This window comes from Paenibacillus sp. R-74696, from assembly GCF_055814915.1.
Window position 1 is genome coordinate 1 of the sequence record NZ_JBPULM010000031.1, and the last position, 57,671, is coordinate 57,671.

The 57,671-nt window shown below is 50.6% G+C and carries 41 protein-coding genes and 2 pseudogenes (1 of these 43 running past the window's edge); 37 read left to right on the plus strand and 6 right to left on the minus strand.

What is annotated here, in order from left to right; translation table 11 throughout:
• The 6 genes and pseudogenes from ACSR9A_RS15145 to ACSR9A_RS15170 all read left to right on the plus strand — a co-directional run.
• On the plus strand, window positions 1–2,044 hold a 2,044-nt coding region (locus ACSR9A_RS15145), incomplete at its 5' end, for an S-layer homology domain-containing protein (RefSeq protein WP_473758027.1).
• Window positions 2,045–2,400: 356 nt separating this feature from the next.
• Window positions 2,401–3,069, plus strand: a complete 669-nt coding sequence (locus tag ACSR9A_RS15150; RefSeq protein ID WP_473758029.1) for a DUF4085 family protein — start codon at window positions 2,401–2,403, stop codon at window positions 3,067–3,069.
• 42 nt (window positions 3,070–3,111) lie between these two features.
• On the plus strand, window positions 3,112–3,654 hold the full coding sequence (locus ACSR9A_RS15155) for a histidine phosphatase family protein (protein WP_473758030.1): 543 nt from the start codon (window positions 3,112–3,114) through the stop codon (window positions 3,652–3,654).
• Window positions 3,655–3,738: 84 nt separating this feature from the next.
• Complete coding sequence (locus tag ACSR9A_RS15160; RefSeq protein WP_473758032.1) at window positions 3,739–5,352, plus strand: xylulokinase; 1,614 nt, start codon at window positions 3,739–3,741, stop codon at window positions 5,350–5,352.
• Window positions 5,353–5,393: 41 nt separating this feature from the next.
• Entirely contained in the window at window positions 5,394–6,224 is an 831-nt protein-coding gene (locus tag ACSR9A_RS15165) for a helix-turn-helix transcriptional regulator (protein ID WP_473758034.1), read from the plus strand.
• A pseudogene (locus tag ACSR9A_RS15170) lies at window positions 6,184–6,492 on the plus strand (YdeI/OmpD-associated family protein); the annotation flags it as partial. The gene ACSR9A_RS15165 and the pseudogene ACSR9A_RS15170, both read left to right, overlap by 41 nt.
• Window positions 6,493–6,604: 112 nt before the next feature.
• Here ACSR9A_RS15170 and ACSR9A_RS15175 read toward each other — a convergent pair.
• Window positions 6,605–8,185, minus strand: a complete 1,581-nt coding sequence (locus ACSR9A_RS15175; RefSeq protein WP_473758035.1) for a choice-of-anchor I domain-containing protein — start codon at window positions 8,183–8,185, stop codon at window positions 6,605–6,607.
• Window positions 8,186–8,374: 189 nt separating this feature from the next.
• Here ACSR9A_RS15175 and ACSR9A_RS15180 point away from each other — a divergent pair, with 189 nt between their 5' ends.
• The 13 genes from ACSR9A_RS15180 (at window position 8,375) to thiD (ending at window position 21,640) form a co-directional block, all read left to right on the plus strand.
• Window positions 8,375–9,019, plus strand: coding sequence for a hypothetical protein (locus ACSR9A_RS15180; protein WP_473758037.1), 645 nt, complete (start codon window positions 8,375–8,377; stop codon window positions 9,017–9,019).
• A 146-nt stretch (window positions 9,020–9,165) separates the two neighbouring features.
• The gene (gene htpG / locus ACSR9A_RS15185; protein ID WP_473758038.1) at window positions 9,166–11,046 is read left to right on the plus strand and encodes a molecular chaperone HtpG; all 1,881 of its coding nucleotides are present in this window, start codon (window positions 9,166–9,168) and stop codon (window positions 11,044–11,046) included.
• Between the two features lie 350 nt (window positions 11,047–11,396).
• Window positions 11,397–12,737 (plus strand): acetylornithine deacetylase, encoded by a 1,341-nt coding sequence (locus ACSR9A_RS15190; RefSeq protein ID WP_473758039.1) that lies wholly within the window; start codon window positions 11,397–11,399, stop codon window positions 12,735–12,737.
• A 550-nt stretch (window positions 12,738–13,287) separates the two neighbouring features.
• The gene (gene tenA, locus ACSR9A_RS15195; protein ID WP_473758041.1) at window positions 13,288–13,959 is read left to right on the plus strand and encodes a thiaminase II; all 672 of its coding nucleotides are present in this window, start codon (window positions 13,288–13,290) and stop codon (window positions 13,957–13,959) included.
• On the plus strand, window positions 13,956–14,852 hold the full coding sequence (locus ACSR9A_RS15200; RefSeq protein ID WP_473758042.1) for an ABC transporter ATP-binding protein: 897 nt from the start codon (window positions 13,956–13,958) through the stop codon (window positions 14,850–14,852). The genes tenA and ACSR9A_RS15200 overlap by 4 nt, the downstream gene beginning before the upstream one ends.
• Window positions 14,849–15,616, plus strand: coding sequence for an ABC transporter permease (locus ACSR9A_RS15205; RefSeq protein ID WP_473758044.1), 768 nt, complete (start codon window positions 14,849–14,851; stop codon window positions 15,614–15,616). The genes ACSR9A_RS15200 and ACSR9A_RS15205 overlap by 4 nt, the downstream gene beginning before the upstream one ends.
• Window positions 15,617–15,696: 80 nt before the next feature.
• A complete protein-coding gene (locus tag ACSR9A_RS15210) occupies window positions 15,697–16,749 on the plus strand; it encodes an ABC transporter substrate-binding protein (protein WP_473758045.1) in 1,053 nt (350 codons plus the stop codon).
• Between the two features lie 20 nt (window positions 16,750–16,769).
• Complete coding sequence (locus ACSR9A_RS15215) at window positions 16,770–17,783, plus strand: ThiF family adenylyltransferase (RefSeq protein ID WP_473758046.1); 1,014 nt, start codon at window positions 16,770–16,772, stop codon at window positions 17,781–17,783.
• A 28-nt stretch (window positions 17,784–17,811) separates the two neighbouring features.
• Window positions 17,812–18,441, plus strand: coding sequence for a thiamine phosphate synthase (gene thiE / locus ACSR9A_RS15220; protein ID WP_341281231.1), 630 nt, complete (start codon window positions 17,812–17,814; stop codon window positions 18,439–18,441).
• Entirely contained in the window at window positions 18,441–18,638 is a 198-nt protein-coding gene (thiS, locus tag ACSR9A_RS15225) for a sulfur carrier protein ThiS (RefSeq protein WP_473758048.1), read from the plus strand. The genes thiE and thiS overlap by 1 nt, the downstream gene beginning before the upstream one ends.
• Window positions 18,639–18,643: 5 nt before the next feature.
• The gene (locus ACSR9A_RS15230) at window positions 18,644–19,423 is read left to right on the plus strand and encodes a thiazole synthase (RefSeq protein ID WP_473758049.1); all 780 of its coding nucleotides are present in this window, start codon (window positions 18,644–18,646) and stop codon (window positions 19,421–19,423) included.
• Between the two features lie 32 nt (window positions 19,424–19,455).
• Window positions 19,456–20,565, plus strand: a complete 1,110-nt coding sequence (thiO, locus tag ACSR9A_RS15235) for a glycine oxidase ThiO (protein ID WP_473758051.1) — start codon at window positions 19,456–19,458, stop codon at window positions 20,563–20,565.
• Between the two features lie 226 nt (window positions 20,566–20,791).
• Window positions 20,792–21,640, plus strand: coding sequence for a bifunctional hydroxymethylpyrimidine kinase/phosphomethylpyrimidine kinase (gene thiD / locus ACSR9A_RS15240; protein WP_473758052.1), 849 nt, complete (start codon window positions 20,792–20,794; stop codon window positions 21,638–21,640).
• A gap of 99 nt (window positions 21,641–21,739) precedes the next feature.
• Here thiD and ACSR9A_RS15245 read toward each other — a convergent pair whose 3' ends face one another.
• Together ACSR9A_RS15245 and ACSR9A_RS15250 are read right to left on the minus strand one after the other, a co-directional pair.
• Window positions 21,740–21,979 (minus strand): DUF6953 family protein, encoded by a 240-nt coding sequence (locus ACSR9A_RS15245; protein WP_445933793.1) that lies wholly within the window; start codon window positions 21,977–21,979, stop codon window positions 21,740–21,742.
• A 274-nt stretch (window positions 21,980–22,253) separates the two neighbouring features.
• Window positions 22,254–22,661: a GNAT family N-acetyltransferase gene (locus ACSR9A_RS15250; RefSeq protein WP_473758053.1), complete on the minus strand. Its 408-nt coding sequence runs from the start codon at window positions 22,659–22,661 to the stop codon at window positions 22,254–22,256.
• Between the two features lie 391 nt (window positions 22,662–23,052).
• On the opposite strand from ACSR9A_RS15250, the gene ACSR9A_RS15255 reads away from it, so the two are divergent.
• The 9 genes and pseudogenes from ACSR9A_RS15255 to ACSR9A_RS15295 all read left to right on the plus strand — a co-directional run bounded on the left by ACSR9A_RS15255 (window position 23,053) and on the right by ACSR9A_RS15295 (window position 32,979).
• Window positions 23,053–25,194 carry a methyl-accepting chemotaxis protein gene (locus ACSR9A_RS15255; RefSeq protein WP_473758055.1) on the plus strand — a complete coding sequence of 714 codons (2,142 nt, stop codon included), beginning with the start codon at window positions 23,053–23,055 and terminating at the stop codon, window positions 25,192–25,194.
• 124 nt (window positions 25,195–25,318) lie between these two features.
• On the plus strand, window positions 25,319–25,972 hold the full coding sequence (locus tag ACSR9A_RS15260; RefSeq protein ID WP_473758056.1) for a hypothetical protein: 654 nt from the start codon (window positions 25,319–25,321) through the stop codon (window positions 25,970–25,972).
• A 305-nt stretch (window positions 25,973–26,277) separates the two neighbouring features.
• Window positions 26,278–27,387, plus strand: a complete 1,110-nt coding sequence (locus ACSR9A_RS15265; protein ID WP_473758057.1) for an iron-containing alcohol dehydrogenase family protein — start codon at window positions 26,278–26,280, stop codon at window positions 27,385–27,387.
• Between the two features lie 56 nt (window positions 27,388–27,443).
• Window positions 27,444–28,505: an ABC transporter substrate-binding protein gene (locus tag ACSR9A_RS15270; protein ID WP_473758059.1), complete on the plus strand. Its 1,062-nt coding sequence runs from the start codon at window positions 27,444–27,446 to the stop codon at window positions 28,503–28,505.
• Between the two features lie 27 nt (window positions 28,506–28,532).
• Window positions 28,533–29,321 (plus strand): ABC transporter permease subunit, encoded by a 789-nt coding sequence (locus ACSR9A_RS15275; protein ID WP_056035890.1) that lies wholly within the window; start codon window positions 28,533–28,535, stop codon window positions 29,319–29,321.
• Window positions 29,322–29,332: 11 nt separating this feature from the next.
• Window positions 29,333–30,097 (plus strand): ATP-binding cassette domain-containing protein, encoded by a 765-nt coding sequence (locus tag ACSR9A_RS15280; protein ID WP_473758061.1) that lies wholly within the window; start codon window positions 29,333–29,335, stop codon window positions 30,095–30,097.
• Between the two features lie 172 nt (window positions 30,098–30,269).
• Window positions 30,270–32,372 carry a methyl-accepting chemotaxis protein gene (locus ACSR9A_RS15285; RefSeq protein WP_473758062.1) on the plus strand — a complete coding sequence of 701 codons (2,103 nt, stop codon included), beginning with the start codon at window positions 30,270–30,272 and terminating at the stop codon, window positions 32,370–32,372.
• A 193-nt stretch (window positions 32,373–32,565) separates the two neighbouring features.
• Window positions 32,566–32,703 (plus strand): annotated as a pseudogene (locus ACSR9A_RS15290) (YiaA/YiaB family inner membrane protein); the annotation flags it as partial.
• Window positions 32,704–32,787: 84 nt separating this feature from the next.
• On the plus strand, window positions 32,788–32,979 hold the full coding sequence (locus tag ACSR9A_RS15295) for a YiaA/YiaB family inner membrane protein (protein WP_052737008.1): 192 nt from the start codon (window positions 32,788–32,790) through the stop codon (window positions 32,977–32,979).
• 444 nt (window positions 32,980–33,423) lie between these two features.
• On the opposite strand, the gene ACSR9A_RS15300 is transcribed toward ACSR9A_RS15295, so the two are convergent.
• From ACSR9A_RS15300 to ACSR9A_RS15310, 3 genes are all read right to left on the minus strand, one after another.
• Window positions 33,424–34,299, minus strand: a complete 876-nt coding sequence (locus ACSR9A_RS15300; RefSeq protein WP_473758063.1) for an SDR family oxidoreductase — start codon at window positions 34,297–34,299, stop codon at window positions 33,424–33,426.
• A gap of 91 nt (window positions 34,300–34,390) precedes the next feature.
• The gene (locus tag ACSR9A_RS15305) at window positions 34,391–36,019 is read right to left on the minus strand and encodes an extracellular solute-binding protein (protein WP_473758064.1); all 1,629 of its coding nucleotides are present in this window, start codon (window positions 36,017–36,019) and stop codon (window positions 34,391–34,393) included.
• Window positions 36,020–36,462: 443 nt separating this feature from the next.
• Entirely contained in the window at window positions 36,463–38,781 is a 2,319-nt protein-coding gene (locus ACSR9A_RS15310; RefSeq protein WP_473758066.1) for a helix-turn-helix domain-containing protein, read from the minus strand.
• A gap of 297 nt (window positions 38,782–39,078) precedes the next feature.
• Between ACSR9A_RS15310 and ACSR9A_RS15315 the strand changes: the two genes are divergently transcribed.
• From ACSR9A_RS15315 to ACSR9A_RS15355, 9 genes are all read left to right on the plus strand, one after another.
• The gene (locus ACSR9A_RS15315) at window positions 39,079–42,141 is read left to right on the plus strand and encodes an S-layer homology domain-containing protein (protein WP_473758067.1); all 3,063 of its coding nucleotides are present in this window, start codon (window positions 39,079–39,081) and stop codon (window positions 42,139–42,141) included.
• 770 nt (window positions 42,142–42,911) lie between these two features.
• Entirely contained in the window at window positions 42,912–45,635 is a 2,724-nt protein-coding gene (locus tag ACSR9A_RS15320; protein WP_473758068.1) for a rhamnogalacturonan lyase family protein, read from the plus strand.
• 202 nt (window positions 45,636–45,837) lie between these two features.
• Window positions 45,838–48,924 (plus strand): ATP-binding protein, encoded by a 3,087-nt coding sequence (locus tag ACSR9A_RS15325; protein WP_473758070.1) that lies wholly within the window; start codon window positions 45,838–45,840, stop codon window positions 48,922–48,924.
• Window positions 48,917–50,035 carry a response regulator gene (locus ACSR9A_RS15330; protein ID WP_473758071.1) on the plus strand — a complete coding sequence of 373 codons (1,119 nt, stop codon included), beginning with the start codon at window positions 48,917–48,919 and terminating at the stop codon, window positions 50,033–50,035. Before ACSR9A_RS15325 ends, ACSR9A_RS15330 begins: the two co-directional genes overlap by 8 nt.
• A gap of 172 nt (window positions 50,036–50,207) precedes the next feature.
• The gene (locus ACSR9A_RS15335; RefSeq protein ID WP_473758073.1) at window positions 50,208–53,849 is read left to right on the plus strand and encodes an Ig-like domain-containing protein; all 3,642 of its coding nucleotides are present in this window, start codon (window positions 50,208–50,210) and stop codon (window positions 53,847–53,849) included.
• A 212-nt stretch (window positions 53,850–54,061) separates the two neighbouring features.
• Window positions 54,062–54,667 carry a P-loop nucleotide/nucleoside kinase family protein gene (locus tag ACSR9A_RS15340; protein WP_473758075.1) on the plus strand — a complete coding sequence of 202 codons (606 nt, stop codon included), beginning with the start codon at window positions 54,062–54,064 and terminating at the stop codon, window positions 54,665–54,667.
• Window positions 54,668–54,673: 6 nt separating this feature from the next.
• On the plus strand, window positions 54,674–55,156 hold the full coding sequence (locus ACSR9A_RS15345; protein ID WP_473758077.1) for an LURP-one-related family protein: 483 nt from the start codon (window positions 54,674–54,676) through the stop codon (window positions 55,154–55,156).
• Between the two features lie 183 nt (window positions 55,157–55,339).
• Complete coding sequence (locus ACSR9A_RS15350; protein WP_473758079.1) at window positions 55,340–56,761, plus strand: 3' terminal RNA ribose 2'-O-methyltransferase Hen1; 1,422 nt, start codon at window positions 55,340–55,342, stop codon at window positions 56,759–56,761.
• Window positions 56,758–57,671 carry the beginning of a polynucleotide kinase-phosphatase gene (locus tag ACSR9A_RS15355; RefSeq protein ID WP_473758080.1) on the plus strand. It continues 1,702 nt past the right edge of the window, so only the first 914 of its 2,616 coding nucleotides appear in the window; the start codon lies at window positions 56,758–56,760; its stop codon lies beyond the right edge, outside the window. The genes ACSR9A_RS15350 and ACSR9A_RS15355 overlap by 4 nt, the downstream gene beginning before the upstream one ends.

Here is a 57,671-nt window from a genome sequence, read left to right on the forward strand (position 1 = left end):
GTACGCAACGAGTGCCGATCAGGCCAGTAATGTAGGAAACTATGCAATTGAAGCAACACTGAATGACCCGAATAACAAGCTAGGAAATTACGAAGTAACGAAAACCGCAGGTAGTTTATCCATTACGAAAGCGTCACTTACAGTAACCGCAGACGATGCGACTCGTGAATATGGTACGAGCAATCCGGTTTTCACAGGAACGATAGTGGGCGGTTTGTCGTCAGATGGAATTACAGCTACGTACGCAACGAGTGCCGATCAGGCCAGTAATGTAGGAAACTATGCAATTGAAGCAACACTGAATGACCCGAATAACAAGCTAGGAAATTACGAAGTAACGAAAACCGCAGGTAGTCTATCCGTTACGAGAGCGCCGATTTCAGTAACGCCTCACTCCATATCACGTTGGGTAAACAATGCGAATCCCTTCCTGGACGGTATTGTAACAGGTGTGCTGAACAACGACGATATATCCGTGAAGTATGTGACGCTTGCAGAGCAAAGCAGCCCAGTTGGCAATTATACGATAGAGACTGAAATCATTGATCCTAATCAACGTTTAGGTAACTATGAAGTTACGAGCAATACTGCGAAGCTCAACGTGTATGATGTTCCGAAATTAACTTATGCTACTAACGATACCGCTTCATCAGTTATTGGACCTCTCAGTCTTCCAGCAACCGATGATGAAGGTAGAAGCATTCAATGGGTTTCCTCGAATAATCAATTTGTAGATGGTGCGACAGGTTATGTACAACGTCCGTCCTATACAGAGGGGAATAAGAGCATAACACTTAAAGCGACGATAACAGCTGATGGTGCTACTTATGAAGCCATTTATCCGCTAATCATTATTGCAAACAGTAACACTAGTTCTGGAAGTAACTCTAGTTCTGGGAGTAACACTAGTTCTGGAGTATCCAATTACATTGAGGTTATGTCAGCTAATGGAAAACAACGAGTTGAACTAAAACTTGATGATTTGAAAAAAGGATTTGTTACAATCAAATCAGATAGTGAAGTCGCAGAGTTTATGATTAGTAAAGCGACATTAACGCAGTTAATGGCCATTTCACCATCCATGAAACTGCAATTCATTACAGTAAAAGATGAAATTACCATACCCATTCAAGAGATGGCGAATGCAGGGGATAATCATGATCTAACCATTAAAATAGGCAGAGCAGATACGACAACAGAATTTGTTGAAGATAAGAAGAGTCTTGGCGAAAATGTTTGGGCAGGGCCAGTCGTGTTCAACGTTAATAGACTAGATGATCAAGGTAGAAGCTCTGAGATCTCAGCGTTCACAGCCTATGTTGAAAGAAAGATTGAGCTTAATGGCCAAGAGTCCGATTTTGCTACAGTCGTATTTTGGGATGAAGAGAAGCAAGCGTTCACCTTTGTTCCTGCACAATTCATAAATGAGAATGGTAAAGTCACAGCAATTGTGAAGAGTATGCGGAACGGCTACTTTTTCGTAATTGATCGTCGAGTTAGCTTTGTAGATTTGCAGAATCATTGGGCAAAGTCGGATATAGAGTTACTTGCAGCTAAGTTCATCGTTCAGGGGCGTAGCGAAATGAATTTTGATCCGAATGGTATGCTTACCCGAGCAGAAACGGCTGCATTACTTGTACGTGCAATAGGGATTCCGTTGAATAACACTGAATTTAGCTTTTCTGATGTGGGTGGGAAATGGTATGAAGCAGATGTTATCGCAGCTGAGCAGGTGGGAATAATCAAGGGATATAGTGACGGGACTTTCCGTCCGAACAACCATGTGACACGTGAGGAGTTGGCGGTTATGCTTACCCGAGCTATCGCTTATGCTAATCCTTCTTTGCAGACAGCTAATAGGGAGTTAGCTTTAGAAGATGTAGAATCCATTTCATCTTGGGCGGAGGATTCTATTTATCAAGCGCTTAGTTTAGGTATCATTAAAGGCGATCAGCAAGGTAATTTCAAGCCGCAAGCAGAAGCAACTCGGGCAGAAATGGTTACACTTCTCTCGCGTATGCTGAAACTATTAAATTTTATATAGGATTGGATTTTGGTTCGAACTGAATAATAGCTGTAATTTGTTCTAAAAGCCACGTTCCACCATGCGAATCCACAACCGAAATAATCTGCATCCCACTTGTTAGATGGTGTCTAGTAAAGGGAGGTGTTGTTTAAAAAAGGTTGTGGATTTTTTATTTTTTTGACTCCATCTAATGATCAACCAGACGATGTAAGGCGACCAGTTCTTCTCAAATAATGAGCTATTCCACTAGAAAGAAGGTTAGTATTTTCAAGGTGGGAAAGATAGCTGAATAACAAATCAGTTGGTCAAAGAGTAAGCGTGTGGAGTGAGCGGATCAAAATCACAACAAGCACAAGCATTCAAGGAGGAGATCCATGAAATTTTGCACAAAAGAATGGTATGAAGAAATGCAGATTGCCGGGATAATGTGCATATATGAGACAGAAGAGGAATGGGAGGAGTACCTCGCCTATTTTCGCTCAGAAGGCAAAGACCCTCTACAATCGCAGCGCGAACTGCTAGAAGAAAAGAAAAATCATCTATTAAAATACCTCCCAGAAGCCTTTCACCCCTACATACACGATGGTACGTTGAATACGATCTACCCGCCTCCTGAATTGAAGGAAATGGCGAAGCAGTGGAAGCAAGACTATGATAATCGCATGCGTAAAGTGGCCGAGACGTATAACGGCTATTATAAATCGATTCAAAACGAGCTTCCGCCCAATGCGATCAAGCTATTCGAAAATACCCTTCACGATGCCAAATTCACCTCCTATGATCGTCCTGATGAAGCAACGTTTATTCTATATTTGGACTGTCGCGGCTCTTATTCTTATTTTACGGATATTAAAATTACGTTTCACGGAGTCAAGCAGTTGGAGCTTCCGGATCTTCCTGAAAATACGTGGTGGTTGTACGATGAAATTTACACGATTGACGGTGGCTTTGAGCTCAGAGTGCTGCTGGATTCACTAGAAGCGTTCATTATTTCCGCTGTCGATGTAGAGATTGAAGTATTAGGCGAGCTGCAAAGCCAATAGCCAAGAGAGCCTATTTAATATCCCAAAAAGGATCGTGAGCGCATGAACACGATATATCTAGTCCGTCATTGCCAAGCAGAAGGCCAAGAGCCTGACGCTCCATTAACCGTAGCGGGGATAGAGCAAGCGCAGCAATTAGCTGTATTTTTGGCGAAAAAGCAGATAGAAGGAATCATTTCGAGCCCATATGAGCGGGCTTACCGCACGATTTCTCCATTAGCTGACGCCACTGGCCTGCCCATAAAGCGGGATGAGCGGTTAACCGAGCGCATTTTATCGGGTCAAAATCATCCCGACTGGCGCGAAATGCTTCGCCGAACCTATGAGGACATGGATTTATGCTACGAGGGTGGGGAATCCAGCCATACCGCTACCAGTCGGGCCGTTCAAGTCGTTAATGAGGCACTGAAAAGCGTCTGGAAAAATACCGTAATCGTCTCACATGGCAACCTCATTTCGCTGCTGCTTAAGCATCTGGATCAGGCAGTCGGATTTCATGAATGGGAAGCGCTGTCCAATCCCGACGTTTTCGAGCTATCCTTCACCGATGCGGCGTCCAGCTTCAATCGAATTTGGAGGCCATAGCAAGACAAGCTCAGGGCAGTTTCTGCTACTACCTTCCATCCTATATTCGGTTCAATTTTAAATTCAGAGAGGAGCAGCGCCATTATGGATCAAAATATGAAACAAGCGATAGTCAGGGGGGAAACCTCGCTTGGCATCGAATTTGGCTCTACACGAATCAAGGCTGTACTGGTTGATTGCCATTTTCAAACAATCGGTTCCAGCAGCTATGAGTGGGAAAATAAATTGATCGACGGTTATTGGACCTACGATCTCAATGAAATGATTAACGGGCTGCAAGAAACCTATCGCCAATTAAAGCAAGAGGTTGAGAATAATTATGGCGTAACCCTGCAAAAAATCGGATCAATCGGGTGTTCTGCCATGATGCAGGGCTATATTGCACTTGATCACGCAGGGGAGCTATTGGTTCCGTTTCGTACATGGCGCAATGCCACAACGGGTACAGCTGCATCGGAGCTAACCGAGAAATTCCAGTTTAAAATTCCACAACGCTGGAGCATCGCACATTTGTATCAAGCGATTTTGAACGAGGAAGATCATGTCACTAACCTAGCTTATATGACGACTTTGTCGGGTTACATACATTGGCTGTTGACTGGCAGCAAGGCTCTTGGTATCGGGGATGCCTCTGGTATGTTCCCAATCGATGAATCTGCAAAGCAATATAATGAAGCTATGGTGAAGCAGTTTGCCGATTTAATTGCCGATAAAGACTACCCGTGGAAGCTTAAAGATATTTTACCTAAAGTTCATACTGCAGGTGAACACGCTGGATATCTAAGTGGAGCTGGTGCAAGGCTATTAGATCCAACTGGCAGCCTGCAAGCAGGTATTCCGCTATGTCCTCCAGAAGGCGATGCCGGAACGGGAATGGTCGCTACGAATAGTGTCAAAAAGCGTACCGGCAACATTTCCGTAGGTACGTCGATTTTTGCCATGATTGTACTGGAGAAAGATTTATCCACGGTGTATCCTGAGATTGACATCGTGACTACACCTGATGGCAGTCCTGTCGGCATGGTTCTTGCCAACAACTGCTCCAGCGATATTAATGCATGGCTCGGCTTGTTCCGTGAATTTTATGAGGCAATGGGGCAGAAGCCCGATATGAACCAGTTATTCAGCGTCCTGTTGGGCAAAGCGCTGGAAGCAGACGCTGATGGCGGCGGCTTGCTGAGTTACGGCTACTATTCAGGCGAGAACATTACCGGGCTTGCAAAAGGCCGTCCACTGTTCGTTCGTTCTCCAGAAAGCCGCTTCAATCTGGCTAACTTTATGAGAGTACATCTGTTTAGCGCGTTTGCTGCCCTAAGGCTCGGGATGGATATTTTGACACAGAAGGAGCATATAGCGGTTGACCATATTTTGGCGCATGGCGGATTGTTCAAAACACCGCTAGTCGGTCAAAAGATGTGTGCCGCAGCACTAAATGTTCCTGTTTCGGTCATGTCTACGGCTGGTGAGGGCGGCGCATGGGGGATGGCCATTTTGGCATCCTATATGGTTAATAAGGAGCAGAATGAGGGCTTGGCTGATTACCTTACCACTAAAGTGTTCAAGGATGCAGAAGGACAAGAGGTTTATCCTGACAGCGCAGATGTGAATGGCTTTGCTTTGTTTATGGAGCGTTACATGGAAGGGCTGGCAATTGAGCAGGCAGCGGTAGATCATTTTGTGGAAAATGGAAAGAAATAAGAGGCGTGAAATACGAAATGGAATAACGGGCGGGGATATATATGAAATTGGAGCGTTTGATCTCTATGATCTACAAGCTGCTTAACCACGAGATTTTGTCTGCCTCCATGCTAGCTGAAGAGTTCAAAGTTTCTCAAAGAACGATTTATCGGGATATCGATGTCCTATGTGCTGCGGGCTTCCCGATCATATCGCAGCAGGGGAGTAAAGGCGGATATGGCATCATGGACGGGTACAAAATGGATAAAAGCTTGCTCCGTTCTTACGATGTCGCTTCCTTGATCACCGTGCTTAGAAGCTTCTCTACCGTGTTTAAAGATGAGCGTGTTCAGGGAACCATTGAACGGCTGCAAACGATCTCACCCGAGCATCAGACCCCGAGTCTATCCGTCGACTTTGAAACGCTCAGGATGGAGCCTGACGCCCTTCGTCATTTACGCATGGGCATTACGAAGCGAAAGATTGTCCGCTTTGATTATATCAATGTCAATAATGAACGTACGACCCGTGACATAGAACCGATGTGGCTGCATTTCAAATATAGCAATTGGTATGTGCATGGATTTTGCCGAACACGGCGGGACTATCGGGAGTTTCGACTATCGCGGATGATGAATTTGTTTTTGACACAGGAAGACTTTCAGCCGCATCACAGGGTGCCGAAAGAGGCTGCTTTCTTAGACAAGGAAGGCTCCGATCAGCTGAAGGATGTGGTGATTCGAGTAGGGCCGAAGGCTTTGGCGGAAGCGATGGATCAGTTTCACCAGGCTGATAAGCAATTTCATGACGATGGAAGCATGACGATGCGTATTCCAGTCTATAAACCATTAGAAGCATGTCCGCCGCCTCGAAAAGCTGGGGTTAATGAGTGACGAAGGAAGAAAGGTACTTCCTGCTATGGATGATGTTTCTTTTAAAATAGACAGGGTTATAGAACAAAGGCTGCAAGAGGAAAGACAGGTATATGAGAATTTTAGGGCATTTCCAGCGCTTTATAGAAGGGTTCGGATCGACACGATCCAAAGCAATAAAAATCAGCCGGAAATATTTATCAGGAGATTAAATAAATTTATAACAAATACGAAAGAAAATAAAATGTACGGCCAATGGCATGATAATGGACGCCTTCTAAATGATTAATCTCTCTTTTTTAAAAGCTAAAAATCCCCTGAGCACGCACACAGAAGCGCTCAAGGGATTTTCTCGTTTAAATCGGGCCATCCCGCTGTGCTAAGGTCAGCGGGAAGCCGCCTTATTTTTTCGCGTAAAAGCTTACGGTTCCCGTGCTCTCATCCGCGCTGACGAACAAGCTGCGTCCTTGTACGCGGTGAATGCCTTCCGGCGATTCTCCAGCTGTTGGTATCAAGCCGAGGTAGACGGGGCTGGCAGCATGAGCGACATCGAAAAATAAAATCGCATCCGAGCGTTCCGACGCTACTGCCGCAAGCGCTGTTCCGTCAACTGTTGCGACGGTCAGATTTTCCACCTCACTGCCTTTGTTCGGGCTGCGGTCATCGGGATACAAGCCGACCTTCGCTGTCGCCTCGTCAATCAGGTTCGCGCTGTCGTATACCCGCTTGCCCTCCAAATCCCATACGGCGATGTTGCGGCCACCGGCCTTCACGCCGTCTTTGAATTCATTTTTGCCCAAATCGCCTTCATTGGCGGTCAGCACATATTTGCCATCCGGCGAAAAAGCAATGCCATCCGGTTCATAACGAGCGGTCAAATCCTCCGTAAATCGCACATTCCCATCGTCCTCCAGATCGGCTTTATGCTGCGTCGTGCCGAGCGAGAAAATTTGAATGAGCTTCTTCGTCTTTAAATCGACAAGCGCGATGGCGTTGTTTTCCTGCATCGTTACGGCTGCTGTTGCGCTGTCCGGGCTGATTGCCACGTATTCTGGCTGTGGATCATGCGGATAAATGGCTCCCTCTACACCGTCCAACGGAGTAGCGATGTTCACAACCTCGCCCTTCAGCGGATCACCGCCTGCAAAAGAAACAATCATAATGCTGCCAGGACGCTTCGCGTTCGCATAATCGATTTCATCCGCGGCTTTATCCAACTCCTCATCCTCAATCGCGATCACAGCATTCAGCCCGTCTGGCGAAAGCGCGATGGAGTCGGGACCGATGCCAAGCTCATACGTTTTTACCGTTTCATAGGTAGCTAAATCGACTACGGCGAGCAGCCCTTTGCTCGCTTTGTTCACATCATCGCCCGTGCGGATGACCGCAAGCCCGTAGCGACCGTCCTTGGATACGGTGACGCTGGTCACTTCCGCCTCTGGGGAAAGGTCGTGGAAGCTGACGGTTTTCAGCACGCTGACTTTGTTGATGTCTGCGATGTCGAGCACGGAAATGCTGCCGTTGTCGGCTTCGGTAACGAGCAGGCGTTTGCCGTCTGGCGTGGAAGCGGCGATTTCGGCTTTTTCGCTTGGCATTTGGAAGGAGGCGGCAAGCTCAAAGCCGCTTTTATTTTGCTGCTGGACGAGCTGCGCTTTCAGGCTGTCCAGCGCTTTTTTGGAAACATAGGTTGTGCTTTTCGTCAAAAGGGAAGGGCTTCCAATCTCGGCTGCAGCACCGTTAATCGTAGCGGACGAAGAGCCGATCGGGAACGATGCTTTTAAACCGCTTACCGTAATTTCAGCGCTGCGGCTGGCGGCGTTCCAAGTTACTTCGCCTTGCATATTTTCGATAGCCTGGCGCAGCTTCACATAATCGCCAGCAGGCGCATCAGCAGCGAGAGCGGCAGGAGCAAAAGCGCCTGTACCGGCAGCGAGCATCGTTGCGACTGACATCATTTGAACAAGTTGCTTGACCGTTTTCATAAGCCTGCAAATCCCCTTTATCCTTTTTTAAGATCGTATGAAGAATCGTTCTAAGTATATAAATAGATTGTTAAAGGCAGATCAAGGGACAGAGCTAGTTTTGTAAAAACGACGAAAGATCAGCTTCCAAATAAGGGGAGAAACGATATAATAGAATGACTTAGAGGGCGAAGGGACGCTGGCAGCAGGATGGGAAAAGCGTTATCGAATAAGCACAAGATAAGAGGCTGGAAGCGCAGAGTCAGGCGAATAGATAAGTGGAAGCAGCGCTATATGCAGCTGGATATGGAGTATCTCTCCCATCATCAACGGGATTATGTGAAGCTTTGGATCGACCCATTCTATAGGCTCGTTCGCCGTAATCCGCCTGTCTGGTTTTCACGGCTGCTGCTGGCCGCGCTGATTGATATTTATGAAGCGTGGCATCAGCAATTGAAGCAGCGAAACGAAGCATTTTATTTGAAAATATGGCTGTTTGAGCCGGATTTCATCTCCTCGCAGGTGGTGGCGGCGATTGGCGAGCAGCTTCATTTTTATAATCATACGTTTGAGCAAAATACGATGATGCAGGCTAAAGCAGACGAGCGTCTCGCTAAGCTTCCGCTGCTGCACAAAATCAAAGGCGTAGAGCGTTTTGTCTGGCAGCTCCATATAGATGCGGAGTTTCATTATGAATCCGAGCTAGCGGATGATCTGGCATCAGGATTCCGAACAGAGCGGGAAGTTAAACGGATCAAGAGCAGAGCTAATGATGTGGAGAAGCAGCAATGGGGCGGACAAGCAGACACTGTATACAAGCTGCAAGCTGGTGACGTATGGGTGGGAGGAAAATGAACGAGGCGAATGTCAACCATAAGTTGACATTACAAATTCATATATGGTATATAAAAATTAGGATTAGCACTCAGGCGTGAAGAGTGCTAAACTAGACGTAGCCTTACGCAGCCTAATAATGATGATTATTGAAGGGAGATTTATTCGTGGCCAAGAAACAGTTTAAAGCGGAATCGAAGAGATTGCTGGAAATGATGATTAACTCCATCTATACGCAGAAGGAAATCTTTTTACGCGAGCTGATCTCCAATGCTAGTGACGCAATTGATAAAATCTACTACAAAGCATTATCCGATGATCAATTGGTATTCAATCAGGCGGATTACTATATTAAAGTAACGGCGGATCAAGAAGCGCGCACGCTGACGATTGCCGATACAGGTATCGGAATGACCAAGGAGGACCTGGAGAACAATCTCGGCATTATTGCCAAGAGCGGCTCGCTGGCCTTCAAGAACGAGAATGAAGCGAAGGACGGCCATAACATCATCGGCCAGTTCGGCGTTGGTTTTTATGCGGCGTTTATGGTGGCGGACGTTGTAACGGTAACAAGCCGTGCCCTCGGCAGCGAGGAAGCGTTCAAATGGAAATCCGAAGGCGCAGATGGCTACACGATTGTGCCGGCTACGAAGGATACTGTCGGAACCGAAATCGTGCTGAAAATCAAAGACAATGCGGAAGAAGTCAGCTACGACGAGTTTTTGGAGCAATATCGCCTGCGTGCGATCATTAAGAAATATTCCGATTTCATTCGCTACCCGATCAAGATGGATGTAGCCGGACAACGTCCGAAAGAGGACACCGAAGGCGAATTCGAAGAGTATTCCGAAGAGCAGACGATCAACAGCATGGTGCCGATCTGGCGCAAAAATAAAAACGAGTTGACGCAGGAAGACTACGACAACTTCTATATGGAGAAGCGCTATGGCTTCGACAAGCCGCTTAAGCATATCCATATCAGTGCGGATGGCGCGGTTGTGTACAACGCTATTCTGTACATTCCAGAGCATACGCCATTCGATTATTACACGAAGGAATTTGAAAAAGGCCTTGAGCTGTATTCTAATGGCGTGCTCATTATGGACAAGTGCTCCGACCTGCTGCCGGATTATTTTGGCTTCGTGAAAGGGATGGTTGATTCCGAGGATCTGTCGCTGAACATTTCCCGCGAGCTGCTCCAGCATGACCGCCAGCTGAGCCTCATTGCCAAAAACATCAAAAACAAAATTAAAAGCCAGCTGATCAGCCTGCTCAAAGACGAGCGCGACAGCTATGAGAAATTCTACAAAGCTTTCGGCAGACAGCTAAAATTTGGCGTTTACAACGATTACGGCGCAAACAAGGATACGCTGCAGGACTTGCTGCTGTTCAGCTCCTCCAAGGAGAAAACGCTCGTATCGCTCGATGAATACGTAGAGCGCATGCCGGAAGATCAGAAGTACATCTATTATGCTTCGGGCGCATCTATCGACCGCATTGAGAAGCTGCCGCAAACGGAAATGGTATTGGACAAAGGGTATGAAATCTTGTACTTCACGGACGATATCGACGAATTTGCGATTAAAGTGATTTTGAAATACAAGGATAAAGAGTTTAAATCCGTGTCCAGCGGCGATCTTGGCATTGAAGCGGACCCGAGCGAGGAGCCGACAGAGGCGGAAGCGACTGACAACAAGGAGCTGTTCGAGAAGATGCAGGGCATCCTCGCGGGCAAAGTATCCGGTGTTCGCGCCTCGAAGCGCTTGAAATCGCATCCGGTATGCTTGTCCTCCGAAGGAGAAGTGTCGATCGAGATGGAGAAAATTCTCCAAGCGATGCCGGACAGCCAAAATGTGAAAGCGGACAAGGTGCTCGAAATCAACGTCAACCACGAGATATTGCAGTCGCTTAAAACCGCATTTGCCAGCGATGAAGAGAAGCTCGGCCTGTACACGAACCTGCTGTACAACCAAGCGCTGCTCATTGAAGGTTTGCCAATTCAGGATCCGGTTGAATTTACGAACGCAATGTGCAAAATCATGGTGTAACAGCCACAAGCATGCTTAAGAGGGCTTTCCCTAGAGCAGCGTCAAGCTGCTTTAGAGAAAGCCCTCTTTTTGATAGAACCGTTGCCTAATCTCAAGTATTCCGTTATAGTTAAACTAATTTCATACGAAATGCGGGTGCTGGATAAAGTCTGGCTGAGATAGGGAACTTGTTTTCCTGACCGTTAATCTGATCCAGGTAATGCTGGCGTAGAGAACATAACGAAACCTAGCCATTCGTGTATTCTCGAATGGTTTTTTGTATTTCTCCGCTTAAAAAAGTGGTTTTGTCTAGGGCGAGATTTTGGATGAGCTGCGAGCATTGCTTTCCTTCAGGAAAGGGGAGAAAGTAAATGACAGAAGCGTGGATTGAGGCATTGCAGCAGCAGGTGGATGAGCGGCAGGATGAGCTGTTTGCGCTGCTAGCCGAGCTAGTGGCCTATCCGACCGTCAGCCCTCCAGCACGCAATACGCTGGAAGCGCAGCAGTTTTTGGAGAAGCAGCTGCAAGCGAGCGGTTTTGCAACGGAGCTGTGGGAGGTTTACCCGGGTGATCCGAACGTGACGGCGGTAAAACGGGGCACCGATAGCAAGCACTATCGCAGCCTGCTGCTCAATGGGCATATGGATGTCGCCGAGGTGGGCGACAGCGGGGGCTGGAAGCATGATCCGTTCAAGCTGGTGCTGGAGGATGGACGCGCCTATGGACGTGGAACCGCCGATATGAAAGGCGGGCTTGCGGCATTGCTTTTTGCAAACAAGCTGCTGACCGAAGCCGGTGTGGAGCTGAAAGGGGATTTGCTGTTCCAAGCCGTTATTGGCGAGGAAGCGGGCGAGGCCGGCACTCGCGCTTGTATGGAGCGCGGCTGTGAAGCGGATTTTGCCATCGTCGCTGATACGAGCGGGCTGGCGATTCAAGGACAGGGCGGGGTTATAACCGGCTGGGTCACTTTGCAAAGCCCAGAGACGTTCCATGATGGCATGCGTTCGCGCATGATTCATGCCGGGGGCGGCGTTCAAGGAGCCAGCACAATTGAAAAAATGGCCAAGCTGATCGCCGGGCTTCAAGATTTGGAGCGCCACTGGGCAGTGAGCAAATCTTATGAAGGTTTTCCTCCCGGCTCGAATACGATAAACCCTGCGGTCATTGAGGGCGGGCGTCATGCCGCTTTTATCGCAGACCGCTGCTCGCTTTGGATCACGGTTCATTTTTACCCGAATGAAGATTATGAAGCGATTGCTTTGGAGATTGAAGAGCATTTGCTTGGCGTGGCGCAGGGCGATCCTTGGATGCGCAAGCATCCGCCAACCTTCCGCTGGGGAGGGCGCTCGATGATTGAGGAGCGAGGCGAGATTTTCCCTTCGCAGGAGCTTCAGCCCGAGTGGTCGGGGCTGAAGGCGCTGGAGCAAAGCCATCAGCAAGTGCTTGGCGTGCTGCCTGCGGTTGGCATGAGCCCAAGCGTAACCGATGCGGGCTGGATCGGCAGGGAAGGCATCCCGACGGTCATTTATGGTCCAGGGCAGCTGGAGCATGCCCATGCGGTGGACGAGAGCGTCGACATCAACGAGCTGATTTATTATACAAAAGTTATACTGGGCTTCATCGCCGACTGGTGCAACCGTCCGAAAGAGGAAGCAGAGGGCGGCGAGCAGGGCTCAGGCATTAGCGATTTACGAGTAACGAGTAGTGAATAGTGAGTAGTGAGTAGTGAGTAACGAGTAGCGAGTGGTTGTCGAGCGGACAGAGAAGCCGTTAATTTGCGAAAATCAACGATTTTGCCTTGTTCGCGGACTCAGATGCAGTTATTGGCAGCAAAAAGCCTATAAAGTCCCCATTAATCACGGAATAGCGGATTTCCTGTCCGCGAACACGATTAAAGTGGCCAAATCGCTGAAATAGCGGCTCTCCTGTCCGCTGGCACGACTAAATCGTCGATCAAATCGACTAAATCGTCGACTAAATCGTCGGCCAAATCGACCAAATCATCCAAATCAACCAATCGCGGATATAGAGGAACGTCAATCCTCGAACATAAGTCGGATTAATGAGAGTAATGTTAAAGTAGCGTTAAAGCAGCAGCTTTTATTAAACATAGAAGTATTTGAATAAACGAGCTGAGCATATAAGAGAGAGCGAATCACTCTCTGTTAAATAAAAAGCCAGATGAAAAAGGGCTTCGCTGCGTGAAAGGTTTGAGCTGGAGAGGCGCAGCAGCCCTTTTCCATCCGGCGCCAGGAGGATACGATGAGCAAATTTAGCGATAGATTATATCAAGCAAGCCGCGAAGTATGGCAGAAAAGCCATGAGCATCCTTTTCTCGTGGAAATGCGCGAAGGAACGCTGGATCCGCAGCGCTTCATCTATTATCTCAAGCAGGACTACGTCTATTTAATCGACTATGCGAAGCTGTTCGCCTACGGCAGTATAAAAGCTGGCGATATGGCAACAATGGTCAAATTCGCCGGGCTGTATCATTCCACGCTGCATGTGGAAATGGAGCTGCACCGCCAGTATGCCGACCGTTTTGGCGTTACGCGCGAGCAGCTTGAAGGCATGCAGCCGGCGCCAAGCAATATCGCCTATACAAAATATATGCTCGACGTCGCGGCGAATGGCTCGCTCGCAGAGGTTGTAGCAGCGCTGCTGCCGTGCATGTGGAGCTATCGCGAAATCGGCGTAACTTTCGCCGAATATCCGGGTGCGCTGGATCATCCGCTGTATAAGGAATGGATTCTTATGTACAGCTCGGAGGAGTTCGGCGAGCTGACCAACTGGTGCATTGGCCTGATGGACCAACTAGCAGAAGGGCTTCCGGAGCGGGAGCTTGCGAAGCTGGAGGAGCATTTTGTCATAACATCGAAGATGGAATATTTATTTTGGGATATGGCATATCGCATGGAGGAGTGGCCAGTGTGAGCATAAATAAAGGTCTGCCGGGAGAGCAGGGGCTTGAACGGGCGGCGGGGGCAAGCAAGTCAGCAGCAGAAGCAGCGGCAACGACCACTTCTGCACATAGCGAAAACAACGAGCCAGCAGGCCTTAGCGTCAGCGGACTGACGTATGCTTTTCCCGGCGGGCCGCCGCTGATTGAAGGGCTTGACCTGCATATTAGGCAGGGTGAGTTCGTCAGCGTGCTTGCGGCGAGCGGCATGGGTAAGACGACGCTGTTTCGGCTGCTGGCCGGACTGCTGGAGCCGCAAGCCGGCACAATTACGATCGGCGGCGTAAATCGCCAGCAGCAGGCGGCGAAGCTTGGCTATATGCCGCAGAAGGATTGCCTGATGCCGTGGCGGACGGTGCTGGATAATGCCGCGCTCGGTATGGAGCTAGCAGGAACGCCGAAGAAGGAAGCGCGCCAGCGGGTGCGGGAGCTGCTGCCGGATTTCGGCCTCGCCGGAACCGAGGCGAAGTACCCGCATGAGCTGTCGGGCGGCATGCGCCAGCGGGTATCGTTTCTTCGTTCGCTGCTGGGTGGCGGCGAGCTCTTTTTGCTCGATGAGCCGTTTAGCGCCCTTGATGCAATGACGAGGGTCAGCATGCAGGAGTGGCTGCTGGAAATATGGGAGCAGCATCGCAAAACGATTGTTTTTATTACCCATGACATAGATGAAGCGCTGCTTCTATCGGACCGGGTGCTGGTTGCTGCAAAGGCGCCGGTTGCCGAATTGGTGGAATATCCGGTGGGACTTGCGCGTCCGCGCACCTACGAGACGATGCTGAGCGAGCCTTTTGTGGCGTTAAAACGCCAGCTGCTGGGGCATTTCGGGCATGCGCATACAGCGGCCAGCCTAGAAGGGGGAAGCCGATGAAGCGTTTTTTCAATAAGCATATGCCTGTCGTGCTGTTCATCCTTCTGCTCGCTGTATTGTGGGAAGTGGGAACGCGAATATTCCAAATTCCCCATTATATTATCCCTAGGCTGTCTGATGTGCTCGTCTCCATGGCGGAGAACAGCGGGCTGCTGGCGCGGCATTTCGTCATCACGTTAGGCGAGGCGCTGCTTGGGCTGGCGATTTCAATCGTGCTTGGCACGTTGTCGGCGATCTGGATCGACAGCTCATCGCTGGCGCGCAAGACGCTGTACCCGCTCGTTGTCGCCTCGCAGACGATTCCGATTATTGCGCTGTCGCCGATTATGGTCATGTGGTTTGGCTATGAAATCGGCAGCAAAATCGCCGTTGTCATGCTGTTCACCTTTTTCCCCATTGCGATGAATACGGCGGACGGCTTCCGCTCGGCGGACCCGGATATCGGGGAGCTGCTGCGGACGATGGGAGCAAGCAAGCGCGAGCTGTTCCTCAAGTGGAAAATCCCTTCGGCGCTGCCGGAGTTTTTCACGGGGCTGAAAATGGCAGCGGCGATCAGCGTCGGCGGCGCTACGCTTGGCGAATGGCTGGGCGGCGAAGCGGGCCTGGGCATGTACACAAAGCGGGCGGCGAATATGCTGCGCGGCGAAAGTGTTTTTTCCGGGGTGCTGCTGCTGTCAGCGATGGGCATTATGTTATTTTTAGCCGTATTGGCAATTGAGCGAATCTGCTTATCCTATCGGAGAGAATCGAAGGTAGGCCAGTAAGGGGGCACCAAGGCGGAGTGCCGCTCAAGCTTTATCGCATTTTATATACTATAATAGAACAAGAAAGAGGTAAGTTGTCTATGCGTAAGGTGAATGAAGGAAATCATCATTATACGAAAAATAAAGCTTCCAAATGGAAACGCAGCTCATGGATCGCAGCATGTCTGGCTTTGACGCTAGTCATTATGGCGGGCTGCTCCTCGGATAACAAAAACACAGCAAATGGCACCGAAGGCGCGCAGGAACTGACGGTGCTGCTCGACTGGTATCCGAATGCGGTACATACTTTCTTGTATGCAGCGGAGGAGCAGGGCTACTTCAAGGAAGCAGGCCTCAATGTAAAGCTGCAGGTGCCGGCGGATACGAATGATGCGCTCAAGCTGGTTGCAACCGGCAAAGCGGATCTGGCGATCAGCTATCAAATGCAGGTAGCCGTTGCCCGCGCAGAGGAAATTCCGATTGTATCGGTTGCTTCGCTTGTGCGCCACCCGTTGAATCAGCTGTTCGTGCTGGAATCGTCGGGCGTGAAGACGCCAAAGGATTTGGTCGGCAAAAAAATCGGCTATCCGTCGATTCCGCTGGATGAAGCGTACGTGAACACAATGGTGAAAACCGATGGCGGCGATCCATCAGGGCTGAACTACGTCGATGTGGGCTGGGACCTGATTCCGGCCATGACAACGAAGAAGGTCGATGCCATTATCGGAGGTTATGTGAACCACGAGAAGCTGCTGCTGGAGAAGGAAGGCGAGAAGCTGATTGCGCTTAACCCTGCCGACTATGGCGTACCGGATTATTACGAGCTTGTGATGACAGCAAGCGAGGATGGCGTTGCCAGCAAAAGCGAAGTATTCAAGAAGTTTATCGATGCGGCGGCCAAAGGTCAGGAATATACGGCGAGCCATCCGGATGAGGCTTTGCAGGTGCTGCTCGACAAGCAAAATGCAGATTACCCGCTTGATGCCGAGATCGAGAAGCAAAGCTTGCAGGTACTGCTGCCGCTCATGGATGCCGGCTCCGAAGCTTTCGGAAGCCAATCGGTGGAGTCGTGGAGCAATGTCATTTCATGGTTGCAGGAGCATGGCCAGCTCACGAAAGAAATCAAGGCTGAGGATGCATTCCGCAACCTATAATAGTGGAGGGAATACGGCGTATGGACGAACGCTATTCAAGACAGATGTTGTTTACGCCAATTGGTGAAACAGGGCAGCGCAAGCTAAGCGAGAGCGCAGTGCTTATTATAGGAATGGGAGCGCTCGGCACCGTTCTGGCCAATCATATGGTCAGAGCGGGGGTCGGGCTCGTCCGTTTCGTTGATCGTGATTATGTGGAGCGAAGCAATCTCCAGCGGCAGATGCTTTACGACGAAGAGGATGTCGAGCATGGCTATCCGAAGGCAGTCGCCGCCGAGAGGAAGCTGCGCAAAATCAATTCCGATATCAAGATCGAAGCGATCGTTGCTGACGTCACCGTTCAAAATATCGACGCGCTGCTGATGGATATCGACCTCGTGCTCGATGGGACGGATAATTTTCAGACGCGTTTTCTGCTTAATGATGCTTGCTTCCGCAGCGGTATTCCGTTTACCTATGGTGGGGCGGTCAGCTCGCGGGGCATGAGCGCTATTCTTGTGCCGGGCGCTACGCCGTGTCTGCGCTGCTTTATTCAATCAGCCGATGCGGGCGGACAGACCTGTGATATGATCGGCGTTATTTCGCCAGTCGTGGATATTGTCGCTTCCTACCAAGCGGTAGAGGCGCTTAAATATTTGGTTGGAGCTGCGGATAAAAGAAGAAACAGCCTGATGACCTTTGACTTATGGCAAAATCATTCGTTCGAGATGAAGCTGGGCGAGCCTGCGAAGCAATGCCCTTGCTGCCAGCTGAAGCAGTATCCGGCTTTGCAGGTGGCAGAGCAGGACGCGGCAGTCTCGCTATGCGGACGCAGCACCGTGCAAATCTCTGGCGGCGCTCCGCTTAATCTGGAGCAGTGGCGTCAAAGGCTAGAACCGATTGCTGTGGAGCTTACGCATAACGCTTATTTGCTGAAAGCCGAGCTGCCGGAAGGTGAGCGGCTCGTGCTGTTCCCCGATGGGCGTGTGCTTGTGCAGGGGACGGAAGATATGGTCCGTGCCAAAACCTTATATGCCCGTTATATCGGAAACTAACAGCCAACAGCGAAGGGATTGTGTGAATATGAAGGATTTTCGTTTATATGCGATTACAGGCGAGGAATTTCATCCGGGCCGCGATTTGATCGAGGTGATGGAGGAAGCGATTTACGGCGGCGTTGATATTATTCAGCTGCGCGACAAGTCGGGCGACAAGCCAGCCATTTTGGAAAAAGCACGGGCGCTCCGCGAGCTGACCCGGAAGCATGGCGTAACCTTTATCGTCAATGACTACATTGATATTGCGCTGGAAGTGGATGCGGACGGCATTCATTTGGGCCAGGGCGATGTGCCGCTCGTGGAAGCACGCAAGCTTGTGGGCGATAAAATCATCGGCATTTCCACGCACGCCATTGAAGAGGCGCTGCTTGCCGAGGAGCAAGGTGCCGACTACATCGGCGTCGGTCCAGTATTTCCAACCAAGACGAAGGTCGACGTTGTTGATCCGGTAACGGTTGAATACGTGCGCGAGGTAGCGGATAAGGTGAAAATTCCATTTGTCGCAATCGGCGGCATTAAGCTGCGCAATGTGGATGAAGTGATTGCAGCTGGCGCGACGCGCATTTGTGCGGTTAGCGAAATTGTTGGCAGCAGCGATATTTCCGGCACCTGCCGCTCTTTTCTAGACAAGCTCGATAAATGGGGAGAGTCGTAATGGAACTAGTCATTAACGGTGTGAAGCAGGAGCTGGCAGCGAAGACGATTGAAGAGGTCATTGCCCATTTTGGCCTCGCGGGCAAGCCGGTTGTCGTTGAAGCTGACGGAGCAGTGCTGACCCAGGAGCAATGGGGAGCAACCGAGGTTCGCGAAGGCATGAAAATCGAGCTTGTACATTTTGTAGGAGGAGGCTAAAGCGAATGAAACCGGATGTATGGCATATTGGCAACCATGAACTAACGTCCCGATTTTTTATCGGCACCGGGCTTTTCCCAAGCCCTTATGTACAGAGGGAGGCGATTGAGGCGTCAGGCGCCGAGGTGCTGACGTTCGCTATTCGCCGCATTAACTTGGAGGCGACCGAGGACGATTCGATTCTTCAGCATTTGCAAGGAAAGTCGTATCAATATTTGCCGAATACTTCAGGGGCAAGCACGGCGGAGGAAGCGGTGCGGATCGCGCGTCTTGCACGCGCTTCGGGACTCAGCGACTGGATCAAGGTCGAGATTAGCGCCAATGAGCGCACGCTGCTGCCTGATCCGATTGAAACGCTGAAGGCGACGGAAATTCTCGTAAAAGAGGGCTTTATCGTCCTTCCGTACACGTCGGATGATCCGGTTATTTGCAAGCGGCTGGAGGAAGCGGGCGCTGCGGCTGTAATGCCGGGAGCGGCTCCAATTGGCACGGGCCTTGGCATTTTGAACCCTTATAATTTGGGCCTTATTGTAGAGGAAGCGAAGGTTCCAATTATTGTCGATGCGGGGCTTGGCTCAGTCAGCGATGTGACCCAGGCGATGGAGCTTGGCGTGGCGGGCGTGCTGATGAATACACCAGTTGCGAAGGCGAAAGATCCGGCAGGCATGGCGCGGGCGATGAGGCTCGGCATCGAAGCTGGCCGTCTGGCTTATTTGTCCGGCCGTATTTCGAAGAAGCGTTATGCTTCGGCAAGCAGCGGTTACGAGGAGTTTAAGCTGAAATAACAGCATCATTCAACAGGAAAGCTGGTTAGGACATGGGAGAACGAATTGTAATCATGGGCGGCGGCATTATTGGCTTATCCTGTGCGTTCGAGCTGCGCAGCCGCGGCCACCAGGTGATGGTGCTGGAAATTGGCAGCTGCGGGGGACAAGCTTCCGGAGCGGCTGCGGGGATGCTGGCTCCTTTTTCGGAAAATGTAGAGGGACCGGATGATTTTTTTCGCTTATGTGCGCAGAGCTTGCGGCTTTATCCTTCGTTTACAGATCGCGTGAAGCAGGTTTCCGACCTGCCTTTCGAATATACCGAATCTGGAAGCATGTATATCGCTTACCATGATGCGGATATTTTGGCGCTTGAAGGCAGGCTGCGCTGGCAGCGGGAGTATGGTTCATCGGGCAGCCTGCTTGATGGGGGCGACGTGTTTCGGATGGAGCCGAAGCTGTCAGGCAAGGTGCGGGCAGCGCTGTATACGCCGGAGGAAAGCCATCTGTATGCGCCGCATTATGTTAAAGCGCTGGAGGATGCCTGCCGCTTGATGGATGTTCACATTCATGAGCATTTGGAGCAGGTTGCGATTAAGGACTGGCAGAGCTCGGTCATGCTGGAATCGGCAGACGGGCGTGTTTTTGAAGGGGACCGGCTCGTTGTATGCTCGGGAGCTTGGGCGCAGCAGCTGGAAGCTGCATTTGGCCTTCGCATTCCGGTCTATCCGATTCGCGGACAAATTTGCGCCTATATGGCGGAGGAAAAGCCCGTTCATCATATGGTGTTTTGCAATCAAGGCTATCTCGTAGCGAAGGAAAATAATACGCTCGTATGCGGCGCTTCTGAGGATGTAGCTGGATTCGAGACGACCGTTACGGAGAAGGGCATTGAACGTCTGCGAAAATGGAACAAGCAAGCTTTCCCGTTTCTCGAAACGTGGACGCCGTTCCACACCTGGGCGGGCCTTCGCCCATCCACGCAGGATGGTTTTCCGCTGCTTGGTGCGCTCGCACAATCGGGCCGCGTCGTGATGGCGGTAGGGCATTACCGCAATGGGATTTTGCTCAGTCCGGTTACAGCACAGCTCGTGGCTGATAGCGTAGAAGGCAAGAAGCTGCCTGACTTCATGCGGGCATTCGCTCCTGAGCGTTTCAGCTAGGCAGAGATAAGCAGAGATAGGTACAGCGAGCTGGAGCTGGAAGTGGAAATCTGCGAAACCGAGAATCGGTGGACAAGCGTTTGATCTAAAATATAAGGATTTATAAGTTTCCTACTTATCATTAGGCTTATATTTCTCGGAGTGAAACGCGCCGCGCCGCTGAAGGGCGGTGACAGCCGTTTCACCTTGGTTCTGTATTTGATGAAGAGAGGGACGTGAGCAAAACATGAGCGTACATGAGAATGGGCAGGCACCACGCAGCGTCCCGACTGCTTTGACGATTGCGGGCTCGGACAGCGGCGGCGGGGCGGGCATTCAAGCGGATCTGAAAACCTTTCAGGAGCTTGGCGTATTCGGCATGTCCGCGGTGACCGCGATTACTGCGCAAAATACGCTCGGTGTGCAGGGCGTATTTCCGCTCAGCGTGGAAGCCGTTGTGCAGCAAATGCATTCGGTCGGCTCGGATATTGGCGTCGATGCGCTGAAGACGGGCATGCTGTTCAATAGCGAGATCATTACGGCTGTTGCCGCAACGATTGCCGAGCTTGGCTGGAAAAATGTTGTCGTAGACCCGGTTATGATCGCCAAAGGCGGAGCCTCGCTGCTGCAAGAGGAAGCTATCCGGGCGATGACGGACAAGCTGCTGCCTGTAACGACGGTAATTACGCCGAACATACCGGAAGCGGAGAAGCTGACGGGCATTGCAATTGTCACGGCGGAAGATAAGCGGGAAGCGGCGAAACGGCTCGCTGGATATGGAGCGGGCTACGTTATTATTAAGGGCGGCCACGATACGGGCGAGGAAGCTATCGATCTGCTGTATGACGGCAGCGGCTTTACCGAGCTCGCAGGCAAACGCGTTGCAACGGCCCGCACGCATGGCACGGGCTGTACCTTTTCGGCGGCGCTTGCGGCAGGACTTGCCGAAGGAGCGGATATGGAAGCGGCGATGCGCCAAGCGAAAGCGTTTATTCAAGCGGCCATCGAGGACGGCATTCAAATTGGCGGCGGGCATGGACCGACGAACCACTGGGCGTACCAGCGCAGCAAGCGGGCAATGAAAGCTCCCCTATAGTAGAAAAAGCTATGCGGCTTCCGGTTATGTTCAAACCGAAGGTTGCATAGCTTTTTTTACGTACTTGCTGCATATCTGTTGTCTAGCTGCGTCTACCGGCTAAGTCCAGCCCCAGAAAAAACCTTCACGGTCCCAGGCTGCCTTGCCGCCATGGCCTTTTTTGAACGCTTTTTTTACTTCCTTGTCGATCGACGTATTCCCTTGCTCATTCACGTATATGAACTGCTCTCCAAAATGCTCTGTAATATGGGCAACGGCCTTCTCCTGATGAAGAATGCCGGCAAACTTCAGCTCTCCGAGCATCCAATCGGCTACATCCTGTGCGGTATGGCTCAACATATCTCTTCCTCTCTATTTCACAGCTCTCGCCCACTATTATAATCAACGGCAGCGCATATGCCAAATTTACAGCAGGCTTACTTCAAAAGCATCCACATAAACGGCGGTGCCGGTCACTTCGATGAGCCGTTCATCCAGCTTCTGTTAGCATCATGTCAGAAGCTAAGTTATAAAACAATTAATTCTTTCTGTCATCATAAAGACTGCCGACAGTTGCCGACAGTCCATGCAAATGGTTAAACCGTTTGAAGCAGACGTATTATTTCACCATCTATTACTTCTTCACTAACTTTTTAAACCCTAAAGATTCATATAACTTTCCCGCAATTTGATTATCTGGTCGATGTCCAATCATTATTCTTATACCATGCGAAATACGCATAAATTGAATCAAAGCTTCCATTGCTGCCTTGCCATAACCTTTGCCTTGATGCGTTTCGTCAATCATTATGGCAGGAATCCAATAGTTATCATCCTTATTTGGTTTCGTACAAAATACGAGAAATCCGACTAAGACTTCTTCTGAGTAAATAGCACGCAATTCAAAATCATAAACATATTTTGATTCTGCAATCCAATAAACCACAGGTGCAGGAAAGACATTAAGCTGCTCTGGCTTAACTTTAAGCTGGGTACATTCATACCAATTCTCAATAGACACTGGCTTTAATACAACTGCCATACGAAATTCCTCCCAAATTTTACTCCGCAGAGGAATTCCACCTCTACGATTATTTCGTAACCTTCCTTAAAAAAATGGCAACATGGCTATGGTTCATACCACATCACTCCTCTCAAAATTAAAAACTCTAACGTAGACTATTCGTTTCTTATTTAATATATCCTTTTTTTATTAAGGAAGTTAAAGCTAGGCATGACAATCGGATGTCACAGGTTAACACTTTATCCCATTGATTCCTTGTCTGATGTAAGCCTTGCATCAACATTTGTCGAAATGAGGGAGGAATCTCCACCCACTGCGACTTTTCCTTAAGTTTTACTAAACATTTGACCGTCTATAACCGATATTTCTATTCATGAATAGTAATTAAATAAATAGGCGGGTGGGTCTCATGTTTTTTAAATTATTAAGTCCTTTCACAGCTCTTATGTCCAAGTTGAAGTATGCACAGAAGTTCATGGTCGTTAGTGCTCTGTTTATGATCCCGCTGGTCATGCTGCTTGTTCTATGGGTTAGCGAGCAGCAAGGAAACATTGAGTATATTCAAAAAGAACATGACGGCGTGGCTTATATTAAAGATATAATGCCGCTTATGCTCCAAGTGCAGCAGCACCGTGGGCTATCATCCGGCTTGTTGAATGGAAATCCTGATGCCAAGGCAGATGTAGATGCCAAATCACAGGAAATAGCTGGCTTGATTCAAACGATAGACCCAGGTATGAAAGCGTCAAACATGGCGGGGGTGCAGGAGCTGTGGGAGACCTGGAAGCAGCAGTGGACACAATTGGATTCGAGCAACGCTACGATGAAGGCTGATGACAGTTTTGACAACCATTCCACGCTTGTATTAGATTTAACCAATATTATGATCAAGCTCGCGGATGAATCTGGCCTGTCTCTTGATACGCAGATGGATTCTTATTATTTGGGTTCTATGTTTGTGCAGCAAATTCCTGCGCTCATGGAGCATGCGGCTATTATTCGCGGCAAAGGAAATGGTGTGCTTACCAGCAAAGCAATGGGGGATGACGAAGAAATCAAGCTTCGTTTGGAAGCGGAAATGATCAATTATTCCCTGACGAATATGAATAAGTCGCTGAGCAGCGCTTTAGGCTGGAACGAGGCACTGATACCGTCATTGGAGAAAAGTGGCGCGATGACGGCGACATCGCTCAAAAGCTTTGTGGCACTGCTTAAAACAGGTGTCCTTAACGGCTCTAACTTGACCATGGATGGGGCGGAGTTTTTCAAGTCGGGAACGGCGTCGATTGGTGTGTTAAACGACTTTTATGTTCAGGTGAATACAGAGCTTGAGCAGGTGCTCCAGCAGCGTATCAATGAGCTGACGGCGACTCGAAATATGCTGCTTGGCTTGACGGCTCTGTCCCTACTGCTCGTGGCTATGTTCTACATGGCTTTCTACCGTAATGTGATGGTAACGGTGGCCGCACTCCGTAATCGTGCGGATGCGATGGCGAAAGGCGACTTTTCCAAAGAACTCAATTTGGAAACACGGGATGAGCTGCGTCAGGTCGGCCTGTCATTTAATGAAATGATTCGCTCCTTGAATGGGCTGCTGCGGAGAAACCAGATCGTATCTGAGCAGGCAGCGGCTTCGTCGGAGGAGCTCACAGCCATTTCACATGAATCGACGCAGGCGATGAAGCAAATTGCCGAGTCGATTCAAGGGGTGTCCGAAGGAACGGACGTACAGCGCGTATCGGCGGATGAAACGTCGAAAGCGATGAATGAAATGGCGGTTGGCATTACTCGCATCGCCGAAGCAGCTTCAGAAGTGGCGGACGCTGCGGTCAAGGTGACGGGCAACGCTCAAGTAGGCGAAGAGCAGCTTGGACAGACGGTACGCCAAATGAACAGTATTCAAGCATCGGCTGTTCGTTCGGGAGAGGTCGTCTCCAAGCTGGATGAGCATTCGGCGCAAATTGGCCAAATCGTGCAAGCGGTAATGGCAATAGCCAAGCAGACGCAGCTTTTGTCGCTGAATGCGAATATTGAAGCAGCGAGAGCTGGCGAGCATGGCCGGGGCTTTAGCGTCGTAGCCTCCGAAGTGGGCAAGCTGGCCGAGCAGACGAGCGAGTCGGTGCAGACGATATCTGAGCTGGTCAGAGATATTCGGACGCTGGTGAGCGAGAATGTGAAGGCGATGAGCGACATGAAATCGGAGACGGCTTCTGGTCTTGCCTCTATTGAGCAGGCAAATACGACGATTGGCGATATTTTGCATGAGGTTCGCTCGATGAGCGATCAAATTCAGGAAGTGTCGGCAGCCGCCGAGGAAATTTCCGCAGGCATGGAAGAGGTCACGGCATCGGTTGGCGAAGTAGCGAACATCTCGAATAAAACGTCGGATGAGGCGGAAACGATGGCCGCAGCTACGGAGGAGCAGCTTGCGTCGATGGAGGAAATTCAAGCATCGGCGGAAGCGCTGCGCGATATGGCCCAGCAGCTGCAGGATGATCTCAGTCATTTTGTGCTGAGCAGCGAGGACACACAGCAAACGAAGGCTGGATAGCGCGGAATCATGGATAATGCTCGGGCTGTGCAGACAGTATGAGCATTATCCTTTTTTTGTATTTTGCTAGAGTGGGATGGTAGAATTGGAGCAGCATTGAAAAGGATGTAAAGGAGGGCAAGTAATGAGATTTGTGAAAAGAACATTGATTTATATATTGGTCGCGATTCCGCTCATATTTCTATTGAATTATTTAAAGGTTGAAGGGCCGGCAGCGATTGTCATTATATTTTTAACGTTTTTGGCTGTGACACTGGGCCCGTTATTTTATACGATTTTAGGGACGAGAAACTTGGTGAAAATCGAGAGGTTTCTGCTCGCGAACCGCAGCATACCCAGTTATTATATCAACTACACGGTAGCCAATCGTTTGGATGACGAGTTTGATGCGACGATGGCGAAGCTGCTCAAGCAGTACAAGCAAAAGAATAAACAGGCGCTGTTCAAGACGCTCCAAGCTCACTATAACAAGGATATTCAAAATGTTTTACACGAAATTGAGCTGATTCAGCCGGTGGAATATAGGCATTATTATCAAGCTTATTATGACATCGAGAGAAGAGAGTTCGCTGAGGCTCACGATCATATAAACCGAATCTCTAAGGCATGGATGAAGCAGTCGCTGCTATCTTACATGGAGTATAAACAGGGCAATCGGCCAAGGGCAATTGAGCTGGCGGAGGAAGCGATGCGGGCAGCAAGGGGGCTCCAGCTGTATGTAATGGTGAAGACATTCGAACGGGAGTATCCCGAGTTAAGGCAGCAGATGGAGAAGTGACGCTCGTTATGGTCGCGGGGCATTCTAGACAGATCGTATAGAAACGAATGAGCCGTAAAGGGGAAAAGATGCAGAACAGGCCGTTGCTAAAGCAGCAACGATGTCCGTTCTGCATTTTTTTTCGCTGGCAAAAGCGTTCGCGCGATTATAGATTTTTATAATCGACTAATAGATTATTTCTGGGCTGATGCCGATTGACGATTGGCTAGGGGTAACCTATACTTGCCTAAATACAAGTAAACAACTATGAATAATGAGTATAAAGTGCTATGCAGCTGATTACAAACAAGGGGGCCCGCAAACAAATGGTACAAGTAAAAGCACCAAATCAATATGTAAACGAGCCGAATGCATGGGCAGAAGGTGGAGCGAAAATTGCAGAAATCGGCAGCAAGCTCTTTATAATCGGCGGGGAAAAAGCGCTTGAAGCAGCGGCTCCGCTGCTTGCCAGTCTAAATGCGGTCGATGTCACTTATCAGGTGCATCGCTTTTCCGGGCAGGTAACGACGGAGCAGATCGCAGCCTACTCGGAGCTGGCAGCGAGCCAGGATATCAACGTGCTGGTTGGAATTGGCGGCGGTCGGGTGCTGGATTTGACGAAGGCGGTTGCGCAGCGGATAAATGTGCCGAGCGTGACGGTGCCGACGATTGCGGCAACCTGCGCGGCATGGTCAGCGCTCACCGTATTGTACGACGAGGAGGGGCGCTCGGCAGGCTACTTGCCGCTGAAGCAATCCCCGCAGCTGGTGCTTGCGGATACGGCGGCGCTTGCTGCTGCACCTAAGCGCTACCTTGCTTCGGGCATAGGCGATACGTATGTGAAATGGAACGAGACGGTCGTCAATGTGAAAAAGGTTCCGGCCGACCTTGATGTACGGCTTGGCGTCAAAACGTCAGAGCTGGCGGTCGAGGTGCTGGACCACTATGCGCAGCAGGCGTATGCGAACGCGGGCGACGGCATCGTGACACCCGCATTCCATGAGGTGAGTCACGCGATTGTCTGGCTGGCCGGACAAGTGAACACCGTATCGGCAGGAGGCGCACGCGGCGCTTTGGCCCATGCCATCCACGACAGCCTGACGCAGTTTGCGCAAACGCATGGCTCGCTGCATGGCGAGAAGGTCGCGTTTGGGCTCGTTGCCCACACGCTGCTGCAAGGGCAAACGCCCGCGGAGACGGAGCGGCTTGCTGCGAAGCTGGATGCGCTTGGCCTGCCGGTTACGCTGGCGCAGCTCGGATTTGAAGAAAACGCGGATAAAATCGCTTATGACATTGCAGGTAAAGTGCCGCTTGCTGGAGCGAAAGCTGCCGAGCTGCCATTCGCCGTTCATCCGGCGGCAATCGCTGAGGCGATTATTGCAGCGGACCAGCTGGGGAAGCGCATTAGAAGCAAGGCAGCTGCTGCTTCGCAATAAAAGGCACACAATAAGGGGAAACCTTACACACGAGATCTAGAGAGGCGGAAACAACCGTGAAGAACAGAAAGAGACAGTGGCTAGGCTTAAGCATAGCAATCATCTTAGCGAGCCTGCTCGCAGCATGCGGCAATACAGGGGGGACGACGAACACAGGAGCAGCATCGGCGAGCCCAGCTGCAGCTTCTGAAAGCAGCAGCCCGGCAGCGGAAGGCGGGCCGGATTTGAGCAAAGTCACGCTGAACATCGGTCAGACGGGCTGGGAAAATCTAAAGATTGGCTTCAAGGAAGCTGGACTCGATGCTACGCCTTACAAAATCGAATTCAGCGTCTTCCAAGGCGGCAATTTGCAGCTGGAGGCCATGGCAGGCGGACATTTGGATGTCGCCTTGACGAGCGAAATCCCGCCCTTGTTTGCAGCACAGGCCGCAAACGGCGGCAATTTTAAAATTATTGCCATTCAAAAATCCAGCACGCTCCAGCAGGAGCTGCTTATTCCAAAAGGCTCGACGGTGAAATCCGTAGCCGATTTGAAGGGCAAAAAGGTAGCTTACGTCAGCAGCACAACCGCGCATTATTTTCTGCTTAAAATGCTTGAAGAAGCAGGGCTTAGCTGGACGGACATTGAGCCTGTAGCGCTGTCGACCTCCGATGGCCTCAGCGCATTGATCGGCGGCAGCGTGGATGCATTGGCTAGCTACGGCAACGCGGTCATATCGGCACGCCAAAATGGCGCAACGACGCTGGCGTCTGCCCAGAATATTTTATCCGGCAACTTCCCGATTGAAGCGAATCCGGCAGCGATTGAAGATCCGGGCAAGCATGCAGCGATTGCGGATTTCCTGAACCGTCTCAATCAGTACAATGAATGGATTCGTGCGAATCAGGAGAAATGGGCAGGCATTGTAGCTGAAAATACGAAGCAGCCTGTGGAGCAGGCGCTCCAAACGCTGAAGGACGGCGAAGCGCAGCAGCCGACTACGATTTTGCCGCCATCGGATGCAGCGATTGCTTCCCAGCAGGACATTGCCGATACGCTGCAAAAGGTCGATTTGCTTAAAAATCCGGTTGATGTGAAGACGATCTGGAGCGACGCTTTTGCGGACGCACTGAAATAATTCGGGGCCTGAAAGGAGAGCTATATTTTGCGAAAACCATCCTACAGCTTCTGGACATCCTCCTTCACGCCATGGCTGCTTCCGATTCTGCTGCTAATCGCCTGGCATGTGCTGACGGTTACGGGCATTATCGCCGCTAACGTTTTGCCGCAGCCGCTGCAGGTCATTGAGGAGCTGATCACTTCCATTAAGAGCGGCCAGCTGGCTGAAAATATTGCAATCAGCGCCCGCCGAGCCATACTGGGCTTTCTCATTGGCGGCGGAATCGGCTTCCTGCTGGGCCTTATTAACGGTTTTTCCTCAAGAGCGGAAATCGTGATGGATTCGTCGATTCAAATGCTGCGTAATGTGCCGCATTTGGCACTCATTCCGCTCGTTATTATTTGGTTCGGCATTGGCGAAGAGGTGAAGCTGCTGCTGGTCGCGCTGGGCGTCTTTTTCCCCATCTACCTCAACACCTTTCATGGCATTCGCTCGATTGACCGCGGACTTATTGAAATGGCGAAGGTGTATGGGCTGCGGGGCTTCGACTTGTATAAAGAAGTGATTTTGCCGGGAGCTCTGCCTTCGGTGCTGGTCGGCGTCCGTTATTCGCTCGGCATTATGTGGCTGACGCTCATCGTGGCGGAGACGGTAGCGGCCAATTCGGGCATCGGCTACATGGCGATGAATGCCCGGGAATTTATGCAGCTGGATGTGACGGTGCTGAGCATCATCATTTATGCGCTGCTTGGCAAGCTGTCCGACAGCATTGCGAAAATACTCGAGAGGCGGCTGCTCCAGTGGAATCCGAATTACAGCCGTGCGAAAGCATAGGAGGGGATGACATGACCGATAGCCGCAAAGGGGCACAGCTCCAGTTAAGCCGGGTACGCAAAGAGTTTGCAGGCAAGGAAGTACTCAAGGGCGTTGATCTGAAAATAGACCGTGGCGAATTTGTCGCCATCGTCGGCCGCAGCGGCTGTGGCAAAAGTACGCTGCTGCGGCTGATCGCCGGGCTGGATTTGCCGACGGAGGGCACGCTGCTGCTGGGCAGCGGCGAACAGCAAAGCGTAGGGACAGATATTCGCGTACTGTTTCAGGAGGCGCGCTTGCTGCCTTGGAAGAGTGTGCTGGACAATGTACGGATCGGCACGCCAGGCAAGGATAAGGCGAAGGCGGCGGAAGCGCTGGCGCAGGTCGGGCTTGCGGACCGCGCAGGCGAATGGCCGCATGTGCTTTCCGGCGGGCAGAAGCAGCGGGTTGCGCTGGCCCGGGGGCTGGCAAGCAAGCCGCGGCTGCTGCTGCTGGATGAGCCGCTTGGCGCGCTCGATGCGCTGACGCGCATTGAAATGCAGCAGCTGATTGAACGGCTGTGGCTGGAGCAGGGCTTCACGGTCGTTCTCGTCACGCATGATGTGAGCGAGGCCGTTGCGCTGGCAGACCGGGTTATTTTGATTGAGGAAGGCGTCATCTCTCTCGACAAGCGAATTACGCTAGACCGGCCGCGCAGCCGGGACAGCGGATTTATATATTTTGAAAACCTTATTCTAAATAAGGTGCTTGGCAAAGAGGAAATACCACTACAGAAGAAGGTTAGCTATACGATATAAACAGCAGTCAACAGGCGGCTGCAACCGAGGACAAAGACTTAGTTCATACGAACTAAGTCTTTGTCCTTTTATATTCATTTCAGTGGTTTTTCAGCCGATAAAGGAAGAAGAAGGTAAAAATAGAAAAATGAAAGTCCTTCTTGAGAAGGATTTCATAGGAGGCAGGAGTAGGATGAGTAGCATTCGTATTCGCATCATGCTGGCAATTATTATTTTTGCAGTGTTGTCTGGAACGATTGTAGGGTTTACGGGTTTGTATACTAGCAATAATATTCTGGAGCGCTACTCGCGAGATAATGCAGAGCTGACGGTCGACAGCGCCGCTGGCGAGCTGGATTCCAAAATCAATGCCATTCAAAATTCAGTCGATGGCTTGGCGATAACCGCTGTATCCCTGCTGAATGATTTGGAGCGCTTCAAGACAGATGGCGAGTACGTTACAGAGTATGAGGAGACGCTGCGCCCGATTGCTGCACAGTTTGCGGAAGAGACGGAAGGAGCAATGTCCTTCTATATTCGATTTAATCCTGCGTTTACTGCTCCGACCTCCGGCATTTTTCATGCGGACTCGGATGACAGCGGCAAGATGCAGCAGCTGACGCCAACCGATTTCAGCCAATACGATCCTAGCGATACCGCTCATGTAGGCTGGTATTATCTCCCTGTCCAGTCGGGCAAGGCGATGTGGCTTGACCCATACCGCAATGAGAATATTGGCGTCGATATGATTAGCTATACGGTGCCATTGTTTAAAAATGGAGAATCCGTCGGCATTGTGGGGATGGATATTCGTTTTGACCTTTTTCAAAGCTTTCTAGGCGACATTCGTACGTTTGATGATACCTATGCGCTTCTGATTAATGCTAGCCAGAAGCTGCTTATTGATCCTGTCCATACAGAGGCTGCTGTGCTGAAAGATGTGGATGAGGCCTTTTCGCAAAAGGTAGGGCAGGAGCCCAGAGGTGTCATGCTTACACAGTGGGGCGGAGAAGAGACGCTCGTTTCCTATGCGAATTTGTCGAATGACTATACGTTAATTGTGGCATCGCCCACCCATGATATTTATCAGGAGGTTAACCATCAGACGTGGCTCATTCTTTATTTGCTGCTGGGCGTCATTGTGCTCGCTGTGCTGACCGCACTCCTTGTAGGCTCGCGCATGGTGCGGCCGCTGAAGCGAATCGTAGCGGATATGGAGCTGGTCAGCGCCGGACAGCTGGATGTGCAGTCTCGCTATACAGGCAAGGATGAAATTGGACGCATTGGCAGCGGGTTCAATCATATGGTGCAGCAGCTGCGCCGCTTGACGGGCAGCATTAAAGAAACGACCGTGGAAATCGGCCAGTCGTCCCATACGCTGCTGGCCGTATCGCAGCAGACGACGGCTGCGGCGCAGGAAATGACCGCATCGGTCGCGGAAATTGCCAAGGGCAATCGGTCGCAATCGGCGATGCTGGCTTCCTGTGCGGATACCGCTACAGAGCTTGCGGATCAAGCTTCTGCGCTGCGCGAGCAGACGGAGGAGGTATGGCAGGGCATCGTGCAGATGAACGAGGGCAATGAGCAGGGGCTTGCCTTGATGCAGGAGCTGGGAAGGCGCAATGACAGCAGCAATGAGGCGACGCAGCAGATCGGCGAAATTATTAGCGATTTGCGTAGCAAGGCGGAAAGCGTGAATCAAATTTTGACGACGATTAGCGGCATTGCCAAGCAGACCGGCATTTTGGCGCTGAACGCTTCGATTGAAGCTTCCAGAGCGGGAGAGTCGGGTCGCAGCTTCGCTGTCGTAGCGGAGGAAGTGGGCAAGCTTGCCCAGCAGTCGCGTGAGGCGACGGAAGAAACGGTGGCGCTCATTTCAGGTGTGCAGCAGGATATCGGGAAAACCGTTGGCTCTATGGCGGATGTGAGGGAGCAAAGCAGCAGGCAATCCGAGGTGGTGAAGCAGATGGATGAAGCGCTGCGCCACATCTCACTGTCCGTATCAGGCAGCACGCGCCAAATCAAGGAGAGCAGCGAGCATATTGCTAAGCTTAGCATCGGTGTCGGCCAAGTGCATGAGCAGCTTGGCAGCCTTGCCGTTATTGCGGCGCAGAGCAGCGATTTGTCCAATCAGGTGGCTGAGGCGGTGGAGGAGCAGACGGACGGCTTCGAGCAGGTAACCGCCGCTGCCGAGCAGCTTGGCGAATTAGTGGAGCGGCTGGATAGTGCCGTTCAAGCTTTTCATGCAGAAGGTAACGGATTGGCAGGGAGCGAGCGGGAAGGAAGCGCTGTGTAAGCTGATTGCATCGTATTAGCAGCTGGTACTAAGAGAAGATGGTACTATTTATTCCAGCGAAAACAGGTAAGATAAGGCTATCAAACAAATAACCGCAAGGTTATACGGGAGGACGCCTATCATGGAAAATCAAATGCCTGTTCGCAAATCAATGAACTTTTACCGTCGCCGGAATACACCAACTTATACGTTTATGGCTTGGGGAGCTTTTGTACTCGCATTCGCCTTTGAATTTATCGGCATTTATACGCTCAATCAGCCGCTTTCGGTTCAGGGCTACTACGCCGTAACAGGAATCTTGCTCGTCATTACTTCTTTTACGCTCCAGAAGCTTGCCCGCGACAATGATGAGGATAAATTTCTGAAGGAACAAAATCCTTCCTATCGCAATCGCAACACGCCAGCCTTTACATTCATGGCTTGGATCGGCTTTATCATTGCTGTGCTTGCGCAATACATTGGCTTGTACACGCTGGAGGAGCCATTCTATGTAAAAGGCTACTATGCTATTGCCGGAGCTTTCCTGATTGTAGCTTGCCTCGTGCTTCAGAAAACGGTTCGCGATAATGAAGAGGACAAAGTGCATTTGGGTCCGGAAGAGGAGTAAGACCGGTGCATTCTAGGGCATGTATGCAAATAGCATGCAAATAGCATGCAAATGTAAGCGAGCCAGCTCATGATCCTATTATTTGGCGGACCCAGCAGCCGCTATTTCAACGGAATTACGAGTTAAGGAACAGGCTCCGGACCCAGAAGCCGCTAATGCGCTGCTGTTGGCCATTTTGACAAGAAAATGAGGGTGATAACGGCTTTCCTGTCCGCCTACGGCCGGAATTCGGATTAAAAGCCAGAATAGCGGAACCTCAGTCCGTCAAAAAAAGAGGGAGCGTCGCGAGCTGTATTTCTTCAGCAAGACTCGGATGCTGCGGTTCTCAAGTGGGCAGGCTGCATGTAAATGAAAAGTGCACTTCTCAGAATTAGGTATTGGAAAAGTCTGCGTAAGCTGGCGCTAATCCAAAATCATTCTGGGAGGTGCACTTTTATTTTTTTATTACCCGTTAATAATTTCCCCGCCGTTGACATGCATCATCTGTCCGGTGACATAGCTGGAGTCATCCGATGCGAGATAGACGTAGGCGGCGGCAAGCTCGGCAGGCTGGCCGGGACGTTTCATCGGCGTATCACCGCCGAAGGTGGCGACCTTCTGTGCGTCGAAGCTGGACGGAATAAGCGGCGTCCAGATGGGGCCCGGTGCGACGCCATTGACCCGAATGCCTTGGCCTGCCAAATTGGCGGATAGGGCGCGGGTGAAGGAGACGATCGCGCCTTTGGTGGCCGAATAGTCGATCAGCGTCTCATTGCCGCGATAGGCGGTAATCGATGCCGTATTAATAATGGATGCGCCTTGCTTCAAATGGGCGAGCGCCGCTTTCGTCAAATAAAACATCGCGAATACGTTGGTGCGGAACGTAGCGGTAAGCTGCTCCGCCGTAATATCCTCAAGGCGCTGCTGCACATGCTGCTCTGCAGCGTTATTGACGATGATGTCGAGCTTGCCGAATGCCTGAACCGTCTGCTCGACCGCTTGTTGACAGAAGGCTTCATCGCCGATATCGCCAGAAATCAGCAGGCAGCGTCTGCCAAGCTGCTCAATCTCCTGTTTTACAACCTTCGCGTCGGAGTCCTCTTCCAAATAAACGATGCTGACATCGCAGCCCTCCATTGCAAAAGCGATCGCTGCGGCACGTCCAATTCCGCTGTCCCCTCCGGTAATAATCGCCGCTTTGCCCATCAGCTTTCCAGCAGCCTTATAAGTTGCGGATTTATAGACAGGCTGCGGATGCATAACGGATTCCAGTCCAGGCTGCTGATCCTGATGCTGGGGCGGCAGCGTCTGGGCTGGCGCTTGTGTTGTAGATGGACTCATCCTATAACCTCCTTGTAATGGCGCGGCATGCGCCTGTAACAAAACGTTCTTATTGTGGAATAAACGTGCAGAGGTTATACATGGTTTTCCGTCATTTTACAGCATGCTGGCGATACCAGTCATTTGCTTCCTGCAGTACCTCCGTTCCGCCCGCCTTCATAAACTCATGGACGAAACGATCAAAGTCTTCTAGCGGCTTCTCGCCGGTAATAAAGGCGACATAGGCTTTGTTTTTTAACTTGATTAATTCAGCTCCGTTATGGATTAAGGAGGGAGTCGCAACCTCCAAAGCGTTGTAGATGCCATCTTGATCAAGGTTCAAGGTTGAGGCCCATCGCTCTCTTCGTTCTTTAGGGACCAAGGGTACCGTCATGCCTAGATTGGCGCCGATTGTATTTTGATAGTTAAACATGGTGTCATAGGGAGGCAGCACAATGACATCCTCCTTCACGTTTCCTGCCCATGTCCAGTGTGTGCCCTTGATCCCATATTTCATTGAGGCATATTCATCCGGGTCGGGACTCGCGCTCACATAGTCAAGTATTTGAAGGATCGTCTCCATCTTGCCTGGATCAACAGCTGCGTCAGCTCCGATAGCGGTGAAGCTCATCAGCATATCATAGGCTTTGGAGCCCCGTTTTCCTTCCGGTCCACGAAAGGGCTGGCCGAACACAATTCTGGCCTGCGGATTGCCCGCCGTTAGTTCCTTTGCGTTAAATGTAGCTTCTACCGGAATCTCCGCGCCATTCGCGCCGCCCTCATCCTCTAAGGCTAAATAATCGCCAGCTTGAATCCAGTGATAGTAATTGCCCATGGAGGTCATGCCGATTTTGCCATTGATAAAGGCATGGGACAGATGCTTGTAGCCGCCTTTATTTTCGCCGGTAATAAACTCGGGATCGATGATGCCATCAGCGTACCACTTACGAAGATAGTGCAGCGCCTCCTGCATTTCTGGCTCCAATGCGCCGATGATGAGCTTTTCATTTTTCACCCCGAAGTAAAGCTGGTCTGCGAAGACGATTTGCCCGAAAGCGCCGAAAACAACATTCATTCCTTCTCTGGACAAGCCGTACGTATCTTTCTTGCCGTTGCCATCCGGATCTCCATTCGCGAATGCATAGATGACCTTCTCAAAATCAGATAGTGTCTCAGGCACCGTCAGGCCCAGCTTATCGAGCCAATCCTCTCTATATACAACAGGTATGCGATAAATGTTTGTGGGATTGACGACAGGAATGCCATAATATTTGCCGTCGATTTTGCCATAATCCTGATAGGCGGGCGCATTTTCTCGAATGGCCTTCATAATGTTTGGAGCGTACTGATTAAGCATTTCCTCGGGAATTTCGGCCAGCAAGCCTTGCTGTTGATATTTCAGGAGATCCTGAGTCTGTCTGATTCTGAATAAATCGGGAATTTCGCCCTGCGCCAGCAGCATATCCAGAAGCGCTTCATATTTGTTATTTTCTAAATTCCAGACGTCCAAATTGACATTGAATTTATTTTCAAGGAGGCGCACCATCTCCGCATTTTCTGGAACAGGCAGATTGAGATGCATCGTCCAAGAAATGCTGTGCTGCGGGCTGTCAGAAGCTATCGGGGTTTGCAAATCCTTGGCAGCAGACAGGTGCACAGAGCTTGTTTCGCACCCGCTGACCAAGCTTAGACATACGACGGCTATAAGGGTGGCGATACGCTGTAATTCCTTCATTTTCATGATGAAACCTTCCTTGAATCGTATTTCTGCATGCACGCTATGGCTGAAGCGGCTACGCTTGAAATATAGGAAAGTATATGACTTCGCCATACTTTCTCTATATTTCTACGCGAAACGGAAGCTTTGCCGCCAAGGGACGGCGACAGCCGTTTACGCTTGAAATATAGGAAAGTATATGACTTCGCCATACTTTCTCTATATTTCTACGCGAAACGGAAGCTTTGCCGCCAAGGGACGGCGACAGCCGTTTACGCTTGAAATATAGGAGAGTATATGACTTCGCCATACTTTCTCTATATTCTACGCGAAACGGAAGCTTTGCCGCCAGAGGACGGCTTCAGCCGTTTACGCTTGAAATATAGGAAAGTATATGACCTCGCCATACTTTCTCTATATTTCTACGCGAAACGGAAGCTTTGCCGCCAAGGGACGGCGACAGCCGTTTACGCTTGCTTAACGGTATGGCGCAAATAATTGCCCGGCGTACACCCATGCCGTTCCTTAAATTTCTTAATAAAATAAGCCGCAGTCCTATAGCCGACTGTACTGGCAATTTGCTCAACAGACATATTATTGTTCACGATTAAAGCGGTCGCTTTTTCCATTCGCTGGCTGGTAACATAGTCGGTATAGGTGATGCCGCTCTCTTCCTTAAATAGCTTGCTCAAATACTTGGGACTAATAAACACCTGGGCAGCCACCGTCTCAAGCGACAGATCCTCCGATAAATGGTTGCGAATATATTGCTTGGCAGCGTCAATGCTGGAGACAGCTCGATCGTTATTCCGTTTCTCCATTTGCTCAAGACATGCCGATATGGAGCTAACCAGCCATTCCTGAAAATGATAAATATTACGTGTCTCGTTAAACTGATTGTATAAATCCAGATGGCCTTGATCGTGCTGCTGGTATCGAACGCTTTTCAAATAATCGGAGTAGACGTATACGGTGTTCGCCAAAACAAAGCGGCAATAATCGGCAGAGTACATGCCTTCCCGCATCGTCACAACCAATTGCTCAACCGCTGTCGCAATTTCGGGGGCTTGACGGGCATGCAATTTATCTCTGAACCTCATAAGCATCGCTTGCGGGATTTCTTCAAGGCTATGCTCGCGATCGAGTAGAGTACGATCATTCAAAATGGATCTATCCGGTAGGAAATAGCCGTATTTTATTAAGCTTTGGGCTTCCATATAGCTTTGGTGAACCTCGATGATATCCTCTACCCAGCACCCCTGTGAAATTTGAAAATCCAGCTGAAACTGCTGCTTGGCTTCCGCTAATACAAAACGGGACAGCTGCTCTAAAAATAAGTCGCAGGTTTCGCTCGCGCAAACAAGGATAACGATCGTCTTGTCCGGCAGCTCCTCGGCAATGATATGCGCCTCCGGCACAGAGGCCCCCTCCAACTGGCTGATCATTCGGTACACGACATACTGCATATCTCTGGAGCTTAAATGGGCATAGGCTTGGCCCGTATTTACAATCATGCTGCAATAATGACTGTAGGCCTGAGAGATGCCGAGAAAGGGGAGCTCTTCCGCCAATTTTTCTCTTGTATTGCTATTGTGGAGCAGGTTCAGCAATACATTATGCCTGATAACCGAGCTATTAGCCTGAAGCGTCTCTTCCAGATTGCTGACCTTATCGTTCAGCTTAATGAAAGCGGTATCAATAAGCTTGAATTCATTCGTCACATTTTCAGGCGCATGCCCGGATAAGTCCTTTATTCTTCCCGCCAATCGCTTAATTGGGCTGTAACTTACTCTAGCAAAAATCCCGGATAATACGATTCCTATCAATAGGGCAGCTACACAGATGACAAGTACAAGCTTTTGTACGAAAATCAACTTTTGATAGAAGAAGCTGGCAGGCATGGCGCTGTATATTTTCCAGCCGGTCGATGGCAGCGTTTGGTAGGAAACCGCATAAGGGGCATCATTAATCGTGTCTTTAAAGCGGCCAGACTCCGCCTTGGACTGCAAGGTCTCGGTGATGCTGGAGTCGGTAGCGTTGTGCAGACCTAGGCTTTCATAGTCTGAACCCGTGATCAGGCTCCCGGAACGATCTAATATAAACGTGCTTTCATATTGCGAGGGCATCATATTCCGAATAACCCCGCTAATCGCACTTTCCTTCAAGTCAATCGCAATCATCAGATCACTGTTTTCGCCAGAGGCTTGAAAGGGATAGCTATGCGTGTAGGTGATCAAGGCTTCGCTTTTGCTATTCGGCAGGCTGGAATAAATATCTTGTGGAATCAATCGGGTTGTTGTCCAGAGCTGGTTTTGCTTATTGCCTCGCATCCCATTCATCCAATCGGCAAAAAATACGGCGCTGCTGCCTTGGTCGGCATTGAATTTCAGCCCATAATTGGAGGAGAGCATGACATTTTGCTCCGGATAATACAAATGCGCCGCATAGATGAGGTCTGAATGGGCAGCCACTTGTGACTGGAGCAATTCCTGCAGATCAATGGCTTTGCTAAGGTTGCTTTTATAGGAGGAATCGGCAAATAAACGAATATCTGCGGTTTTATCGAGAGATAGATTCAGATAGATTTGCTGCACGCTCTGAAGCACCGTGGCTTCAATCGTTTGGGCTGTGTTGTCTATGATCAGCTGATTTTTGGAGTGCAGCTCCTCTTCATAGCTTTTTGAGAAATAAATATAGAAGACGGAGCAGAGCAAGAGAACAATGACCAGCACGATGGAAATATAAGATACAGCCAGATTAGCAAATACAGAGTTCCACTTTTTCACGGTCTACGCCTCCTCACCGCCTCGATTATACACCACCGGATGGACAGACTTATACCCATTAATCAAATCTTAACATTATTCGGCTTGAGGAAGATATGCAGCAAAAGACTCTATAGCATAGAACCTATTTCTCATCCTTTCTCCAGCCAGAACAGGGGGAAAAGCATGAATTTGAGAGGATAGGATACGATTTTTATACATTTCAGAAATTGTTATATTGAGGAGCAGCAGGGCCAAATGTTACGCTCGAAATCGATTCGGAAAACAAAAAAACGAAACGATGGGAGTAGACTCAACTTGAAAAAGAATTCTACCAAAAAGGTTGTATCTGTTGCATTGGGCCTCTTACTGCTTTCTAATTCCGTAGTGGGGAATGCTGCAACTGCAGCATCAAACGGAGCTTCAATTGAACTGCCGCCAGCTCCGGCATGGGGACATTTTGTAGACAACTACAAAAACAGTATTTCTGCTAATCAGTCGGTATATTCCAATCCGGTCATCGGCGTGCTTTCTGGGTTTCAGGAGCTCTGGGAGCCTGGTACTTCGTGGAACAATGGCACGAAACTAAACAGCAGCGTGCTGGACTATAACATTCAATATGTAGCAAACATTGCTGCCACTCGTACGGCGGAAGATGAAAAATTGGCTTATTTCGTTGACCGGACAAATCAATCGTATGGAGCGACTGAAGGTCTTGGCGCTCTGGCAGATGTGTATCGCGACAAAACAGGAACCTTCACGACGATTACGAGCATCCCTGATGATGCCACTACGGTCAAATACAACGACGGCAATGGCTCCAATAAAGCGGGCGATTCGAATTCCGAGCTTGGTAAAATGGTAGACTTGATCGGGACGCTGCGAGGCAATTACGCATCCAGCAATCCTTCTAAAAACTTCTACAGCTATATGCGTCCATACCGCTGGGCTAATGATACAAATCTGATTGTGCCGACGCTGGTTCCTGCAATCAGCACAACGCCGGCTACGGATGGCGGCTTCCCAAGCGGTCATACGAATGCTTCGTATCTCGCTTCTTATGCACTGGCTTATGCTGTGCCTGAGCGCTTCCAAGAGCTGCTGACCCGTGCTTCGGAAATGGGGAACAGCCGGATTATTGCAGGCATGCATTCACCACTAGATGTTATAGGGGGACGGGTTATGGCAACGGCGCTAGCGGCTGCTACCTTGTCTGACCCGGACCATGCGGCACTCAAGCAGGAGGCTTATAATCAGGCCCATGCCCTTCTGTTGACCGAAACAGGTACAGCGGAAGACCGTTTCACTGACTATGAGAAAAATAAAGCGCAATTTACCGAGCGTTTGACCTACGGCTTCGATCAGATCCATTCGACAACCGAGCCGATGATTGTGCCTAAAGGGGCGGAAGTGCTGCTGGAAACGCGCCAGCCTTATTTGACGGGCGAGCAGCGCCGTGCGGTATTGGCTACTACCGGCATTTCTTCCGGCTATCCGGTGCTCGATGACCCAGAAGGCTGGGGACGTCTGAATCTCTTTGCAGCAGCAGACGGATATGGCGCTTTTGACAGTGACGTAACGGTGTCGATGGATGCCAGCAAGGGCGGCTTCCATGCAGTGGACAGCTGGAAGAATGATATTTCTGGCGTTGGCAAGCTGACGAAGGAAGGAACCGGCGCCTTGAAGCTGCTCGGTACCAACACGTATTCCGGTGGTACTCAGATTAACGCGGGTACGCTGGAGAGCGGTTCGGCAACAGCTCTTGGAAACGGCGATGTCGTGAATAACGGCGGTACGCTTACGGAGAATGTAGCTGGAAAAATGACGATTGACGGAGATTTCACGCAAGCTGCGAGCGGTACGCTTGAGCTTAACGTTGCGAGCGCTAGTGATGTGCTTGAAATTAAAGGTGCGGTAAATGCGAACGGAAAATTGCAGGTGAATTTTCCAAGCAGCTACGTGCCAAGCAATGGCTCAGTCACACTTGTGAGCTACGGTGCTAATCAGCAAAGCGGACAGTTCTCATCGGTCGAGATCAGCGGGGTGCCGAGCCAGTATAATGCTCAGGTCGTTTATCAAGCCGATAAAATCTCGCTGGAATTTACGAATAAATCGAGTTCTGGAGGCTCTGGTGGTTCTGGAGGCTCGGGTAATTCGTCAACGCCTTCACCAACACCTGCTCCAACGCCTACTCCAGCTAACCCTGTAGATCAGAATTCTGGTGTAACGGTGACAGCAAAGGCAGACGCTAGTGGAAATGCAGAGGCTGTCATTGACGATGCTCAGATTAAAACCGTAGTGGAGCAGGCTCAGGCAAAAGAAGCGGGAGCACGAATCGTCACGCTGACCGTTGAATCGGCAGATAACGCCAAATCAGTCGGTATCTCGCTATCCAAAGCCGCTGTTGCCAACCTGTCTGCTGGCAAAGTGGATAAAGTGGTCGTGGTGACTCCATTCGGCACCATTACCATTCATTCAACTACGCTGAATGCAATTGAGAAGGCTGCAGGCAATAACATTCATGTCAAGGTAACACAAAGCGGAGCAGACACGCTTACACCAGAAGCCAAAAATGTAGTTGGCGCAAGACCAGTGCTGGATATAGCGATTGAATCCGGAACTACGAGTCTTTCTACCTTTGGCGGCAGCAGCATTCAAATTGATATTCCTTATACGCCTGCACAGGGGGAGGATACAAGCGCCATTGTTGCTTATTATATCGACAATGACGGGAAGCCTAGCATCATGAGCAATTCCAGCTATAGCAACGGCAAGGTTACTTTCGTAACGAATCACCTCAGCCATTATGCTGTTGGCTACAATAAGATCAGCTTTAACGATACAAACAGCCATTGGGGAGCTTCATTCATCTCCTATTTAGCTGCCCGTGATATGATTGAAGGCAGCGGCGGCAACCAGTTTGCACCGAATAAGAACATTACGAGAGCAGAATTTGCTAAAATACTGGCTGGTATTGCAGGCGCAGATGTGTCTGGAAATACGACCTCCGCATTCGGAGATGTCAAAGCCGGAGATTGGTACCTGCCTTATGTAGCTTGGGCAGCAGAGCATGCGATTGTCCAAGGATCATCGCGCAGCACATTCAAGCCAAATGAGCCGATTAGCCGTGAGGAAATGGCGGTTATGCTGAAGCGATTTACGGATCAGGCTGGCTTCACGCTGCCTAAGTCGGCTAGCGGAGTTACTTTTGCTGATCAAAGCAGCATTAGCTCGTGGGCAACAGATGCAATCGTTTCGTTGCAGCAGGCCGAAATCATCTCCGGCAAGGGCGGCAATGCCTTTGATCCGAAAGGCGGCGCAACAAGAGCCGAAGCGGCGAAGATGCTAGCTGTGCTGCATCAAAGCATGAATAAACAATAATAGCGTCAAATATTCGAAAAAATAAGCTTTAAAGTGTGAGATTCAAGGGAACAGAAACAAGAAACAAGAAAACATGGAACAGTGAGAACTCGAAATTGGGGTTCTCTTTTTTTCGTTTGACACAAGCGATTTAGCTTGGTCTACCGAATATAACACCAGTGATGAATCATGCTTGAAGCTGCTTAGACAAGGAGGCTCTACCCCAACTCCAAGCTTTACTTGAAAATGGCTGCTGATAGCCGTGTCCTAGCGGACTGCACAGACCTTATTTTTTGAATTGAGATCATATATTCCTATTGGCGGACTGTGGGGCCGCTATCATCCGATTTCTGGTGGCATTTCACGGTTTTTGGAGACAATAGCGGCTTCTGAGTCCGCGAACTGGATAAAAAGGGGAAATGTTCAGTTTTAACGGCCTCTCGGTCCTCTCACCCTCCGATTTCCTTTAGACAAGACTGACAGTAAGTTAGTCAGTCAGGACTCCAGTTCGATGGCTGCTCTTTCTTCCATTCTCTAGTTCAACTTATATTCACGATATCCTTTGAACTTACGAAAGGAGAGGGGCAAGGGAGTATCTTCTAACGATAGGAAAAGACGGTTATTTAATGGAAATACTCTGTTTTTTTCCTAGTGTCGCCAAATAGGAATCTATATACTAAAAAGGGATTTACTGCGCTAAATAGGTGTCGGAAAAAGGAGGCTAGATCGTTCAACCTGTATTTTGTAAGCGCAACCAACTGATCTTCAAATCGAAAGGATGCGATTGATTCATGTTCAGCAACCACTCCAACTGGCTTAAAAGGACGGCTGCCACGCTAACGGGGCTTACGCTGCTATGCGGCAGCGCCGCAGGCGCAACTGCTGCGGAAACGACAGCCTCAGAGCAAGCAGGGACAGCTTTGAGCAAAGTACAGCTGGAATATTTGGATAGAGGACTTGTAGCTGTAGCTTCTTCGGGAAACGTATTTCTCAGCTGGCGGCTGCTAGGCAATGAGGTGACGGGCTATTCCGAGGGTGGAATGACCGGAGCAAATTTCAACGTTTATCGGGATGGTACGCTCATTGCAACGGTGACGGACAGCACGAATTACTTGGACCCGCAGGGCAGCGCTTCATCGCGTTACCAGGTAGCGGCTGTGGTGAATGGGGAAGAGCTGGCACGCAGCAGTGAAGCTATACCGTGGGGAAATGGCTATTATGATTTGCCGCTTAATAAGCCGGCTGACGGGGTTACCCCTGTGGGCGAAGCTTTCACATATTCGGCTGCCGACATGAGCGTCGGCGATGTGGATGGCGACGGGCAATATGAATATATCGTCAAATGGGACCCGTCGAACGCCAAGGATGTGTCGCAGAAGGGCTACACCGGCGAGGTTATTATTGATGCCTACGAGCTTGATGGCACGCAGCTGTATCGCATTGAGCTAGGGCCGAACATTCGCGCCGGCGCGCATTATACCGAATTTATGGTGTATGACTTTGACGGTGACGGCAAGGCGGAAATGATGTTCAAGACAGCGCCGGGCACCAAAATAACGAAATACGACGGCAGCGGAGGAATCGCGTCCGAAAATTATATTACGATGCCTCAAGAGGATATTGCAGCTGGCTACAGCAATAACGACGATTATCGCGTGAGCAAGCAGGGCTATTACGAGCATGTCGTAAATATGTTCATGAACTGGGACAAGCATGAGGAGGTCGTAAACGGCAATTGGCCGGCAACGCTGGAAGAAAGCTTCGGTATTGCGCCGAAATATGCCTATCCTCTGTCCCGCGAGGATGCGGAAGCGCTGACGGATTATTTTATGGATGTGTATGCGCCGGCGCGCAGCGGCAACAACAAGCTGCGTGATTTTGAAGGCTTTATTTTGAGCGGGCCAGAATATTTGACCGTGTTTGAAGGAGCGACAGGCAAGGAGCTGGAGACGATCCCCTACAAGCCGGGCCGGCATGACGATGGCCTCATGTGGGGCGACTATGCGATGGGCCGGATTGAGCCGGGCAACCGTGTAGATCGTTTCCTTGCAGGCGTAGCTTATTTGGATGGCACGAAGCCTTATGCCGTATTTGCCCGCGGCTACTATACGCGCTCGACGCTCGTTTCCTATGAATGGGACGGCAAGCATTTGCGCGAGCACTGGTTTGTCGACAGCGGCTGGGTGCCGATGACGAATCCTTTCAACGATGGGCCGCATGGCAGACCGGGACTGAATCCGGCCTTTGCAACGCTTACGACGCAGGGTGCGCATTCGCTAAGCACGGCGGATGTAGATGGCGATGGCAAGCAGGAAATTATTTATGGCTCCTCGACGATTGACCATGACGGTACACTGCTCTACAGCTCGGGCGATATTTTGCCGCCGGGCAGCGCAAATCCGGGGACGTATGCAGGTCTTGGACATGGCGATGCGCTTCATGTCGCAGATATTGATCCTGACCGTCCAGGCTTAGAAATTTTTATGGTGCATGAGGGAGGGCCGTATGCCCCTTATGGCTACTCGCTGCGCGATGCTGCGACAGGCGAAGTCATTTATGGCGGCTACACCGGCAAGGATACCGGACGCGGCATGGTAGGCGATATCGACCCGAATCACAGAGGGCTGGAGACATGGGCGGTTGGCACATGGACAGCAAGCGGGACTCAAATCAGCACTACCTCGCCAGGAACGAACATGAACATCAAATGGGCGGGCAATATGACGACGCAAATTGTGAATGGCTCCTTGGAAAACACGCCGACGATTGATGATTGGAAACGCGGCAGATTGCTAACGGCAAATGGAACCCGCACGAATAACCATACGAAGGGAACGCCTTCGCTCGTAGCGGATATTTTCGGAGACTGGCGGGAGGAAATGCTTGTGCGCACCGTGGACAGCTCGGCTATCCGCATCTATACGAGCACGGAGCTGACAGATCGCAAGCTGTATACGCTGATGCATGATCCGCAGTACCGTACAGGCGTAGCTTGGCAAAATACGACGTATAACCAGCCAACGTACACAAGCTTCTATTTTGCATCGGACACGAATTTCGCCAATGTGCCGATTCCGAATTTTTGGACACCCGTTGTGGATGATCGAAGCTCCATCGGCGCAATGCTCATTGGACCTAATGCAATGGCGAAGGGACAAAGCTTCGATGTCGTTTATGCCCTGCAAAATGTGCCAAGAGGCATTGCGGAGCAAAGCATTCGAATCGAATATGATCCGACTGTATTGGAGCTTGTAAGAACACCGGAATCGCTGGATACAGGCAGATTTGTAATCAATGAGCATGTGGACGCTGTAGGCGTTATCAGCTTGAAGGGCAGTCATGCGGGCGACGGACTGAATAATCCGCTGGGCAATTTGTTCAAGCTGACCTTCCGCATAAAAGCGAATGCGCCAGCTGATGTGACCGCGCTTGCGGTAACCAGGCTGATCGGCACGGACGGAGCAGGCGTGAAAACGCAGCTTGCGGGCGATGTGCTGAATATTAAAGTTCACTAATGGTATAAAGGATAGAGTAGACCCGTTTATATGGCTTGTGGCGGCTAGCGCAAATGCGCATACCGCTGCAGAGCACCGGAAAACCTTCAAGGCTGCGTTTTAGCGCGGTCTTGAAGGTTTTTTTGCGATGAGTCTGAAAAGATGCTGCTAAATCGTTTATAGTAGAGTAGAAATCAACTGCTAACATAAGAGGGGAAGAAAGATGCGAAAAAAAGTGGCGATTGCCATCACGATTTTTTGTGGGATATGGATGGTCATTATGGCGTTCCCCTTTGCGACGATTGCCAGCGACGTTCCAGAAGCTGTAAACGGGGAGCTGGATTTGACAAAATGGGCTTTCTCCGAGAAAGGTATAGCCCGCCTGGACGGGGAGTGGGAATTTTATCAGAATCGGCTTCTGGCCCCGGCTGATTTTAAGCTGGAGAAGCAAGGCAGACAAGAGCCGGAGAGAACGGGCTACGTCCATGTACCGGATAGATGGGAGCAATATGAAGTGGAGGCAGATGAACCCTCTCCCTACGGCTATGGAACCTTCCGCTTGCGTGTTAAGCTTCCGGATGCAGGCGAGCATGTTTTCGGCATCAGGCAGACGAATATTAAAACAGCCCATAAGCTGTTCGTGAACGGCCGGGAGATTGGCGGCCGCGGGATTCCGGGAATGAGCAAGGAGGATACCGTTTCCGTGAATGCGCCTTATGTCCGTTTTTTTACGGTGGAGGGCGGCGAAGCGGATATTGTTGTGCAGGTTGCCAATTATCGTTATTCGCAAGGAGGCATTACCCATTCCATCCTTTTGGGATATCAGGAAGACATCTTGTCCGTACGGGAGTTTGCGGTGGCCAAGGACTGGTTTGCTGCAACGACCTTTCTGTTAATGGGCATCTATTTCATTATATTGTTCCAAATGCGGGGGCATGACCGATCATGGCTCTATTTTGGCCTGTGCTGTATAGCGATCTGCTTGTATTTTATGACACATGGCGAAAAAATGCTTTTAATGCCGTTCCCGGGAATTCCCTACGAGCTGTTTACGAAAATACAAGACCTTTCCGGTGGGCTCGCGGTGCTGTTTTTACTGCTGTATACGAGATATTCCTTGCCCCATCTGTTTCATAAAATCGCGCTGCAATCATCCGGGGCGCTGATAGCGTTCACCGTGCTCCTTACTGTGGTGACTCCGGCCTCCGTCTTTACACGCTTTACACTCGTTAATTTCGCCTTGGCGCTTGTTGCCGTTCTCTACGTCATTTACGTCATGCTCATTGCTGCCGTGAGGAGGATGGAGGGCTCGGTGTATATGCTGGTCAGCGTCGTATCGCAGCTGGTCATGACAGTTGCCTCCTTGATGGAATTTCTAGGCGTACGGTCATACGTATCGTTTCAAATGGCGGCTTGGCTGTGCTTTTTCATGGCGCAGGGTCTGCTTTTATCTCGAAGGTTTGTAAATGCGTTTGATTCGGTTCAAAAGCTGTCCCAGCGGCTCGGCTCGATGGACCGGCTGAAGGATGAATTTCTGGCGAACACCTCGCATGAGATGAAAACGCCGCTGCACGGCATTATCAATATATCCCAATCGCTGCTTGAGGGAGCAGCAGGCCGGATGACACCGCAGCAGGAGGAAAACATGGCGATGATTGTAGGCATCGGCAAAAAAATGAGCAATCTGGTCGGCGATCTGCTCGATTTCTCGAAATTGAAAAACGGCGAGCTTGTTCTGCACCAGCAGGCTGTTGCTCTACGTCCGCTTGTGCGCATTATATTCGAGATGTTTCGCCATTTCGCCAGCGCAAAACCGATACGCTTCACAGACCGTTTGAGTGATCAGCAATATGTTTATGCCGATGAAGACAGGCTGACGCAAATTTTGAACAATCTAATCGGCAATGCGCTCAAATATACAGCTGCAGGGGAGATTGCCGTTGCAGCGCATGAGGATAACGGCTGGCTCGTGGTATCGGTCTCGGACACGGGAATTGGCATTCCTAATGATAAGCTGGAAGTTATTTTTGAATCCTTCGAGCAGGCTGGGGGAGCGCTGACGAAGGAACGAGGCGGAACGGGGCTGGGGCTCAGCATCGCCAAGCGGCTTATAGAGCTGCATGGCGGGAGCATTTGGGCCGAGTCGGAGCTTGGCAAAGGCTCGGTCTTTACGTTTACCATTCCACTCGCAAATGGCATGTACGTGCAGCCTGGCGAGGCGGGAATAGACAGGATCCACGCAAGGCTGGAGAGTACAGCTCAGCGAAGCTACCCGGCAGATCCGATTAAACTGGAAAGCTTCGGGGCGGTTACGATTCTCGTTGTGGATGACGATGCCGCCAATCGGCAGGTGCTGCTCAATCTTTTGTCCGTAGAAAAATATTCGGTTATTGCCGTATCTAGCGGCAAGGAGGCGATGCGGCAGCTGGAGCAGGAACGCCGAATTGATTTGGCCGTTATTGATTTGATCATGCCGGAAATGTCAGGATACGAGCTGTGCCAGAGTATTCGCAAAAAATACTCGCTATCCGAGCTCCCGGTGCTGCTGCTTACGGCAAGAAATCGGCCAGAAGAAATGCTGGCGGCGTTCGACGCAGGAGTGAATGACTTTCTAGGAAAACCGGTCGAGGCTGGCGAGTTGAAAGCGCGCATTCGAACACTGCTGGAAATGAAAAGGTCCGCGAGCGAATCGGCACTTGCCGAGATGGCCTTCCTGCAAGCGCAGATCAAGCCACATTTTCTCTACAATACGCTTAACACAATCTCGGCTTACTCACTGGATGATCCTCAGGCTGCACGGGATTTGCTGGCTGCGCTCAGCGACTATCTGCGTGGCAGCTTCGATTTCAGAAACCTGGAAGAACTTGTTCCGCTGCATAAGGAGCTAGAGCTGGTGGAGGCTTATTTATCTATTGAAAAAGCCCGCTTTGGGGAGCGATTGCAGATTAGGTATGAGATAGACGGTGATGTGGATTGCCTTCTGCCGCCGCTTGTCATTCAGCCCTTGGTGGAAAATGCGGTGCAGCATGGTTTGGCGAGCCGCAAGCAAGGGGGGAGCGTTAAGATTTCCGTTTGCGAGGAGGAGCAGGATGTCGTCATTACTGTAGAGGACGATGGCATAGGTTTTCAAGATTCCTATTATGCAACACGAATCGGGGATGGCGTTGCGCAGCGCAGCGGCGTGGCTCTGAAAAACATCCAGCAGCGTCTATATCGGATATACAGACGTCGTTTGGAGATTGTAAGCAATAACGATGGGGGCACAGCAGTAAAGTTTAGTATTCCGAAGGGAGACCACTTGGATGATTAAAGTAATCGTGGTTGATGACGAGCTTCCGGCTTTAAAAATGGCCGAGAGTGTGCTGCGGACGTTGGGCGATGTGGAAATTTGTGGGCTTTTTGACGACGCTGAGGAGCTAGTGGCGTGTTTACATACGATAGAGGTGGACCTGATTTTTGTCGATATGAAAATGCCGGGCATGAATGGGCTTGAACTGGCTGAGCAGATTCAGAAGCATAGACCTGATGTAGGTATCGCTTTCGTAACGGCCTACGACTATTATGCAGTTGACGTTTTTGAATCGGAGGCGTTCGATTACGTGATGAAGCCCATGACGGCGCAGCGCATCAGCAAAACGCTGGAACGATTCACGAAAAAGAGAGGGATAGGGAAAAAAGCGGAGCCCATAGAGATCCTTGTCCGCAGCTTTGGGCAATTTTCCTTGGAAACGAGCCAGGGAAAGATACTCAAGATGCGCAGAACCAAAACGGAAGAGCTGCTTGCCTTCTTTCTCCACCACCGGGACCAGCCTATTGTGATGGAGAGCATTATGGATGCGTTGTGGGGGGATCGGAATACGGAGAGGGCACAGGCGATGCTCTACACGACGGTGTACCAGCTCCGCAAAGAGCTGGAAGCGCTCGGTCTATTTGATGTCATTGAGCAGACCCGCGCCGGAGGGGGACGCTACCGCTTGTTATGGGAGCCGAAGAGCTGGGATTGCGATGAGTTCGAAAGCAGCTATCGGCGGTTCAAAAACGGCGGCAGCATGGATGAAGTGCAAAGGGCGTTGGAGCTGTACCGAAACGGCTATTTAACGGACAATGGGTACGAATGGGCGGAGACGAGACGGACGGAGCTTGAACTCAGATATATCGAGCTGCTGGAATGGGCAGTCGATGTGGAAGTACGGCAGCAGCGCTACGAGTTTGCTTTGCTGTATTTGCAAAGATGGGAAAAACAGCAGCCGTTTGCAGAGCGCATTCACGCTAAAATAATCGCTTTGCACTTGCTGATGAGCAACAAGGAAGCAGCCGCGGCGCAAGAGAGAAAGCTGCGGGACTTGTTTGCTGGCGAATTAGGTGCTTTACCGGATATAGATACAAGGGTGCTTGCTCTAAATCCCACGTCTGTTTTTTAAAATATAAGCATTTATAAGCTTCACCTTTATAATCGGCGATTACGAGCGGCTTCCCTGTCCTAAGGACGGTGGGGGCCGTTTTGTTTTGTTCAAATTCGGTTCAACAACGATAAAGTATAATGTCGAAATAAGGCATAATTTGAAGTTAAAATGCGAGAGGATGAATACACGAGTGAACACACGAAAAAAGAAAAAAATGCTATTGATATGGACATCATGGTTATTGATTATCTCCAACTTATTTTCAATAACGGCATTTGCCGGGCCCGCACCTATTTATAATCAGAGCGGCTTAGGCTACAGCGGTACAATCTTCGCATCCCCAATTGGCGATACGATTGAGATGACTGGGTATAGCGACTGGCCTGCCGGATTTACACAAAACAACAGCTTTTCGGGCGGTATTTTTGATGGAGAGAGCATTTGGATGCTTCCACTTAATGCTGAAGGTTTAATCAAAATTGATAAAGCTACGGGAGCAATGGACGGTTACACGGCATGGCCAAGCGGATTTTCAAAATCCCAATCGATGCCGAGTTTCTCAAGCGGTGTCTTCGACGGCCAGAGCATCTGGATGATTCCTTTCGGGGCGGATCGAGTAATCAAGGTGGACAAGGATACAGGAGTAATGACCGGCTATAGCAACTGGCCAAGCGGTTTCATTTTGCCGAGTACTACGATATCCCCTAATCCTTTGTATAGACCGATGGCAAATTTCTCTGGCGGCGTCTTTGACGGCCAGAACATTTGGATGGTTCCTGCTGGAGCGAACTATGTCATTAAAATCGACAAAGATACGGGAACGATGACCGGCTATAATAACTGGCCGAGTGATGTTCAGTTACCGAGCCAAGGTGTGTCTACACCTAATGGTTTTATACTTAATAACAACTTCAATGGCGGCATCTTTGATGGTCAGAGCATCTGGATGGTTCCTAGTGGAGCAGACCGGGTAGTCAAAATTGACAAAGACACTGGCGCGATGACGAGCTACAGCGATTGGCCAAGCGGTTTTACGAAAGATTTCTCTTCTTCTCAAGGCTTTAACGGCGGTATCTTCGATGGTCAGAACATTTGGCTAGTTCCTAACGGAGCAGACCGGGTCATCAAGATCGATAAAGACACCGGCGTGATGACGGGGTACAACAATTGGCCGAGTAGTCTGCCCGCTGGCGGCAAATATTTCAGCGGTGTCTTTGACGGTAGGAGCATCTGGCTGATGCCTGGTTTGTTTACGGATCAGCTTGTAAAGATTGACACAGACACGGGGGGAATGACGGCTTTCAACAATTGGCCGAGTACGACAACGATAGGCATGGCTCCTTTTTATAGTGGTGTTTTTGATGGCGAGAGCATCTGGATGACGCCTGGGACAGCTAATCAAGTTGTCAAGCTTGGGGGAGCGACGGTGCCCGTGACGGGCGTGACGGTGAGCCCAGCAATTCTGACTCTTACGGAAGGAGGCAGCACGGGAACGCTGACGGCGGACGTATTGCCAAGCAACGCGACAAACAAGAAGGTAACGTGGACGAGCAGCAATCCGTTGGTAGCGACGGTGGACGAAGACGGAGTGGTCACGCCGCTGACAGCGGGAACAGTGACCATAACCGGGACGACGGAAGATGGAGGCAAGACGTCAACGAGCACCGTGACGGTTAATGAGACGGACGTGGCGGTGACGGGAGTGACGGTGAGCCCAGCGACGCTGACCCTTACGGCCGGAGGCGGCACGGGAACGGTGACGGCGGGTGTATCGCCAAGCAACGCAACGAATAAGAAAGTAACGTGGACGAGCAGCGATCCATCGGTAGCGACGGTGGACGAAGACGGAGTGGTCACGCCGCTGAGAGCAGGAACGGTGACGATTACAGGGACAACGGAAGACGGTGGCAAGACGTCAACGAGCACGGTGACGGTGAATGAGACAGACGTGGCGGTGACGGGAGTGACGGTGAGTCCGGGCATGCTGACCCTTACGGCCGGAGGCGGCACGGGAACGGTGACCGCGGGCGTATCGCCAAGCAATGCGACGAATACGATAGTAACATGGACGAGCAGCGATCCGTCGGTAGCGACGGTGGACGAAGACGGAGTAGTCACGCCGCTGAGAGCAGGAACAGTGACGATTACAGGGACAACAGATGACGGAGGCAAGACGGCAACGAGCACCGTGACGGTGAATGCGCCTGGAACCTCTGCGCCAACGGCACTTATAGCGACAGCTGGCAATGGAACGGTGACGCTGAACTGGACTGGCGTACAGGGATCGGTTTCTTACAGTGTATATCAGTCAACGACGGCTGGTGATTACGGGTCCGTTCCAATTGCAGTTGTAAGCAGTGAGAATTTCACTGTAACGGGACTAACCAATGGAACAACTTATTACTTTAAGGTTAAAGCGAATGACGAAGAAGGAGTAGGCAGCTATTCCAATGAAGCGAGTGCAACGCCGAGAGCAGGCTCCCAAGGCTCGGGCGGTGATTCCTCCAGCGGTGGCAATGGCACTTCTGGTTCTTCCGCAACTGGCGGACAAGTGGCGCTGGAAGGTTTCCGAGTAATCGTGAACGGCAAGGAGTACGATCAGATTGCTACAGGGAACACGACGAAACAAGACGGTAAAAGTACTCTGACCGCAACGGTGGATACGAACAAGCTGACAGCACAGCTCGCCAAAGAGGGCGGTAATTCGACCATCATTATTCCTGTTGCGAGCGTGAGCGCGGATAAAGTATCCACGGTATTGACTGGGGATGCAGTGAAAGCGATGGAAAACAACGAGGCTATTCTGGAAGTTCGGACGATTAACGGGAACTACAAGCTGCCTGCGTCAGAAATTGCAATCGATAGCCTGTCATCATTGCTGGGTGTTCAAGTGAAGCTGACGGATATCGTCGTACAAGTGGACATTGCGAAGAGCAATGATGCAAGCATTCAGTTGGTTAAAAATACGGCGGGAAAAGACGGGTTCAGCGTGGTGCTGCCGCCAGTTGATTTTACGGTGACCGCTTCTTACAATGGCAAAACTGTAGTCGTAGACAAGTTTAGCTCGTATGTTCAACGGGAAATCCCGCTTCCGGCTGGAATAGATCTGAGCAAGATTACAACGGCAACCGTGCTTTTGGAGGACGGAACGGTTTATCATGTGCCGACGTACGTTACACAGCACGATAAAAATTATTTTGCGGTCGTTAGCAGTCTGACGAACAGCACGTATACTTTGATCTGGAATCCCATTACGTTCGCGGATGTGGAAGGGCATTGGTCAAAAGATGCGGTAAACGATATGGGGTCGCGTATTATTGTGAAAGGCATCGACGAGACGCATTTTAATCCCAATGCAGCCATTACGCGCTCGGAGTTCTCGGCGATTATCGTTCGGGCGCTGGGACTGGCCGAAAACGGAAAAACAACGACCTTCCATGATGTGAAGTCCAGCGACTGGTTCATGGGCGCAGTAGCTAAAGCGCAGGAATACGGTATTATTAAAGGCTATGAAGACGGAGCATTCCGTCCGAACAAAACGATTACACGCCAAGAAGCGATGGTTATGCTTGAGAGGGCGATGAAGCTTACGGGCTTGAACACAACGGTGAGCGAAGCTGAGGCAGCGTCTGCACTTGCTTCGTTTGCAGATGGCGCGGCTGTAGATGCTTGGGCGAAGCAGGCTGTCGCTGCGACAATAAACAGCGGCTTGGTTCAGGGCAGAGATGCTGGTTTGAAGCCAACAAGCAACATAACTAGAGCAGAAACGGCAGTTATCGTTCAGCGCATGCTGATTAAGGCTGAACTCATTGACCTCGGAAATTCGAAGTAAACGAGATTCCAAGCACAAAAACCTTCAAGGCTGCATATTCGCGCAGCTTTGGAGGTTTTTTGCGTATGAGGGGGGCTGGGAATAACAGCTGCTGAGCGGTTTATTTTTGACAGGCAAGCTAGAAAATGGTTTATAGTAGAGAGGTAGAGTTGATAAGTGTTCATTCGTTCATGTTTGCGGGTAATTAGCATTAGAGTGTGGGGGCGAGTCATATGCGTAAATTAGTATTTTTTCTAGGCGGGGCGGGAGCGGGCAAGACGACGCTGGCCAAGGCGCTCGCACGGCGCAAGGGCGCTGCGATTTTTGATATGGATACGCTGCTGCGTCCGGCTGCCGAAGCGATTATGACGGCGTCGGGGCTCGATCCGAAGGACCGCGATTCGGAGCTGTATAAGGTGCGCTGCCGGGATCTCGGCTATCGGATTACGATGGATGCGGCTTTGGAAAATGTAGCGATTGGCACAGACGCGCTCGTCATCGGTCCTTTCACGAAGGAAACCGCTGATCCGCTATGGATTGAGCAGGAGCTGTCGGCAATCGGTGCAAGCCTGCGTGATGTGGCTGTGCGGGTCGTTCTTGTCTCCTTGCGGGATCAGGAGCTGCATCGCAGCCGGATAGAGGAACGGGGCCTAGAGCTTGATGAATGGAAGCTTGGCAATTGGGAAGCCTTCAGCCGCTCACTGGGGCCGCGCAAGCTGAACTGGCCGATTCCAGCGTCTTCGTTGCTTGATTTTGATAATTCAGGCGAGCTGAATGAGGCAAAGCTGTTGCTGCTGGAGCACTTCGTATATGGTGATGACATCGTAGAAGGGGAGTGAGGCTGCATGTCCTTATATTTCAGAGACAACTTCTTCAATTCCGGCAGTACAAGCATTATGAATGAGACGGGGCAGTCTGCGGGGTGGGTTAATCTGAAAAGTGCGTTCAGTACTTCGCTTGAAGTTTATAATGCCAATGATACGAAAATGTGCGAGGCGAGATTTCGATTTTTCTCGATGAAATGGGAGGTCAGCGACAGTCAGGGCACTCCGCTTGGCACGCTGCGCCCTCGGATGAGCTTCATGAACAAGCGGTTCGATTATGATGCGGGCGAGCGAGGCTTTTATTTAATTGAATCGCCGGCGTTTTCCAAGGAGTATATGATTATGAACCGCCGCGAGGAGTCGATAGCGAGCTTCGCGCAGACGAGCGGCTGGATGCAAAGCGGCGCTTATTGCTTATGGAATGAAACCCGCCTGCTTGGAGATTATGAGCTGATTGCCGTTATTATGGGCGTGAATGAAATTAGGAAGCGCCAGCGCCAATAGCGTGAATAGGAAAATGAACAGGCCGCCATGCCTTAATAATAGGTCTAAGTAAGCATGTGTGATTTCAACACATGCTTCTTTGTCGTTGTCCTCCTATCAAAAATATCATGCTTCGTAATACTTCCGCCATGTTCATAAAGGCTTGCTTCGTGGAAAATGAAGGAAGTAGCCAGGGGGGATAACATGTTTTTAACGATAAAAGCGCTGGGCGAGCATGCGGATAAGCTTTCTTTTTTACTATCCAAGCATCCGGACCATTTATATGAACGTAAGGAAAAAGAGGCGCGCGTGTGCCTCGTTTATACGATAAGCTCGCCAGAAGAAACGGAGGTTCTGCTGTTTGCAGAGCCCGATCCCATAGATTTGTACAAAGGAAGCCCGGAGCATTATGATATTACGCATTATATTAATGACCGCGAATTTGCGGTGAGCAGCTTGTTCTGTACCTACATGCGGTCCGCACTTGGGACAGCCTTGAATGGCAAGCCGAAGGAGGCTTATGCCGAGTGGGTGCAGCATGCTTTCCAGCTGGAGCTGTCCTTCGGACCGCTCGCCTCGAATTTGCCGGACCGGACGATTGAAGAGCTGTTCGGCGCGCTCGGCTATGAGGTCGAGATTGAAAGGGCGGACATCGCCTATCCGTTTCAATTGAAAAGCCGCAGCTCGGCGCGGACGATTCGGCTTGCCGGCAAGCAGACGCTTCAGCTCGCCTTGCGCCAGCTGTTCATTATGCTGCCGATGCTGGACGATTATAAGCATTATTTTATTGGCGAGGATGAAGCCGACAAGCTGCATCGGTATGGAGAAGGCTGGCTAGCTGGGCATCCGCAGCGCGAGCTTATTATTAGGCGCACGCTGCGCTTCAGCCCGCTGATTGCGAAGTTTAATCGCGAGCTTGCGCAGCAAACGCAGCGGCAGCCGGAGGCGCAGCAGGTAGAGCAGGGCATAGTAGCCGGAGTAGAAATAGAAGTGGAGCCGCCGCGCAAAGCAAGGCTGAACGAGCTTCGTTATGAAGCGATAGCTGAAGTAGTGGAGGCGCTGCCTCAGCATGCGTCTATCGTAGACATGGGCTCAGGGGAAGGCAAGCTGTCGGCGAGGCTCGGAGCCGTAACGGGCGTGAAGACGATTATGGCGGTAGAGCCTTCGGGCCGCTCGCAAATTCGCGCCTTGGAACGTTTTGCAAAGCTTGAGGGCAGGCAGGGCGCGGTAGTGCCGCAGGCCGTTATTGGCTCGCTTTTTTATTATGATGAATGGCTGTGTGGCAAAGATGTGCTGGTATTGTGTGAGGTCATTGAGCATATTGATGCCTTCCGGCTGGATCAGGCGATCGAAATGATTGTTTCGCGCTACAAGCCGCAGAGCTGGATCGTTACGACGCCGAATAAGGAATATAACACGCTGTATGAGCTGGACGACTATGAAATGAGGCATAACGATCATCGCTTCGAATGGACGCGGGAGCAATTCCGTGAATGGTGTGAAAAATGGGGCGAGCCATTCGGCTATGCAGTCCGTATATGCGGAGTTGGCGATGCGGATAGACAGTACGGACAACCTACACAGATGGCTGTATTTACAAGATTAGAGGGGGATGGGCGATCATGAGCGAACAGGATAAAAGGGTCATTCGGCTCCCCCATGCCGGTATTGTGTTATTGGTTGGCCCATCGAACAGCGGCAAAACGACGCTGCTGGACACGCTGATTGCAGCGGGTACGATCAAGGCGACTGAGGTTGTGTCTTCAGACCAGTTCCGCATGCTCGTTGGCGATGTGGAATTTATGGATTGGACCAGTCGCAGCAAGCTGGAATCCGATATTATTTACAAGCAGTATCAGCATATTTCGGCAAAAGCGTTCGAAGCGATGGAGGGCATGATCGCCATGCGCTGCCGCTTGGATAAACTAACGCTGATTGACGCTACGCATTTATATGAGGAAGACCGCAAGCGTTATGTGGAGCTTGCACGGAAGCAGCATGTTCCGATTGTTGCGCTGGTGCTGGATACGCCTGAAGAGGAGCTGCTTCGCCGGGATGGCAAGCGTGAGTTTCCTAGGGGCAAGCAGCGGGTGAAGAAGCAAGCGCATTTGTTCAAGCGCTCGCTGCGCAGCTTGAGGCTGGAAGGCTTTGACGCCAGTTATGTCGTGAAAGCGGCACAGCTAATGGATATTGCATTCGAGCGCAAGATTAACCCGCTCGTTCATGAGGTGGGGCAAGGAATCGATATTATTGGCGACATTCATGGCTGTTTTCAGGAGCAGTTGGAGCTGCTCGATAAGCTGGGCTATACACCGGATGAGGCAGGGTTTTTCCGCCATCCGGAAGGCAGATTGCCCGTATCGGTCGGGGATGTGATGAGCCGTGGGCCGGAATCGTTAGCGGCGATGGAATGGTGGCGCAAGCATGTGGAAGCAGGGCTTGCCTATATGACGGACAGCAATCATGGCTGGAAGATAGCGAGATTGCTAGACGGCAGGCAGGTTGAGCTTAGCCATGGCGATGAGAAAACCGCAGC

Coding starts and splice junctions, on each gene's coding strand:
- ACSR9A_RS15150 (WP_473758029.1), top strand. CDS start 2,401: ATGAAATTTTGCACAAAAGAATGGTATGAAGAAATGCAGATTGCCGGG.
- ACSR9A_RS15155 (WP_473758030.1), top strand. CDS start 3,112: ATGAACACGATATATCTAGTCCGTCATTGCCAAGCAGAAGGCCAAGAG.
- ACSR9A_RS15160 (WP_473758032.1), top strand. CDS start 3,739: ATGGATCAAAATATGAAACAAGCGATAGTCAGGGGGGAAACCTCGCTT.
- ACSR9A_RS15165 (WP_473758034.1), top strand. CDS start 5,394: ATGAAATTGGAGCGTTTGATCTCTATGATCTACAAGCTGCTTAACCAC.
- ACSR9A_RS15175 (WP_473758035.1), bottom strand. CDS start 8,185: ATGAAAACGGTCAAGCAACTTGTTCAAATGATGTCAGTCGCAACGATG.
- ACSR9A_RS15180 (WP_473758037.1), top strand. CDS start 8,375: ATGGGAAAAGCGTTATCGAATAAGCACAAGATAAGAGGCTGGAAGCGC.
- ACSR9A_RS15190 (WP_473758039.1), top strand. CDS start 11,397: ATGACAGAAGCGTGGATTGAGGCATTGCAGCAGCAGGTGGATGAGCGG.
- tenA (WP_473758041.1), top strand. CDS start 13,288: ATGAGCAAATTTAGCGATAGATTATATCAAGCAAGCCGCGAAGTATGG.
- ACSR9A_RS15205 (WP_473758044.1), top strand. CDS start 14,849: ATGAAGCGTTTTTTCAATAAGCATATGCCTGTCGTGCTGTTCATCCTT.
- ACSR9A_RS15210 (WP_473758045.1), top strand. CDS start 15,697: ATGCGTAAGGTGAATGAAGGAAATCATCATTATACGAAAAATAAAGCT.
- ACSR9A_RS15215 (WP_473758046.1), top strand. CDS start 16,770: ATGGACGAACGCTATTCAAGACAGATGTTGTTTACGCCAATTGGTGAA.
- thiE (WP_341281231.1), top strand. CDS start 17,812: ATGAAGGATTTTCGTTTATATGCGATTACAGGCGAGGAATTTCATCCG.
- thiS (WP_473758048.1), top strand. CDS start 18,441: ATGGAACTAGTCATTAACGGTGTGAAGCAGGAGCTGGCAGCGAAGACG.
- ACSR9A_RS15230 (WP_473758049.1), top strand. CDS start 18,644: ATGAAACCGGATGTATGGCATATTGGCAACCATGAACTAACGTCCCGA.
- thiO (WP_473758051.1), top strand. CDS start 19,456: ATGGGAGAACGAATTGTAATCATGGGCGGCGGCATTATTGGCTTATCC.
- thiD (WP_473758052.1), top strand. CDS start 20,792: ATGAGCGTACATGAGAATGGGCAGGCACCACGCAGCGTCCCGACTGCT.
- ACSR9A_RS15245 (WP_445933793.1), bottom strand. CDS start 21,979: ATGTTGAGCCATACCGCACAGGATGTAGCCGATTGGATGCTCGGAGAG.
- ACSR9A_RS15250 (WP_473758053.1), bottom strand. CDS start 22,661: ATGGCAGTTGTATTAAAGCCAGTGTCTATTGAGAATTGGTATGAATGT.
- ACSR9A_RS15255 (WP_473758055.1), top strand. CDS start 23,053: ATGTTTTTTAAATTATTAAGTCCTTTCACAGCTCTTATGTCCAAGTTG.
- ACSR9A_RS15260 (WP_473758056.1), top strand. CDS start 25,319: ATGAGATTTGTGAAAAGAACATTGATTTATATATTGGTCGCGATTCCG.
- ACSR9A_RS15265 (WP_473758057.1), top strand. CDS start 26,278: ATGGTACAAGTAAAAGCACCAAATCAATATGTAAACGAGCCGAATGCA.
- ACSR9A_RS15280 (WP_473758061.1), top strand. CDS start 29,333: ATGACCGATAGCCGCAAAGGGGCACAGCTCCAGTTAAGCCGGGTACGC.
- ACSR9A_RS15285 (WP_473758062.1), top strand. CDS start 30,270: ATGAGTAGCATTCGTATTCGCATCATGCTGGCAATTATTATTTTTGCA.
- ACSR9A_RS15295 (WP_052737008.1), top strand. CDS start 32,788: ATGGCTTGGATCGGCTTTATCATTGCTGTGCTTGCGCAATACATTGGC.
- ACSR9A_RS15300 (WP_473758063.1), bottom strand. CDS start 34,299: ATGAGTCCATCTACAACACAAGCGCCAGCCCAGACGCTGCCGCCCCAG.
- ACSR9A_RS15305 (WP_473758064.1), bottom strand. CDS start 36,019: ATGAAAATGAAGGAATTACAGCGTATCGCCACCCTTATAGCCGTCGTA.
- ACSR9A_RS15320 (WP_473758068.1), top strand. CDS start 42,912: ATGTTCAGCAACCACTCCAACTGGCTTAAAAGGACGGCTGCCACGCTA.
- ACSR9A_RS15325 (WP_473758070.1), top strand. CDS start 45,838: ATGCGAAAAAAAGTGGCGATTGCCATCACGATTTTTTGTGGGATATGG.
- ACSR9A_RS15330 (WP_473758071.1), top strand. CDS start 48,917: ATGATTAAAGTAATCGTGGTTGATGACGAGCTTCCGGCTTTAAAAATG.
- ACSR9A_RS15340 (WP_473758075.1), top strand. CDS start 54,062: ATGCGTAAATTAGTATTTTTTCTAGGCGGGGCGGGAGCGGGCAAGACG.
- ACSR9A_RS15345 (WP_473758077.1), top strand. CDS start 54,674: ATGTCCTTATATTTCAGAGACAACTTCTTCAATTCCGGCAGTACAAGC.
- ACSR9A_RS15350 (WP_473758079.1), top strand. CDS start 55,340: ATGTTTTTAACGATAAAAGCGCTGGGCGAGCATGCGGATAAGCTTTCT.